This window comes from Rhizobium indigoferae (assembly GCF_034554815.1).
In the GTDB taxonomy this organism is placed as follows: domain Bacteria; phylum Pseudomonadota; class Alphaproteobacteria; order Rhizobiales; family Rhizobiaceae; genus Rhizobium; species Rhizobium leguminosarum.
The window spans coordinates 913439-966967 of sequence record NZ_CP140637.1 but is presented as its reverse complement, the minus strand read 5'-3'; the positions used below and the strand labels follow the sequence as shown (position 1 = coordinate 966967).

The 53529-nt window shown below is 60.1% G+C and carries 61 protein-coding genes, 10 pseudogenes and 1 riboswitch (2 of these 72 only partly in view); of the genes and pseudogenes, 39 read left to right on the top strand and 32 right to left on the bottom strand.

The genetic code is table 11. The features are described from left to right. Positions 1-118, top strand: partial view of a hypothetical protein gene (locus tag U5G49_RS31115; RefSeq protein ID WP_193445357.1) — the end only. The gene continues 173 nt to the left of window position 1, outside the view; only the last 118 of its 291 coding nucleotides appear in the window; its start codon lies off the left edge, out of view; it ends in the stop codon at positions 116-118. Here the strand turns inward: U5G49_RS31115 and U5G49_RS31110 are convergent. Continuing rightward, positions 99-365 (bottom strand): hypothetical protein, encoded by a 267-nt coding sequence (locus U5G49_RS31110; RefSeq protein ID WP_193445356.1) that lies wholly within the window; start codon positions 363-365, stop codon positions 99-101. The genes U5G49_RS31115 and U5G49_RS31110 overlap by 20 nt on opposite strands. Positions 366-388: 23 nt before the next feature. Between U5G49_RS31110 and U5G49_RS31105 the strand changes: the two genes are divergently transcribed. From U5G49_RS31105 to U5G49_RS31095, 3 genes are all read left to right on the top strand, one after another. Beyond that, positions 389-868, top strand: coding sequence for an Hsp20 family protein (locus U5G49_RS31105; RefSeq protein ID WP_193445355.1), 480 nt, complete (start codon positions 389-391; stop codon positions 866-868). Positions 869-940: 72 nt separating this feature from the next. After that, the gene (locus U5G49_RS31100; protein WP_193445354.1) at positions 941-1240 is read left to right on the top strand and encodes a DUF982 domain-containing protein; all 300 of its coding nucleotides are present in this window, start codon (positions 941-943) and stop codon (positions 1238-1240) included. A gap of 11 nt (positions 1241-1251) precedes the next feature. Beyond that, positions 1252-1527, top strand: a complete 276-nt coding sequence (locus U5G49_RS31095; RefSeq protein ID WP_246289212.1) for a hypothetical protein — start codon at positions 1252-1254, stop codon at positions 1525-1527. Between the two features lie 39 nt (positions 1528-1566). Here U5G49_RS31095 and U5G49_RS37345 read toward each other — a convergent pair. Next, a pseudogene (locus U5G49_RS37345) lies at positions 1567-1680 on the bottom strand (AAA family ATPase); the annotation flags it as partial. A gap of 249 nt (positions 1681-1929) precedes the next feature. On the opposite strand from U5G49_RS37345, the gene U5G49_RS31090 reads away from it, so the two are divergent. Next, a complete protein-coding gene (locus U5G49_RS31090; RefSeq protein WP_193445353.1) occupies positions 1930-2085 on the top strand; it encodes a hypothetical protein in 156 nt (51 codons plus the stop codon). Here U5G49_RS31090 and rpsU read toward each other — a convergent pair. The 10 genes from rpsU to U5G49_RS31040 form a co-directional block, all read right to left on the bottom strand. Further along, positions 2082-2321 carry a 30S ribosomal protein S21 gene (gene rpsU, locus U5G49_RS31085; protein ID WP_193445352.1) on the bottom strand — a complete coding sequence of 80 codons (240 nt, stop codon included), beginning with the start codon at positions 2319-2321 and terminating at the stop codon, positions 2082-2084. The two genes, U5G49_RS31090 and rpsU, sit on opposite strands and share 4 nt — an antisense overlap. 189 nt (positions 2322-2510) lie before the next feature. Next, positions 2511-3536, bottom strand: a complete 1026-nt coding sequence (locus tag U5G49_RS31080) for a GlxA family transcriptional regulator (protein WP_193445351.1) — start codon at positions 3534-3536, stop codon at positions 2511-2513. A 71-nt stretch (positions 3537-3607) separates the two neighbouring features. After that, positions 3608-3871: a hypothetical protein gene (locus U5G49_RS31075; protein WP_042954725.1), complete on the bottom strand. Its 264-nt coding sequence runs from the start codon at positions 3869-3871 to the stop codon at positions 3608-3610. Position 3872: 1 nt separating this feature from the next. Next, a complete protein-coding gene (locus U5G49_RS31070; RefSeq protein WP_193445350.1) occupies positions 3873-4598 on the bottom strand; it encodes a CbtA family protein in 726 nt (241 codons plus the stop codon). Positions 4599-4611: 13 nt separating this feature from the next. Further along, positions 4612-4800 (bottom strand): CbtB domain-containing protein, encoded by a 189-nt coding sequence (locus U5G49_RS31065; RefSeq protein ID WP_246289209.1) that lies wholly within the window; start codon positions 4798-4800, stop codon positions 4612-4614. A 165-nt stretch (positions 4801-4965) separates the two neighbouring features. Next, positions 4966-5292: a nitrile hydratase accessory protein gene (locus U5G49_RS31060; protein ID WP_193445348.1), complete on the bottom strand. Its 327-nt coding sequence runs from the start codon at positions 5290-5292 to the stop codon at positions 4966-4968. A 9-nt stretch (positions 5293-5301) separates the two neighbouring features. Next, positions 5302-5919: a nitrile hydratase subunit alpha gene (gene nthA / locus U5G49_RS31055; RefSeq protein WP_193445347.1), complete on the bottom strand. Its 618-nt coding sequence runs from the start codon at positions 5917-5919 to the stop codon at positions 5302-5304. Between the two features lie 43 nt (positions 5920-5962). Beyond that, positions 5963-6706 (bottom strand): nitrile hydratase subunit beta, encoded by a 744-nt coding sequence (gene nthB, locus U5G49_RS31050; RefSeq protein ID WP_193445346.1) that lies wholly within the window; start codon positions 6704-6706, stop codon positions 5963-5965. 37 nt (positions 6707-6743) lie between these two features. Next, entirely contained in the window at positions 6744-7244 is a 501-nt protein-coding gene (locus U5G49_RS31045) for a DUF1097 domain-containing protein (RefSeq protein ID WP_193445345.1), read from the bottom strand. Positions 7245-7282: 38 nt separating this feature from the next. Then, entirely contained in the window at positions 7283-8257 is a 975-nt protein-coding gene (locus U5G49_RS31040) for a CobW family GTP-binding protein (protein WP_193445344.1), read from the bottom strand. 617 nt (positions 8258-8874) lie between these two features. Continuing rightward, a riboswitch (TPP riboswitch) is annotated at positions 8875-9007 on the top strand. Between the two features lie 99 nt (positions 9008-9106). On the opposite strand from U5G49_RS31040, the gene thiC reads away from it, so the two are divergent. From thiC to U5G49_RS31015, 5 genes are read left to right on the top strand one after another with little or no spacing between them, the layout of a single operon-like run. Beyond that, complete coding sequence (gene thiC / locus U5G49_RS31035) at positions 9107-10930, top strand: phosphomethylpyrimidine synthase ThiC (protein WP_193445343.1); 1824 nt, start codon at positions 9107-9109, stop codon at positions 10928-10930. After that, complete coding sequence (gene thiO / locus U5G49_RS31030) at positions 10930-11907, top strand: glycine oxidase ThiO (RefSeq protein WP_193445342.1); 978 nt, start codon at positions 10930-10932, stop codon at positions 11905-11907. Before thiC ends, thiO begins: the two co-directional genes overlap by 1 nt. A 4-nt stretch (positions 11908-11911) precedes the next feature. Beyond that, a complete protein-coding gene (gene thiS, locus U5G49_RS31025; protein WP_018245349.1) occupies positions 11912-12109 on the top strand; it encodes a sulfur carrier protein ThiS in 198 nt (65 codons plus the stop codon). A 3-nt stretch (positions 12110-12112) separates the two neighbouring features. After that, positions 12113-12886, top strand: a complete 774-nt coding sequence (locus U5G49_RS31020) for a thiazole synthase (protein WP_193445341.1) — start codon at positions 12113-12115, stop codon at positions 12884-12886. Beyond that, positions 12883-13491 carry a thiamine phosphate synthase gene (locus U5G49_RS31015; protein ID WP_193445340.1) on the top strand — a complete coding sequence of 203 codons (609 nt, stop codon included), beginning with the start codon at positions 12883-12885 and terminating at the stop codon, positions 13489-13491. Before U5G49_RS31020 ends, U5G49_RS31015 begins: the two co-directional genes overlap by 4 nt. Before the next feature lie 227 nt (positions 13492-13718). On the opposite strand, the gene U5G49_RS31010 is transcribed toward U5G49_RS31015, so the two are convergent. Continuing rightward, positions 13719-13865 (bottom strand): hypothetical protein, encoded by a 147-nt coding sequence (locus tag U5G49_RS31010; protein ID WP_155256962.1) that lies wholly within the window; start codon positions 13863-13865, stop codon positions 13719-13721. A 394-nt stretch (positions 13866-14259) separates the two neighbouring features. Between U5G49_RS31010 and U5G49_RS31005 the strand changes: the two genes are divergently transcribed. From U5G49_RS31005 to U5G49_RS30980, 6 genes and pseudogenes are all read left to right on the top strand, one after another. Continuing rightward, positions 14260-14679, top strand: a complete 420-nt coding sequence (locus U5G49_RS31005) for a GNAT family N-acetyltransferase (protein WP_018245344.1) — start codon at positions 14260-14262, stop codon at positions 14677-14679. Positions 14680-15004: 325 nt separating this feature from the next. Then, a complete protein-coding gene (locus U5G49_RS31000; RefSeq protein ID WP_193445339.1) occupies positions 15005-15742 on the top strand; it encodes a GGDEF domain-containing protein in 738 nt (245 codons plus the stop codon). A gap of 273 nt (positions 15743-16015) precedes the next feature. Beyond that, positions 16016-16291, top strand: coding sequence for a ribbon-helix-helix domain-containing protein (locus U5G49_RS30995; RefSeq protein WP_193445338.1), 276 nt, complete (start codon positions 16016-16018; stop codon positions 16289-16291). Continuing rightward, positions 16272-16622, top strand: coding sequence for a type II toxin-antitoxin system RelE/ParE family toxin (locus tag U5G49_RS30990; RefSeq protein WP_193445337.1), 351 nt, complete (start codon positions 16272-16274; stop codon positions 16620-16622). Before U5G49_RS30995 ends, U5G49_RS30990 begins: the two co-directional genes overlap by 20 nt. Positions 16623-16799: 177 nt before the next feature. Then, positions 16800-17021 (top strand): annotated as a pseudogene (locus U5G49_RS30985) (bifunctional aldolase/short-chain dehydrogenase); the annotation flags it as partial. Between the two features lie 44 nt (positions 17022-17065). After that, a complete protein-coding gene (locus U5G49_RS30980) occupies positions 17066-18106 on the top strand; it encodes an NAD(P)H-dependent glycerol-3-phosphate dehydrogenase (RefSeq protein ID WP_018245328.1) in 1041 nt (346 codons plus the stop codon). Between the two features lie 29 nt (positions 18107-18135). On the opposite strand, the pseudogene U5G49_RS30975 reads toward U5G49_RS30980, so the two are convergent. Both U5G49_RS30975 and U5G49_RS30970 read right to left on the bottom strand, forming a co-directional pair. Next, positions 18136-18362, bottom strand: a pseudogene (locus tag U5G49_RS30975) (Gfo/Idh/MocA family oxidoreductase); the annotation flags it as partial. Positions 18363-18414: 52 nt separating this feature from the next. Next, positions 18415-18618: pseudogene (locus tag U5G49_RS30970) on the bottom strand (DUF433 domain-containing protein); the annotation flags it as partial. Positions 18619-18770: 152 nt separating this feature from the next. Here U5G49_RS30970 and U5G49_RS30965 point away from each other — a divergent pair. Then, the gene (locus U5G49_RS30965; protein ID WP_193445336.1) at positions 18771-19865 is read left to right on the top strand and encodes a nucleotidyltransferase family protein; all 1095 of its coding nucleotides are present in this window, start codon (positions 18771-18773) and stop codon (positions 19863-19865) included. A 296-nt stretch (positions 19866-20161) separates the two neighbouring features. Here the strand turns inward: U5G49_RS30965 and rsgA are convergent, their stop codons facing one another. Together rsgA and U5G49_RS30955 are read right to left on the bottom strand one after the other, a co-directional pair. After that, positions 20162-21214 (bottom strand): ribosome small subunit-dependent GTPase A, encoded by a 1053-nt coding sequence (gene rsgA, locus U5G49_RS30960; RefSeq protein WP_193445335.1) that lies wholly within the window; start codon positions 21212-21214, stop codon positions 20162-20164. Positions 21215-21248: 34 nt separating this feature from the next. After that, entirely contained in the window at positions 21249-21425 is a 177-nt protein-coding gene (locus U5G49_RS30955; RefSeq protein ID WP_018071841.1) for a hypothetical protein, read from the bottom strand. A gap of 177 nt (positions 21426-21602) precedes the next feature. Between U5G49_RS30955 and U5G49_RS30950 the strand changes: the two genes are divergently transcribed. Continuing rightward, positions 21603-21932, top strand: coding sequence for a hypothetical protein (locus U5G49_RS30950; RefSeq protein WP_018517229.1), 330 nt, complete (start codon positions 21603-21605; stop codon positions 21930-21932). Here U5G49_RS30950 and U5G49_RS30945 read toward each other — a convergent pair. The 4 genes and pseudogenes from U5G49_RS30945 to U5G49_RS30930 all read right to left on the bottom strand — a co-directional run. Continuing rightward, positions 21916-22254, bottom strand: a pseudogene (locus U5G49_RS30945) (TA system VapC family ribonuclease toxin); the annotation flags it as partial. The gene U5G49_RS30950 and the pseudogene U5G49_RS30945 sit on opposite strands and share 17 nt — an antisense overlap. Continuing rightward, positions 22251-22478, bottom strand: a complete 228-nt coding sequence (locus U5G49_RS30940) for a CopG family transcriptional regulator (protein WP_112907822.1) — start codon at positions 22476-22478, stop codon at positions 22251-22253. The gene U5G49_RS30940 and the pseudogene U5G49_RS30945, both read right to left, overlap by 4 nt. Positions 22479-22687: 209 nt before the next feature. Continuing rightward, positions 22688-23071 (bottom strand): type II toxin-antitoxin system VapC family toxin, encoded by a 384-nt coding sequence (locus U5G49_RS30935; RefSeq protein ID WP_018245324.1) that lies wholly within the window; start codon positions 23069-23071, stop codon positions 22688-22690. Further along, positions 23068-23268: a type II toxin-antitoxin system VapB family antitoxin gene (locus U5G49_RS30930; protein WP_018245323.1), complete on the bottom strand. Its 201-nt coding sequence runs from the start codon at positions 23266-23268 to the stop codon at positions 23068-23070. The genes U5G49_RS30935 and U5G49_RS30930 overlap by 4 nt, the downstream gene beginning before the upstream one ends. A gap of 219 nt (positions 23269-23487) precedes the next feature. On the opposite strand from U5G49_RS30930, the pseudogene U5G49_RS30925 reads away from it, so the two are divergent. Continuing rightward, positions 23488-23613 (top strand): annotated as a pseudogene (locus tag U5G49_RS30925) (dihydrofolate reductase family protein); the annotation flags it as partial. Positions 23614-23771: 158 nt separating this feature from the next. Beyond that, a complete protein-coding gene (locus U5G49_RS30920; protein ID WP_245484585.1) occupies positions 23772-24122 on the top strand; it encodes an NAD(P)H-dependent glycerol-3-phosphate dehydrogenase in 351 nt (116 codons plus the stop codon). A 148-nt stretch (positions 24123-24270) separates the two neighbouring features. On the opposite strand, the pseudogene U5G49_RS30915 reads toward U5G49_RS30920, so the two are convergent. Next, positions 24271-24402, bottom strand: a pseudogene (locus U5G49_RS30915) (transposase domain-containing protein); the annotation flags it as partial. A 59-nt stretch (positions 24403-24461) separates the two neighbouring features. Between U5G49_RS30915 and U5G49_RS30910 the strand changes: the two are divergent. Together U5G49_RS30910 and U5G49_RS30905 are read left to right on the top strand one after the other, a co-directional pair. Then, on the top strand, positions 24462-25094 hold the full coding sequence (locus tag U5G49_RS30910; protein WP_193445334.1) for a DUF433 domain-containing protein: 633 nt from the start codon (positions 24462-24464) through the stop codon (positions 25092-25094). Further along, a pseudogene (locus tag U5G49_RS30905) lies at positions 25091-25457 on the top strand (DUF5615 family PIN-like protein). The gene U5G49_RS30910 and the pseudogene U5G49_RS30905 overlap by 4 nt, the downstream one beginning before the upstream one ends. 71 nt (positions 25458-25528) lie before the next feature. Here the strand turns inward: U5G49_RS30905 and U5G49_RS30900 are convergent. Continuing rightward, positions 25529-27109: an ABC transporter substrate-binding protein gene (locus tag U5G49_RS30900; protein WP_193445333.1), complete on the bottom strand. Its 1581-nt coding sequence runs from the start codon at positions 27107-27109 to the stop codon at positions 25529-25531. Between the two features lie 121 nt (positions 27110-27230). Between U5G49_RS30900 and U5G49_RS30895 the strand changes: the two genes are divergently transcribed. Together U5G49_RS30895 and U5G49_RS30885 are read left to right on the top strand one after the other, a co-directional pair. Then, entirely contained in the window at positions 27231-28016 is a 786-nt protein-coding gene (locus tag U5G49_RS30895) for a helix-turn-helix domain-containing protein (RefSeq protein WP_193445332.1), read from the top strand. A 216-nt stretch (positions 28017-28232) separates the two neighbouring features. Beyond that, entirely contained in the window at positions 28233-28514 is a 282-nt protein-coding gene (locus U5G49_RS30885) for a hypothetical protein (RefSeq protein WP_193445331.1), read from the top strand. An 87-nt stretch (positions 28515-28601) separates the two neighbouring features. Here U5G49_RS30885 and U5G49_RS30880 read toward each other — a convergent pair whose 3' ends face one another. The 6 genes from U5G49_RS30880 to U5G49_RS30855 form a co-directional block, all read right to left on the bottom strand. Next, positions 28602-29081, bottom strand: coding sequence for a MarR family winged helix-turn-helix transcriptional regulator (locus U5G49_RS30880; protein ID WP_018444500.1), 480 nt, complete (start codon positions 29079-29081; stop codon positions 28602-28604). Between the two features lie 133 nt (positions 29082-29214). Next, positions 29215-30246, bottom strand: coding sequence for a M29 family metallopeptidase (locus U5G49_RS30875; protein WP_047620173.1), 1032 nt, complete (start codon positions 30244-30246; stop codon positions 29215-29217). Positions 30247-30305: 59 nt separating this feature from the next. After that, complete coding sequence (locus U5G49_RS30870; protein WP_018245262.1) at positions 30306-30947, bottom strand: N-carbamoylsarcosine amidohydrolase; 642 nt, start codon at positions 30945-30947, stop codon at positions 30306-30308. Positions 30948-30960: 13 nt separating this feature from the next. After that, a complete protein-coding gene (locus U5G49_RS30865) occupies positions 30961-31713 on the bottom strand; it encodes a maleate cis-trans isomerase family protein (RefSeq protein ID WP_284200447.1) in 753 nt (250 codons plus the stop codon). Positions 31714-31790: 77 nt separating this feature from the next. Then, complete coding sequence (locus U5G49_RS30860; RefSeq protein WP_193445330.1) at positions 31791-32591, bottom strand: alpha/beta fold hydrolase; 801 nt, start codon at positions 32589-32591, stop codon at positions 31791-31793. Next, positions 32588-33724, bottom strand: coding sequence for an FAD-dependent monooxygenase (locus tag U5G49_RS30855; RefSeq protein ID WP_193445329.1), 1137 nt, complete (start codon positions 33722-33724; stop codon positions 32588-32590). Before U5G49_RS30855 ends, U5G49_RS30860 begins: the two co-directional genes overlap by 4 nt. 357 nt (positions 33725-34081) lie before the next feature. Here U5G49_RS30855 and U5G49_RS30850 point away from each other — a divergent pair, with 357 nt between their 5' ends. The 15 genes from U5G49_RS30850 (at position 34082) to U5G49_RS30780 (ending at position 52952) form a co-directional block, all read left to right on the top strand. Continuing rightward, positions 34082-34621, top strand: coding sequence for a (2Fe-2S)-binding protein (locus U5G49_RS30850; RefSeq protein WP_246289206.1), 540 nt, complete (start codon positions 34082-34084; stop codon positions 34619-34621). After that, a complete protein-coding gene (locus U5G49_RS30845; RefSeq protein WP_193445328.1) occupies positions 34618-38160 on the top strand; it encodes a molybdopterin cofactor-binding domain-containing protein in 3543 nt (1180 codons plus the stop codon). Before U5G49_RS30850 ends, U5G49_RS30845 begins: the two co-directional genes overlap by 4 nt. Before the next feature lie 11 nt (positions 38161-38171). Beyond that, entirely contained in the window at positions 38172-40856 is a 2685-nt protein-coding gene (locus U5G49_RS30840; protein ID WP_193445327.1) for a carbohydrate-binding protein, read from the top strand. A 17-nt stretch (positions 40857-40873) separates the two neighbouring features. Further along, positions 40874-43111 (top strand): MGH1-like glycoside hydrolase domain-containing protein, encoded by a 2238-nt coding sequence (locus tag U5G49_RS30835; RefSeq protein ID WP_168331585.1) that lies wholly within the window; start codon positions 40874-40876, stop codon positions 43109-43111. 366 nt (positions 43112-43477) lie between these two features. Beyond that, positions 43478-44554, top strand: a complete 1077-nt coding sequence (locus U5G49_RS30830; protein ID WP_032981498.1) for an ABC transporter substrate-binding protein — start codon at positions 43478-43480, stop codon at positions 44552-44554. Then, the gene (locus U5G49_RS30825; protein ID WP_018245253.1) at positions 44544-45458 is read left to right on the top strand and encodes an ABC transporter permease; all 915 of its coding nucleotides are present in this window, start codon (positions 44544-44546) and stop codon (positions 45456-45458) included. The genes U5G49_RS30830 and U5G49_RS30825 overlap by 11 nt, the downstream gene beginning before the upstream one ends. Positions 45459-45468: 10 nt before the next feature. After that, positions 45469-46248 (top strand): ABC transporter permease, encoded by a 780-nt coding sequence (locus U5G49_RS30820; RefSeq protein ID WP_018245252.1) that lies wholly within the window; start codon positions 45469-45471, stop codon positions 46246-46248. Then, entirely contained in the window at positions 46235-47284 is a 1050-nt protein-coding gene (locus U5G49_RS30815; RefSeq protein WP_018245251.1) for an ABC transporter ATP-binding protein, read from the top strand. The genes U5G49_RS30820 and U5G49_RS30815 overlap by 14 nt, the downstream gene beginning before the upstream one ends. Positions 47285-47286: 2 nt before the next feature. Further along, positions 47287-47883 (top strand): cysteine hydrolase family protein, encoded by a 597-nt coding sequence (locus tag U5G49_RS30810; RefSeq protein ID WP_193445326.1) that lies wholly within the window; start codon positions 47287-47289, stop codon positions 47881-47883. Between the two features lie 52 nt (positions 47884-47935). Further along, on the top strand, positions 47936-48415 hold the full coding sequence (locus U5G49_RS30805) for a MarR family winged helix-turn-helix transcriptional regulator (protein WP_018444488.1): 480 nt from the start codon (positions 47936-47938) through the stop codon (positions 48413-48415). A 32-nt stretch (positions 48416-48447) separates the two neighbouring features. Next, positions 48448-50790 (top strand): beta-glucosidase family protein, encoded by a 2343-nt coding sequence (locus tag U5G49_RS30800; RefSeq protein ID WP_193445325.1) that lies wholly within the window; start codon positions 48448-48450, stop codon positions 50788-50790. A gap of 13 nt (positions 50791-50803) precedes the next feature. Further along, a complete protein-coding gene (locus tag U5G49_RS30795; RefSeq protein ID WP_130716195.1) occupies positions 50804-51133 on the top strand; it encodes an XdhC family protein in 330 nt (109 codons plus the stop codon). Further along, positions 51133-51840 carry an XdhC family protein gene (locus U5G49_RS30790; protein WP_018245246.1) on the top strand — a complete coding sequence of 236 codons (708 nt, stop codon included), beginning with the start codon at positions 51133-51135 and terminating at the stop codon, positions 51838-51840. The genes U5G49_RS30795 and U5G49_RS30790 overlap by 1 nt, the downstream gene beginning before the upstream one ends. Continuing rightward, positions 51837-52034, top strand: a complete 198-nt coding sequence (locus U5G49_RS30785; protein ID WP_018245245.1) for a hypothetical protein — start codon at positions 51837-51839, stop codon at positions 52032-52034. Before U5G49_RS30790 ends, U5G49_RS30785 begins: the two co-directional genes overlap by 4 nt. 249 nt (positions 52035-52283) lie before the next feature. Further along, positions 52284-52952: a nucleotidyltransferase family protein gene (locus U5G49_RS30780; RefSeq protein ID WP_245503413.1), complete on the top strand. Its 669-nt coding sequence runs from the start codon at positions 52284-52286 to the stop codon at positions 52950-52952. Positions 52953-53071: 119 nt separating this feature from the next. Here U5G49_RS30780 and U5G49_RS37195 read toward each other — a convergent pair. From U5G49_RS37195 to U5G49_RS30770, 3 genes and pseudogenes are all read right to left on the bottom strand, one after another. Continuing rightward, positions 53072-53308, bottom strand: a pseudogene (locus tag U5G49_RS37195) (IS6 family transposase); the annotation flags it as partial. Positions 53309-53359: 51 nt separating this feature from the next. Further along, positions 53360-53455, bottom strand: a pseudogene (locus U5G49_RS37190) (hypothetical protein); the annotation flags it as partial. Then, positions 53416-53529, bottom strand: the 3' portion of a protein-coding gene (locus tag U5G49_RS30770) for a class I tRNA ligase family protein (protein ID WP_312861318.1). It continues 162 nt past the right edge of the window; only the last 114 of its 276 coding nucleotides appear in the window; the start codon falls outside the window, past its right edge; it ends in the stop codon at positions 53416-53418. The pseudogene U5G49_RS37190 and the gene U5G49_RS30770, both read right to left, overlap by 40 nt.

Here is a 53529-nt window from a genome sequence, read left to right as displayed (position 1 = left end):
CGAACTCGCTCGCGAACAGCCCGAGACGGCCGAGCGGGTGTTGCGTCAAGCCTGTGCGATGATATCGCGATTCAAGGCCGCCTATCCGCATCGGGTTCTCAGTCGGTCGGTACACTGAATGGAGTGGGGACAAGTGTCACCCAAATGAGGGCCCCAGGACCGCCACTATTTTGGTCGGTCGAGCAGCCGCCTTGCCTGGCAATAACCTGATTGGGAAAGCCTCTTTTGCGGTTGAATATCAGGGCTAAAATTTTTTCCTGATGACCTTGAACTGAAAAAAGCCAAACCCAAATCGATTGTCGCCAGCCGCTGAGGACCGGGCTGGCCTTGCTGGAAGAGCCGTCTTTCGGCGCTTCCGTATCCATGTTGCTTCAAGGAGGATATGGCTATGGCAACATCTTACGACTATGCACCCCTCTACCGCTCAAGCGTTGGCTTCGACCGGGTTTTCAATCTTCTGGAAAACGCCCAGCGCGCCCGATCGATCAGCGATTGGCCGCCCTATGACATCGTCAAGACCGGCGATGATAATTACCGAATTTCGATTGCTGTGGCAGGCTTCGCCCAGAATGATCTCGACATCACCTTCCAGTCCAATCTGCTGACGGTCACCGGCAAAAAGCAGGAGACGGCAACAGATGGCTACCTGCATCGCGGCATTGCCGGCCGTCCGTTCGAACATCGCTTCGAGCTCGCAGACCATGTCAGGGTGGATGGAGCAGACTTGAGTAATGGTCTTTTGTCGATCGATCTTGTCCGCGAAATCCCGGAAGCGCTGAAGCCTCGCAAGATACAGATCCACGCTGGCCAGGCTCTCGGCCCATCGGCTGCGCCGGCACAGATCGAAGCGCAAAAGAACGCCGCATAAAGGATATGTTTGGTGGAGGGGGCGCCACATAGGTGGCGCCCTGTAACCTTCCGGGTTGGAAAGGAGAGCGTCATGAAACCCGATATGTTCAAAGAGCCGGTATCTATTCTCGTTGGGCTCGGCTTTCCGGCTGAGATTTGCAGCGTTACCGACGCCTATCGACATCTGTGCGAGTGGCCAGTCAGGTTAAGGGACAATTCCCATGCGGCGGCCTTGAAGGCTTGCGGCGCGGCACTTCGCGGCGAGATCGAAGCGGATACCGCGCGCGGTGTGTTTGCCGCATTTGCTGCCAAACACGATCTACTGGCGCCGGAAAGCAATGCCATTGCGGCGGCGCGGTTGAGCCGGGATAGAGATCCGCAGGTGCGGTGAGGGAGTGGGTGATGCACCAGTTACTGCAGGATGCGGCCCGCGATGCGCTCGCCATGGGGCCAGCAGTCTTGGTCCAGGGAATGAAGCTCCGGCGGCCGATGGATGTGGCACAAGCAAAATGTCTTTCTGTCGACGATAAGCGAACGATCCTCGCGTCCTGGGCCTCTGATTTCTACGCTGTAGATTCGCAACCCGCCCTCCGGTATCTTCCAGGAACGCCCGGGCCAGTCTCGATAGACGAGGTGCAGCTCGCGCTGCGGGAAATCGATCGCAGGTACGGTTGCTGATAGACTGGGCTAACCTATTGCGCTTGGGTTACGAGCTCACCAGCGGCGGCTCTCCTCATCCATCTTTCGCACGAGCGCGGTTTTGCCCGCCCGGCGAGGCCCGACGATCAGGACAACCGGAGTGTCGCTAAGGGCCTCCTCTACCCGTCGCACAGGTGGGACATGCTGGCTCCAATCTCTCGAAAATTGGAACTTTCAACAATGATAATTGGAAGTCAACAGATTGTTGATTGGAGGCAGCGGAGTTGAAATCTGGAAGTGGGCCTAGCCGAGGGCGTGATGATAGAGGGAGAAAGGGGCCTGGAAAAGGTTGGCCTCATCGTTTCGGGAATTGCTGCGAGTGTTGTCTCGAAGACCGTATTCGCAAACACCGCTTTACCGCGTTCCACTCGGATCATGACGGTGGAATCTTTTGCTGACATCCTCGCTGCCGACGCCGATCTCGAAGCTATCCGCTTGTCGTCGGACACCCCGTATGGCCTTCAGGAAAAGGACATCTCGGGCACGAGAAAGTCCTATCGTCGACAGACGAAACATCCGTCGCTCGATCCCTGCTAGCGACCAGAAGCTCTCGCCTTCTTGGGGACCGAGATACCGCTTTCGCGCTCAAGTCTTTTGCGAGCCAGCTTGCGGACACGCCTGATACCCTCGGCTTTTTCACGCGCACGTTTTTCGGAGGGTTTTTCAAAACGCTCACGAAGTCTGGCCTCCCGGAAAACGCCCTCGCGCTGCAACTTCTTTTTCAAAAAACGGAGCGCTTGCTCAACGTTGTTGTCACGTACCATAACTTGCATTCTAACCTCCCAAGGTCACTGGCGCGCCCTCATTAGATCCATGCACATTGATGATCAAGACTTGGAACACAGTTTATCTAGATTCTAGATCACAACCGAACCTTACGATGTGATCGCTCCGCCGGGATTTTCCTCTGACCTGAGTTCCAATTTCCCTTCAGTTTTCGGGGATCAGGGCATGAACGCCCATTACAATCGCAGCTCCTGTCGGCGTGCCTGGCGGGTCTCATAAACCATATACTTGGATCGTTCGATACCGGCAGGCGCGGAACGTTGAAAGCGGCCGCGATAGTGGTTAGGGCTCACTCCGATCGTTCGCGCAAAGGCGCGGCGCATCGCATTGACGTCGCTAAAACCGCACATGGCGGCGATCTTCTGCAGCGGCTGGGCGGTATCCTCCAGCAGACGGCGGGCAGCGTCGGTTCGAGCCGCCGTGACGAAATCCGCTGGCGTCATGCCGAGCTCGCGGCGGAACACCCGGGCGAAATTGCGTTTGCTCATGCCGATTTTCTGCGCCAGATCATCTACAGCGAGCGAAGCGCCGAGGTTTGCCAGCACATATTCCTGCGCCTTTTGGATCAGCGTCGTTTCCGACATCTGGCCGACGAGATGGGCGCTGAACTGCGATTGTCCGCCTGGGCGCTTCATGAACATCACCATGTAGCGGGCAACGATCATCGCGACGTCGCGCCCGTGATCTTCTTCGACCAGCGAGAGCGCCAGATCGATGCCCGATGTGACGCCCGCAGCCGTTATGAGTGCGCCGTCGCGAATATAGATCGCATCGGGATCGAGATCGATTGCCGGAAAGTCCCTGGCGAACTTGCCGGCACATTCCCAATGCGTCGTTACGTTCTTTCCGTCGAGCAGCCCCGCAGCCGCCAACAGGAACACGCCGGTACAGATTGACCCGAAGCGCCGGACCGTCGGCACCCGCCGCTGCAGCCACGCGATAACCTCGGGATCGATCGTCTGGAACGACGGATCGCCAGCGACAAGCAGCGTGTCGATCGGCTCGTCCGGGTCGAAGATCGTCCGGTCGGCGAGGAACCGGAGTTTGCCCGTTCCGTTGACGGACGCCGCTCCTGTCGACATGATCTGTATGTCGTATGCATCCGTGTCGCCAAGCCTTTGGGCGGCTTCCCAGAAGACCTCGGCGGGGCCGACGATATCCAGAGACTGGACCCCGGGCGGGGAAAGAATAACAATGCGCATTGCCTTGACCCCTGTTGCGATGCGGATCCGGAAACGCCCGCATGTTCAATCCATGCAATTAGCCTGCCAGCTTACGAAAGACTGCGGCGGATCTGCCGGCTGTCGAGATGAAAATTCCGCTGTGCCGGTGCCTCGCCGGCCTCGATCCTCTGCCGGGCGGCACTGAGCAAGGCAGGGGCGTTCCGCCTGGCGAAGGCGAGGCATTCGTCCGGCGAAGGCCTGGCGCCGAGCAATGTCCGCAGCGCAAACCGGTGGACGAAACAGTGGCCGCCGTTGCCGGCGTCAAACTGCAGCGCGTCGATATCCTCGCGCCATGTCAGGTGCAACTCTTCCACCCTACGCCTCGAAACGCCGGAAGAACGTGCCCGTCAGCGATCCGAGCAGCGCCCAGAAGACGAGGCTGGTCATGGCTGCGGCGGCGATGAACTGATGTTCGAGCGCTTCCGGAGCCAGCGCATGCCGGCCCTCTGGCGCGGCTGGCGCACCGATCACATGCGGAGCCGCGATCAGCACGATGGCAGCGACCGCCGTCCAGGGCTTCCTGTGAAAGGCGATCAGGGCGAGGCCGCAAGCCGTCGCAGCCGCCGTCGCTATCCACCAGACCTGCCGGTCGGCAAGCGGCGCGGATGGCGTGCCCGGCAGTTCGGGCGGCAATCCCAGCAACGGCGCGATCATCACGCAGGAAAAACCCGCCAGCCCCCACATCAGCCCTTCGCGCCAGCCGAGCGCCTTGCCGCGCATCGAGATCAGCCCGGTCAGCGCCAGCGCATAGCCGATGGCAGTGAGAATATTGGCGGCCAGCGTGAAGGCCGTCCGCTCGACGCCGTCGGCCGGCTCCCAACCTTCCTCTTCATGGTCATGAGCGGCCATCGCCGCATGATCGTGTCCGGCGGGAACAGCGGCTGCGGCGCCTGCTGCCGGCAGTGCCTCACCCGCTTTCTCGTAGACTTCAGCCTTGGCGATGAGCTGGCTCGTGCCGAAGAACTGGACGGCCGTGACAGCGGTCCCGACGATGCTGCCGACGAGCACCGCGGTGAAGACGATCGAGCGAAACAGCGACATTGTCATTCTCCTCTCAGTGGCACGGAAACGCGTTGGCGTGGCGCGTGTCATGCGCAGCATTGTGGACGATTTCGATATGCGAGAAGCCGACAAAGCCGACGATCATGAGGCCAAGGCAGGCGGCAATCGCCGACTGAAGCAGCCTCGTGGCGGAAGCGGTGGCAACAGGTGCCGAGGATGAGACCATATAGGGCGTGGACATCGGAAAACCTTTCGACATGGCGCCTTTGGCGCCGATAACATGTTGACTGAAGGGCCAGCGCATAACCCCGAAAATCGGAATCGATTTCGGAAAGGATCATGCGCCAATTCAAAGTGATAGAACGTCCTTGGCGCGTCCTGCGGGACGCGCGGCGCTCTATGCTGATCAGGCCGCGAAGGCGGCCTTGATCTCGTCTGCGTCGATGACGCCGGATTTCGCCACGGCCTTTTCGAGGGCGGCCAGGAACTGGTCATAATAATTCCAGGAGGATCGATCGACTGGATGGGCCGCTTCCCAGGCGCTGATCGCGCTGATCAGCTCGTCGCGGAAGTCGTCCCATTCGAAGAAGCCGTCCTTGGCGAGCGCAAGCGCCATGCCGAAGGCCTTTCGCTCCCACTCGCTGCCGAAGCAGAGCGAGCCGTTCGCCCGCGGCGGGTTGTCGGTGCTGCCCATCATCTCGGTGACGGCGAAATGCTCGAATTGCGTCAGCATGTCTCCTCCTCACGCTGCCCTGGCGACGGCGACACCCATCATCGCTTCGGGCGTGACCAGGGCCTCGAGTTCCGCTTCGGAAAGCCCGTCCGTGCCGGCCGGGCGTTCCGGCACGACGAACCAGCGGATCTGGGCGCTGGAATCCCAGACCTTGATCTGGACCGCATCGGGAACCGCCAGCCCGAACTCCATCAGTACGGCGCGCGGCTCGCGGGCGGCACGGCTGCGGAAGGTCGGGTCCTTGTACCAGTAGGGCGGCAGGCCGAGCACCGGCCACGGATAGCAGGAGCAAAGCGTGCAGATGATGAGGTTATGGACATGGGGGGCGTTGGCCACCGCGCGCATGTGTTCGCCCTCGGCGCCCGCCATGCCCTCGGGCAACTGAAGTTCGGCGATGGCCTTCGGCGTGTCGGCGACGAGCCTGTCCTTGAACGCCGGGTCGACCCAGGCGCGCGCGACGATCTTGGCGCCGTTGAACGGCCCCATCTTTGTCTCGAAGAAATCGAGGACTGTATCGACGGTTTTGTCGGTGATCACGCCCTTTTTGATCAGCAGGGCTTCCAGGGCTTTGACGCGGGCGGCGCTGTAGGCTTCCCGGTCCTGGCGATAGTGAAAACGGTCCATCATTGTTGTGGCTCCTTGACTGGAATGGCGGCGACTGGTGTGCGTCTCAGGCGGCCTTGGAGGCTTCGGCGGCTTCCGGTGCCTCGACATAGCGGGCGTAGAGATCGGCATAGAGGCTGAAATTCTTCTCGGCATTATCGGGCCAGAGGTCACTCGGTTCGAAGCGAACGCAGTAGACCGGCATCGCCGCGCCGACGCCGTCGGGGCCGGTGTCGCAGAGATAGGTGTAAGCCCCGTCATAGACGGTCTCGATCGTTCCGAACTTGTTGCGGAGGAAACCGGGCAGCCTCGTATGCTCGACGGTCGGCACATCGCGGATCGCCACCGTATCGCCGACCTTGAATTCGAAGGTCACGCCGACGTTGCGCTTGGGGCTGTCGCCCTCGACTAGATATTGCACGACGCGCCGGTCGATCGCCTCATCGCCGGCCTCGTGCAGCGGCTTCGACGGCTCGTTGTAAAATTCCTCCGTCAGCGCATCGAGCTCTTCTGCCGTGATATAGCCGTTGTCGATGAAGTATCCCGATATTCCGCCGAGCCACTTCTCGTAATAGCGGAACCTGAAATAATCGAACGGATTGAGGGACTCCGCCCCTTTCCTGAGGTCCGCCCAGGTCCAGATTGTCTTGAACGTCGATGGCGTCTCGGGAAGCGGAAGCTGCGGTGAAAGCGCCATCATCGCCGTATGGATGCCGAAGATCCTGGTTTCCCAGACTTCGACGAAAACGCGCGTTTCGGTGCTCACAGGCCCCAGCCCCTCAAGGCCGCCAAGATAATGCTGAAGTTTCATGGGATCGTTCCTTTATGGTGAATGGTGACGATGACGTTCAGGCGGTCGCGGATTTCTTGCCGGCCAGAAACTGGGTTCCGATTTCCGAGAGCAGGCCGAAGACGCCACCGAGCAGCATCGCGGCCATGGCGACGAGGGTCGGATGATTGAGACCTGAGGTGACGATCGTCGTGTCCGTCGCCGCGCTGGTGCCGACGAGAGAAGCGAAGCCGAAGACGATCGCCGGCGGAAAGTTCAAGATCGGGATGGCCGAGGCCAGGATCATTGCTGAGGTGCCGGCGCCGACCAGGATCGCCGCAAAGATCGGGTGGGCAGGGCCATACTGGATGATCAGCAGCGTGATCGAGGCGATGCCGATGCCGGTCCAGTTGGAAACGATCGATTTGACCAGCCCCTGGTTTCCGCCGCCGCAGGCGAAGAACGACGCCCAGGCGATGAAGGTGACCCACACGGGAACGGGAAATATCGTCGCGGTGATATAGGTGTCGATGGCGCCGAGTACACCGAGGCTGATCATTGCGGCAACGAGCGGGGGCATGGGTCTGTCTCCTTGTTGAGGGGTTGGGCGGATGCGCATCAAGATGCCAGCGCGCGCTGCTGGCTGAGGCAGCTCATGAAGCCGTCTCGAAGCATCGCGTCGTCGAGGTTCCTGCCGATGAAGACGATTTCGTTGAGCCGCTTTTCGGAAGGCCCCCAGGCCTTTCCGGGGCGTCCTTCAAGCGTCATATGCACGCCGTGAAAGACATAGCGGCGTTGCTCGCCGTGGAGATTCAGCACGCCCTTCATGCGGAAGAGGTTCGTGCCGATCTCCTGAGCCAGGCGATTGAGCCAGACGTTCAGCGCCGCCGGATCGAGCGGGCCGAAGTGCTGGATCGCCACGCAACCGATGCTCTGGTCGTGCTCGTGTTCATGGTCCTTGAGAATATCGGGGTCGATAGACAGGATGTTCTTGAGGTCGAAGGCGCCGACGTCGAGCACCGCGGAGAGCTCGACCTTGCAATCCCTCGTCCGGATGATCCGGGCAAGCGGATTGATCCCGCGCAGTTGCTGCTCGGTGGCGGCAAGGTCCTCGGCGCTCTCCAGGTCGATCTTGTTGAGCAGCAGCACGTCGGCAAAGCTGATCTGCTCCCTCGCTTCGTCCTGGGAGAGCTGTTGCTTCATATGGCGGGCATCGACGACGGTCACGATCGCATCAAGCTGCAGCCGCCTGGCGAGCGTTTCGTCGAGCAGGAAAGACTGGATGACCGGCGCCGGATCGGCAAGACCCGAAGTCTCGATGATGATGCGGTCGATTGGCCGTCCGGAGCGCAGCAGTTCGCCGATCGCGGCGATGAGATCGCCCCTGACAGTGCAGCAGATGCAGCCATTGTTCAGCTCGATGACCTCATCCGTCGTCGGCACCACGAGCTTTCCATCGATGCCGACCTCCCCATATTCGTTGACGATCACCGCTACGCTCTCGTTTTCGATTGAGGTGAGCAGGTGATTGAGAAGCGTGGTCTTGCCGGTCCCGAGAAACCCGGTCAGAATTGTCGTCGCAAGCTTTGCCATGGCCTCATCCCCTTGCCGGAGCACGCCTCCGCCGTCTCGGCCAAATGACCGGGCTGAAAAGGCGGCTCCGCTGCTGTTTGCTGGTCTGATTCCGCCGGATGCGTCGATCAGACGAGGAGAATTACACTTGCAATACCGTCACGGGGCAAGAGACCTGATGTTTCATATTCGGCCAAATAAACCGCAAATTCTGCCAAAATGATGAGCTTTTTGATTTTTGATTAAAAACTGATCATACCGTCTAATTATTGATCTCATTGCCCTTTTCCCGATCATTGACAGGATGGGCATGAAAAACAGTCTGGTTTGCGCAGCTTTGGCGAGGGACGCCATGCGCAAGTTGGCTTTTCGAGGGCATTCTGTTGTCGCCGGCGAAAGTGGTGCCGCTAGGGGTGGTCGGGTGACAGCGGATGGGCACCGAGCCGTTGACGATTGCTTCGCTTTCCTGGAGGTTCTGGCGGGGAATTGGGCCGGCGCTGAGCCTGCCACATTCGCTAAACTCCATAAAGCCAGTCAGCCCAGCGGCTCGATGAACAGAACTCGAGCGGTCGGGATATGGGTTCTGAATGGTGCCCCCTAAGGGCTTGACGGAGCGGCATTTCTCACAATAGCTTAGCCCTATTCACCAGGGGGGTCCCGCCAAGGGGCTGAGATACTGCTGGTCGGATCGGCTTTGGCCGCCCGAGGCGCAGTGACCCGTTGAACCTGATCCAGTTCATACTGGCGTAGGGACGGTGCGGGCGCTGCGGCAGCGAGGGCGGGTATCCGTCCTTCGGAATCCACGGCGTTTTTTCATCATTCCAACACTGGAACTGGGTCTCCAAACGTCAAAACTTGGAGCCTCGAACCATGAATATTGCAGCCACCAAACTCACTCCGGTCGTCACCACAGGTCCGCTTCCCGCCTCCGCGAAAGTCCTGAAAGCAGGCACCATTCATCCGGATATCCGCGTACCGATGCGTCAGATCGCACTGCATCCGACCTCTGGCGAACCGCCAGTCACTGTCTACGATTCTTCCGGTCCCTACACCGCAGAAGGTGCTGAAATCCGCATCGATGCAGGCCTGCCACGCCTGCGCGAAAGCTGGGTTCTTGCTCGCGGTGATGTTGAATCCTACGGGGGCCGCATCGTCAGGCCGGAGGATAACGGCTTTGTTTCAGGCGACCGGCTGACGCCGGAATTCCCCGTTCGCAGCCAGCCTTTCAAGGCGAAGGCGGGGAGGGCCGTTACCCAGCTCGCTTATGCGCGGGCCGGCATCGTCACGCCGGAAATGGAATTCATCGCCATTCGCGAAAACCTCGGCCGACAGGCGGCCAAGGAAGCTCTCATCCGCGACGGAAAAAGTTTTGGCGCCCATATCCCGAATTTCGTGACACCGGATTTCGTCCGTCGGGAAGTCGCGGAAGGCCGAGCGATCATTCCCGCCAATATCAACCATCCAGAATCCGAACCGATGATCATCGGCCGTAACTTCCTGGTAAAGATCAATGCCAATATCGGCAATTCGGCTGTTACCTCGTCCATGGCGGAAGAAGTGGAGAAGATGGTCTGGGCGATCCGCTGGGGTGCCGACACCGTCATGGACCTGTCGACGGGCCGAAACATCCACAATATCCGCGAATGGATCATCCGCAATTCGCCGGTGCCGATCGGTACCGTGCCGCTCTACCAGGCACTCGAAAAGGTGAACGGCATTGCCGAGAACCTCACCTGGGAGGTCTATCGCGATACGCTGATCGAGCAAGCCGAACAGGGGGTCGACTACTTCACCATCCATGCCGGCATGCGGCTCGCCTATATCCCGCTGACCGTCAATCGCGTCACCGGCATCGTTTCCCGCGGCGGCTCGATCATGGCCAAGTGGTGTCTGCACCACCACAGGGAGAGTTTTCTCTACGAGCATTTCGAGGAGATCTGCGACATCTGCCGCGCTTACGACGTTTCCTTCTCGCTCGGTGATGGCCTGCGCCCGGGATCGATCGCTGATGCCAACGATGCGGCGCAGTTCGCAGAACTGGAAACGCTCGGCGAGTTAACCAAAATCGCCTGGGCGAAGGATTGCCAGGTGATGATCGAAGGCCCCGGCCATGTGCCGATGCACAAGATCAAGGAAAACATGGACAAGCAGCTCGCGGTCTGCGGCGAGGCGCCCTTTTATACGCTCGGACCGCTAACCACCGATATCGCGCCGGGCTATGACCACATCACGTCCGGCATCGGGGCTGCGATGATCGGCTGGTTCGGCACCGCCATGCTCTGCTACGTGACGCCCAAGGAACATCTCGGCCTTCCCGATCGCAACGACGTCAAGGTGGGCGTCATCACCTATAAGATCGCGGCGCATGCCGCCGATCTCGCCAAGGGCCATCCGGCGGCGGGGGTGCGCGACGATGCGCTGTCGCGCGCCCGTTTCGAGTTCCGATGGGAGGATCAGTTCAACCTCTCGCTCGATCCGGAAACCGCCCGTTCCTTCCACGACGAAACGCTGCCGAAGGAGGCGCATAAGGTGGCGCATTTCTGCTCCATGTGCGGCCCGAAATTCTGCTCGATGCGGATTTCGCACGATATCCGCGCCGAAGCGCAGAGGGAGGGGTTGCAAGCCATGGCCGCCAAATATCGCGATGGCGGCGATCTTTACATGCCGGTCGAAAACCTTCCGAGTAACGCATAGTGGCTGCGTTTGTCGTCAAAGGGGCCGGCGTTGCCGGCCTGGCGGCGGCCCATGAACTTGTCAAGCGGGGCTTTTCGGTTGAGGTGATCGAGAAGGCCGGCGCGGCGGGGCTTGGCGCCTCGCATTTTGCTGGAGGAATGCTCGCGCCCTATTGCGAACGGGAAGCGGCCGAAGAGATTGTCCTGACATTGGGCCTGGGCGCGGCTGGATGGTGGGAGGAGGCCGTGCCCGGCGAGGTTCGTCGCCGCGGTACTCTGGTCGTGGCGCAGCCGCGCGACCTTCCCGATCTCGCCCGGTTTGCCGCGCGCACGACCGGTCATGTCCTGATCGATCGCAAGGGCGTAGCCGACCTGGAACCTGCCCTTGCCGGCCGCTTCGAAAAGGCTCTTTTCTTCGAGCAGGAAGCTCATCTCGATCCACGGCGCGCACTGGCCGGGCTAGCCGACAGACTCCGCGAGCGCGGCGTGGTCTTCCATTTCGGCGGACACGAGCCGCAGGACCGGCGATTTGCCGGCGTGCTCGACTGCACCGGGCCAGCGGCGATACCGCGACTTTCCGGCTTGCGCGGCGTGCGAGGCGAAATGCTCTATCTGGAAACTGCGGATGTGACGCTTTCCAGGCCGGTCAGGATGCTGCATCCACGCCATCCGATCTATATCGTGCCCCGCGACGATCACCGTTTCATGGTCGGGGCGACGATGATCGAGGCCGAAGATGACGGACCGATTGCCGCGCGTTCGCTCATGGAATTCCTGAACGCGGCCTATACGCTGCATCCGGCGTTTGGCGAGGCACGCGTTATCGAGACCGGGACTGGCATACGTCCGGCGTTTGCCAACAACATTCCGCAAGTAATCGAAACGGAGGAGGGGCTCGCCATCGCCGGTATGCATCGGCATGGCTTCCTGCTGGCGCCCGCCATGGCTGTGCGGGCCGCCGATATTCTCCTCGTGCGACATTCACGTCTGAAAGGCTAACCCCATGAAACTGATCATCAATGGCGAAACCCAGGTCTGCGAGGCCGTAACCCTGGCCGAACTTCTTCATGTTCTGGAATACGAGGGCGACTGGTTGGCAACCGCCGTCAACGGAGATCTCGTGCATCGCGAGGACCGAGCCGATCACCGGCTGGACGATGGTGACCGTATCGAAATCCTGTCCCCGATGCAGGGAGGTTGATCCATGCTTTCTCTTTATGATGCTGCACTGTCTTCGCGGCTTCTGCTCGGTACCGCGCGTTATCCTTCGCCGGCCGTCCTTGCCGAGGCGGTGAGCCGGTCCGGCGCGGAGATTGTCACGGTCTCGCTTCGCCGCGAAACGGCCGGCGGAAAGACGGGGGGAGCCTTCTTCGAACTCATCCGCCAGCTCGCGGTGCACTTCCTGCCCAACACCGCGGGATGTCACAGTGCGTCGGAGGCGATCCTGACCGCCAAGATGGCGCGCGAAGTATTTGGTACCGACTGGATCAAGCTCGAGGTGATCGGCCATCACGACAGTCTCCAGCCGGATGTGTTCGAACTGGTCGAAGCCGCACGCATTCTTTGTTCGGAAGGGTTTTGCGTATTTCCCTATACGACGGACGATCTGGTGGTCGGTGAAAAACTGGTCTCCGTCGGATGTCGGGTCTTGATGCCCTGGTGCGCGCCGATCGGTTCTGCGGCCGGTCCGCGCAACCCTTCCGCGCTCAAGGCCATGCGGAGCGCCTTTCCGGACATCCCGCTGATCGTGGATGCGGGGATCGGGAGGCCGTCGCATGCGGCAGCGGTGATGGAATTCGGCTACGACGCGGTGCTGCTGAATACCGCGGTCGCCGTCGCAGGCGATCCGCCTGCCATGGCCGAGGCGTTTGGCAAGGCGATCGAGGCCGGAAGGCTCGCTTATCTTTCCGGGATGCTGGAGCCGCGCGACATGGCGGTACCGTCCACCCCGGTTGTCGGAAAGGGCGTTTTCGCATGAGGCTCGATCCCTTCTATCTCATCGTCGACAGTTCCGAATGGATCGAACGTCTCGTGCCGCTGGGCGTCAAACTGGTGCAACTGCGCGTGAAGGATCGCCCGGACGAGATCCTGCGCCAGGAAATCCGTCGAACCAAGGCCGTTTGCGCAGCGGCGAATTGCCAGCTGGTTGTCAACGACTACTGGAAACTGGCGATCGACGAGGGATGCGATTTCATCCATCTGGGCCAGGAGGATCTGGTGGAAGCCGACCTTGATGCTATTCGCAGAGCCGGCCTGAAACTCGGTCTTTCCACACATGACGATACGGAGCTCGAAACGGCTTTGGCTGCGAAACCTGACTATGTGGCGCTCGGCCCGATCTATCCCACCATTCTCAAGCAGATGAAATGGGCGCCGCAAGGTCTGGAACGCATCACGGATTGGAAGAAGCGTGTCGCACCCTTGCCGCTGGTGGCGATCGGAGGCCTGAATGTGGACAGGCTACAGGGCGTATTCGACGCGAGCGCTGACACCGTGGCGGTTGTCACCGACATCACCTTGAACGCCGATCCCGAAGCGCGGACGCGCGAATGGATCGATCGCACGGCACCGTGGCGTTATTGAGGGTACCACCACGCTTCCGTCGTGCGCTCTGCAGGAAGTCCACATTGTTTTTGGCGCAGTATCCCGATATCGACGTGGAAATTAGCGTTGATGAGGGCCTGACCGGTATCGCAGCCGCGGCCGCAGGCGTAATCCGCCTGAGCAGCGTCTGTTGAGGTGGCTTTGTCCAATGCAAGCGGCGCAACCGACGCCGCTTCGCGAATCCGCTATTCATCCAATATGGCGGCTCAGGGCCGGTGCGCCGGCGCCAGTCTGGAGGTCTTTTCCGAATGGATTTCCGGCCACTTGCTATTCGGCGCCGGTGCAGTGCCAATCGCCGAAATGGACACCACGATCGCCGTTACCGCCGAGAAAAGCACGAGTGCATAGGTCATAGCTTTTGATCCTTTGAGGTTGGTTCCCAGCCATCCCGGCCGCAAACTGCTCTGGGAGGATGAATCAAAGGCTAATCAACATGGTTAAGCGCACGGATTTTTTCCCGCTTAGGGACAGAGCTCTGGATGAAACTTCCATCGCCACGGTCTTCGGGACCTTTGGCTTGCCGCGAGTTCCATTTCAAGCGCGATTGTCGGCCGCGGTTATTGGCGAAGTGATCGCAGCCGTTTGCGGATGATCAGAGAGTGGTTCGGAGGAAACATGGCCTGGAGAGACGTTCTGTTATCTTTTTAGGGCCAGTTCATAGCGCGATAACTTGGCCCATCAATCGCCAGCACCGCGATAACGGTGGCGAGAGAGATTTTTTAGGAGACGTACATTGAAAGGCATCACATGACCCAGCATGACGATTACCGCATCGAGCCCCGCGTCCCGGGCATCGACGATTACCTGCGCCTGCGATACCTGTCGGGCCTCAGCCCTTTTTCGAAAGAGGCGGCCGAAAGGGGGCTGCCCAACTCGATCTTTGGTGTCTGCCTGATGAGCGGCGACGCGGTAATTGGCATGGGTCGCATCATCGGCGACGGAGGCTGCTTCTTTCAAGTCACCGACGTCGCGATCATGCCCGAACACCAGGGCAGGGGGCTTGGCAAGATGATCATGGCCGCGCTGACGAACCATATCGAGAACCAGTTGCCAAAGACGGCCTATGTCAGTCTGATCGCCGACGTCCCGGCGAACCGCCTGTACCGACAGTTCGGTTTCGCTGAAACCGCGCCGCGCTCGGTCGGGATGGCGAGGAAAGTTGCCTGACGACAGGCCGTCCGGCGAGCCTTCCCGTCTTCTGCCGGCAGGCTTAGACGCGCAAATCCGCCGGGCGGCAATCATGGGGATAAACCTCTCGATGTTCCACGACCATTCAAGACGGCCACGATGACCGACCGCGCAGCCGCGCTTTCTCGCATAGTTAAAAACAGAACAAGGATAGCTGCGACGATCTGGCGGCCAGATGAGGGGGGGTGGCCATTCGAGGCAAATCGTCGGTGAGAGAGACGCATGAATCAAGTTTTATCGATGTGTTTCAACCCATTTTAAATTGATGAGCTCATAGCAGTTTCACTTCGTCACGGTGGTATTGATGCGTCGTATTGTCGAAAAGTCTATTTTAACAGGACTGCTTTCAGTGTTCGCCTCGCTGGCACTTTCATTCATCATTGTTCCACTGTTGGGCGGACAAGTGGCAGGCGCTGGCCTATTCATGACGATTTTTTGCCCGCTGGCGATATCGATCCCGGCTTCGGCGCTGCATTTTACTCAGTCGGAAAAAGTCCGACGCGCTGAAGCTGCGACAAAAGAGGCTTTGAACAAGCTCGCGGACGCTTATGACGCCCTTCGCGTCCAATCTCGCACGGATGGCCTGACGGGCACCCTCACTCGCAGCGCCTTCCTTGAAGAGCTAGACGCGACCAGTCAACACGGTGTATCCGGCGCCTTGCTGTTTCTGGACCTCGACTATTTCAAGTCGATCAACGACCGATATGGTCATGGAACGGGCGATGAAGCACTCCGCTGCACCGGTCTTATCCTCGCCCGCTACCAAGGGCAGTCAGGGTTCGCAGGACGCCTCGGGGGCGAAGAGTTCGGTCTGTTTCAACGCAATTTGACGCCTGCCGAAATGCTTATACGTAGCGAGGAAATCCGGGAAGAGATCGCGCGTATTGATCTGCGATCTCCTTCGGGTTCGAAAGTGCTAATCTCGGCGAGTATCGGTGTGTTTCATTGCCGGCCGGGGTTTCATCCACACTCTTGTTTGAAAGCCGCGGACGAAAACCTTTATCAGGCTAAAGCTTCGGGTAGAAACATGGTGATCGGGTAGCTGTCGAGCATATGTCCGAGGACCTTTCCACGATCACAGCTAGTGCTGAGAGTCCGAGAACCGGATATTCATGAATCGCTTGGGACACTCGGCCCCGGCGGGGCGCTCGGCGGCGCACATCGTGACGCGGACCGCGAACAAGCAGAAAGCTATTGATCCAGCGTTGATCCTGGATTGACATTGCGCGGCCATCCTTTGCCGCCCTGACGGACATCTCGTCATATTGACAAATGTGCTACTGAGTAGCAAATTAGGTTCAAAGGAGTTAAACCTATGAGTGTCAAATCGTCGATCTCGCTGACCGACCAGCAGGATGCGTTTGCCCGTTCGTTGGTGGAGAGCGGCCGGTATGCCAGCCTGAGTTCCGTTCTTCAGCAGGGCCTAGAACTGCTTCGCCAAAAGACGGAAACCGAGACCGTCGAAACGGCAGCGCTTCGCGAATTGGTTCAGCGGCGATTGAATGGACCTATCATTACTGCGACGGAAATGGAAAGCCGCGTCTCGGCAATGATTGAGCGGAAGCGACGGGTTGTTCGTGTGGACTCTTGAATATTCGGGGGATGCCGAACGCGATTTCGAGTTGATCTTCGATCATCTGTTCGGCGCCTATGTCGAACTCGGGGACTCGCCTGACGACGCGGTGGAGCGTACCGCTGAACGGATCCACAAACTGCGTGTCGAAATCGATCGTCTCGTCGATACGCCTTATATCGGGACTCTGCGGCCCGATATTCATCCCGGGATCCGGTTTCTTCGGCGGGACAAGGCAGCTATTTGGTTTCTACCGGTAGAAGATAGCCGCAAAATCATTGTCGCGGCAATTTTCTACAGCGCGCAGGACCACATCAGAAATATGCTCGCACGTATGCTGGCGGGATAAGGTCCCTACAGCCCTGTAGCTTTTACTCCCCGATTTCAATTGAAGCGCTAAGCTGAACACCCAGCCGGCAATTTTGACCGCTTGGGGAGGGGCCCTTAAAGCCCAGACACTTGGTGAGGTTGCTGCGGAAGCGGCCGCGCCGCCGCTGACGTTTGCGCGTCAACTCAGCCGAAGTGTGCCCCTCGGATCCGCACGGGTCTAATGACGGACGAGATGGTCACTGAAAGAAGCCGCGCGCGCGGCCTGACACCCGAAGCCTATATGCGCGGCAACCTTGTTGGCCGCGAGGTAACGGGTGCCGATGTGGCAGCCGCCTTCGTGCATCTCGCTAAGGCGCGCTCAAGCACCGGCGCGGTTATCACGGTCGATGGCGGCAATGTCGCTGCTATGATGCGGTAGCGGGTCGGCTTTCCGTTTCGAACCACACCAAGAGGAGGATTACCGTGGCAAAAATCGTTGTACTCGGTGCGGGTGTCATGGGCACCGCGCTTTGCGTACCCGCTGCAGACAACGGCCACAAGGTGCTGCTCGTCGGCACGCCGCTCGATCAGGACATCGTCGTTACCATGCGGCGTCCGGGCGGGATCCATCCCAAACTCGACGCTGCCCCGCCCGCCGGCGTCGAGGCGATCCGCTTCGACGAACTGCGATCGGAGCACCTCGCGAACGCCGATATCATTGTTGTCGGAGTGAGTAGCCCAGGCATTGGCTGGGTGACCGACATTCTTAACCGGGTCATGACGGAGGCCTGTCCCATAGCCTTTGTGACAAAAGGACTTGAGTCTGCGGGTTCCGCCGTATCGACCTATGCCCAAACGCTTCCCTCCCGTATTCCGCTGATGAGCGCTTTCATCGGGATCGGCGGACCGTGTATCGCCCGCGAACTCGCCAACCGTCTGCCGACGGCATGCATCTACGCCTGTGAGGATATTTCGGTCGCCGAACAGCTCGCCGCGATCATGCAAACGGACTATTACCGTCTGTCGGTGACGACGGACGTCACGGGCGTCGAAGCTTGTGCCGCGCTCAAGAATTTCTACGCGATCGGCGTGAGCGCCATGCAGACGCGGTATCCCGATCAAAGACGTGCGGACGGCCAATCTAAGAATCCGACGGCTGCAGTCTTCACCCAGGCAACTTTGGAAATGGCCAGACTATGCGAGAGGCTGGGCGGGCAAACCACAACGGCATTCGGGCTGGCCGGATTGGGCGATCTGCATGTCACTGTTGGCGGAGGGCGTAACAGCCGCCTAGGCCAAGGATTGGGAACTGGCCGCACAGTCGTTGAAATGTTGTCGAGCGAACTGTTTGGCGAAACGGTCGAAGGTGTGGATACAGCGCGGGTTCTGGCGAATATGGCGCTTGAGAAGCAACATACCGATGAAGGTCCGCTCGCTTATTTCCCTCTGGCGTCTGCCATCATGGACGCCGTTCTTCAGCAGAAACGCTTCTCGTTGGATTTTTCAAACCTCATTGTCCAGTAAACCGGGTCGTTGATTTCCAGTGAAATCTGCGGCTTTTCGCAGAGAGCCCGTTTGCCGGCTCTTATGCAGGACAGCGACAAGGGCGCGTGCGTGAAATCGGGGCTTGCGATGATAACTGCGTCCACGTCCAGACGAGCGGACACCCGGTCGGGTCTGAGTCGACGTCGTGAGCGCCGTAGGCGTCCGCCACCTTGCGGGCGCGATCTGCATCCATGTCGCAAACGACCTGGAGGCTCGCCCCCGGCAGATCCGCTGCTGCATCGGCAGAACCACGAGCGATGTGTGCAAGCATTCATCGACGAGAAACTTCACGTAGCCGTGCCCGAGGGCTTTTCGGTGCCGGCCTTTCCGAGAGGCAATCGCTTCACCGACTTCACTTTCAGTCCCTGCTCCGACAATTTTCGTGGCCGCCCACGGGCAGGATGAGCCGCTGCCCAGATTTCGGCCAGGTCCGCCATGCGCGCAGTGAGAGCCGGATAGCCCTCGACGATCTCCTCCGTGGGAGCGCCTTGCGACCGGTATGACGGGCCGACGATTAAGAGCGCTCGCGCTTTGCTGCGGAGATTGTTGGCGCCCTGCGCGAAGGCAAGCATCCTATCTTGCGACCTATCCTCTCGACGGTTATACTGTTTTTGAAAAACAGTATAACGCCGGAGTCGAACTTATGAAGTCCATCGACCTCATGTATCAGACGATGCTCGCCGAGCTCGGTCAGCGCTCGCTCGACGCCGCCTGGACGGCCGATTTCCCTCCAGAGGGTCGGTTCACTCCGGCGAACATCAAGGGGCGCAAGTACTGGTACTTCGACATCCCAGATGGACATGGTGGTACGAAACGTCGTTATGTCGGTTCTGCTGAAGATCCGGATATCGCGCGGCGCGTAGCTGATCATAAGCGGGACAAGGACGATCTACGCGCTCGCAGGCGCTTGGTAAATACCCTGACCCGCGAAGGCGGGATGATCGCCCCTGATGCCATGTCGGGCGACATCGTCGAGGCTCTTGCCGATGGCGGTCTCTTTCGGCTCCGAGGTGTTCTCATCGGCACGGTGGCCTTTCAATGCTATGCAGGACTGCTGGGCGTCCGCCTCCCCATGGCTGCGATCCTGACCGGCGATGCGGACATCGCCCGGGACCACGCCATCAGTCGCGAGGTTGAAGACAGTCTGCCTCCGATCGTTGAGCTGCTGCAGGGCGTCGACCCCAGCTTCCGGCCAGTTCCACATCGATCGGGGTCCGCGGCCTCGTCGGCGTTTCAGAACGCCAACGGCTACAGGGTTGAGTTCCTGACGTCGAACCGTGGTTCTGATGACTACATCGACCAGCCGGCGAAGATGCCCGCCCTTGGTGGCGCCAGCGCGGATCCACTACGCTTTCTCGACTTCCTCATAAGGGAACCCGTCAGGACAATGCTGCTCCACCGAAGCGGTGTCTCAGTCGTCGTCCCTGATCCGTCCCGGTATGCGGTCCACAAGCTCATAGTCGCCAGCCGCCGACACACTGACCGGCAGGGACTGGCGAAGCGAGAAAAGGACGTTCGTCAAGCTGCGCTGCTCTTTGAAGCCCTGCAGCAGACAAGGCGATCTGCCGACTTGGCGCTCGTCTACAACGAAGCATGGGAGCGCGGGCCTGCCTGGCAAGAAGGTATTCGAACCGGGGCGGGAATGCTGCCGGCACAAGATGCCGAGCGATTCAACACGGTCCTGATCGAGGGCGCAAAAAGAAACCGCGAAGAAATTGAACTTCCGCTTGGAGTATAGGCTGTCTTCAGCTTCGACAGCCAAGCTGTTGATTTGATTCGAAGAGCCGAAGACAAATATGGTGCCGAGAGTTCGAGGCCCAAGGCGATTTGCACGAGCGGGACAGCTAGAGAAAGCACGTCCGCATCTCGTTTGTTCAAAGACATATCCCGCACAAGCGGGGAGCGGCCGTTTGCAGGGTCTTCTTCTTGACCGCAATCCCAATCATTGAGCGCTGACGCTATCCCCAGCCCAGCCAATTCAGGTGGCGGATCGTGGCTGACGCCGATGAGCACCGTCGCAAACGTTCAACACTTTCAATATTTCTTCTTGCGGACGATCTTGTTGCCGCGGGGTCCGCTCACGACCGGTGTCCGGTCGCGATTTTCTGTAAGCAGGTTCCGCCAGCGTTCCAGGCGATCGGCGACCAGGGCACCGCTTGCGACAGCTGCCTGAACGGCGCACCCCGGTTCATGGGCATGGGTGCAGTCGCGAAAGCGGCAAAGCGGCGCCAGTTCGGTTATTTCAGCAAAGAGGGTGTCGATACCGTCGGTAACATCACTCACGTAAAGCGTCCTTATTCCCGGGGTATCGATGACCCAGCCGCCGCCTGAAATTGCATGCAGGGATCGTGCGGTGGTTGTGTGTCGGCCCTGCGCGTCATATTCGCGGATGGTGCCTGTCTTTTGCTTTGTGTCAGATTCAGGCCCGGTCATGGTGTTCACCAGTGTTGATTTTCCGACACCAGAAGACCCCACCAACGCAACTGTTTGGCCGATGCCGCACCAGGGCCTCAACAGGGAAACTGCGTCCGCGGAGCGCCCATTCAAGGCAATGACAGGCAGGTCACGCTGCAAAGCCTCGGCTTGCGCCTGGAACATGCCGGCATCTTCCGCGGTGTCGGCCTTTGTCAGCACAATCACCGGATTGCTCCCGGCCTGGTTGGCCATGATCAGGTAACGTTCCAGCCGAGCAAGATTAAAATCGGCATTGCACGAGGTCACGATCAACAGGGTGTCGACGTTGGCGGCAACAAGTTGCTGGCCACGCCCGCCTTCCGGTCGTCGCTGAAAGACGCTTTTTCGGTCGAGACGTCTGATGAGCATGTCGGTCAGTGGATCGGCAAGAACCCAGTCGCCGACCGCGTAGTCACCAGTATTGGTATTGGCTGGAAATTCCAGTCCGACCGGCCCGGTGACATCGATTGCCTCGATGCGTGCCCGGTGAACGGAAGCAATGCGTCTGGGGATCAAGTCAGCTTCGCTGGACTGGACCTGGTCCGCGAAGAATTCTGACCACCCAAGCAGTTCCAGCGGCGGAGAAAGTTGGGAGCTGGTCAAATCCTGTTCCACATTCGTTAAGGCTGCCATAAAGGGTTTTCAATGATCTTCCGCGGCTTCTCGCCTAGCTGCGTGGATGATCCCGTTTTGGCAACGAGGTTGCGTAAGCAGCAGCTTCGCCGGGGTAGGGGAAATCGTCCCCGAGCTGACGGTCGCCATCGTAGACTTTGAAGCTGGGCCCTTCAACTTCAACGATCTTATAGCCATTCACGTATTCGATCTTCGGTGTTTTCCAGCCCATCAAAAGCTCTCCGATCCGGTCCGAGGCTCTCTGAAGATGGTGCCAAGACCTCATACTCGGCGGTCCTATCAGGTGCTTCACGATTAGCCAACGCCGGGTCGATCCTGTTCAAGGCGAATGTCGATTATTTAATGAAGCGAGCTCATCCTGGAGGAAGAGAAGGAATTCAACGCCCGCATGGCCCGTTTCCGGTCGGAACAGACCATTCTCAAATGGCGCCTTGAACAGCTAGATCAAACCTTATCTGGCTTACGCGAGCAGGAAGCTGCAGTTCAGAAGCAGGCCGAGGTCGTAAAGGACGAGCTGCAAGGCAAGCAGTCGCCGGTCGAACGGGGGCTGATCAATCGATCAGATTACACGGAGCTTCTGGGCATCGACGCCGATCTGTTGGGGCAAGCGCTGCCATCGCCTCTGAACAGGCAACAACCGGCTCGCAAATCGCGGAAGCCAAGGAGCAGGTGGAACGCCTGCGAACCCAACGCACGGAAGAAGCCGTTACAAAACTGAATGAAACAGTTACCTGCCCCGATGTTAGAATTTTCGTGGCAGCGATATCACCTGACCCGACAGGGCTCACATCGTCCGGCCAAAAACTGTGACCGGGGAGCGACCGCAATTTGCGGACGATCTCCATCACGAGTGACGGTGAACCGGGAGAGTTGGGATATTTGGGGTTGCCGACAATCCGGATGACACCATTTTCGGTAATGGGGCAGGTAGCCCACGCGGTCTGACCCATCGCCGCGAACCATTCGTGCGCATCATCATGGGCTACATGGCCCGGATCGATTAAGGCAATCAGCACATTGACGTCGAGCAGGAAAGTCACTGCAGTTCGTCACGCAAGGCGTTCACGATTTCGAGGGTCACTGGCGGCGCATCCGGCCGAGCTGACAGGAGAGGAATGCCATTGCGCTCGCGGCTGCTGGGCGGTCGGCGCAGAGAACGTCTCGCCAGCTCAGAAATGACCTCGCCGACGCTCCGGTGCTGCTGGGTTGCCATCGCCTTTGCGGCGATCAGGACATCGTCGTCGATTGCCAAGGTCGTTCTCATATCCGCCTCATCACGCATCATATAAAGCAGGTGGCCGGCCTTCTCAAGGTTGATACCGAAAGGACGCACCATTGCGCCAACCTGTTCACCGGCGAAAACGATTGAAAACGCATTCTCAAATCTGTGCGCGAACCACGGGTCTCCGGTTCGAACCTGCTCAAGGCGAAAGATCGGAAAAATGCGAAAGATCGGCAGAACTATTTAGGTGTTTAGTTGCGAGCATTGGCCGGCTTATGCAATGAAGCGCCTGCCTTTTTGGCCGCCGCCTGAAGACGCTTGTCCCTGGTCCATAACGCCGCTCGCCGATCAAGCAGTATCGAGGCGAGCAAGTGGGCATCTGTATAGCCGATGCCCATACTGAAAATGCCGTGACGATCAATCATTGTCATCACTTCGTCATGTGTTGCGACGAACGCCTGGCGCTGGGCTGCCAGAAACGCTATCACGCGCCCGCGATCTCGAAGGCTGCCAAGCGCCAGTTCGCCAACTACAGCCGGATGGCAGAGTAGACGATCGTCCTCAATGATCGTCCGAAGTTCCGCATCAACATGGCGGAAATGATCGATCCATATAGAAGTGTCTGCCAGTATCACTTGGCAGCTGCGCTCCGGCGACGTGGAGCTGCCTCTGCATCGGGCATAGTTCCGCCGAGCGCGATGAGGCGTTTTCCGGACTCTACTCGAACAAGCGTCTCCAACGCCTGGCGGACTATAGCAGCGGTTTCTTTTGTGCCGGTCAGGGACCTGGCCCTTTCCATGAGAGTGTCGTCTAGATTGATAGTCGATCGCATCGTTTCTTATCCTGTTCAGGCGCTTTAACTAGCACCATTTGGTGATAAAATCTACGCCTAGTTCCCACATCGATACCTGAGGACCGCCGAGTGAGAGCGGGAGCTGCGCGACCGCGTGGCGGCTACCGTAGCCGATCAGGTCACTAGCGCTCGCTTGCTTCGACCTATTTCGACATCTTCTGAATCTTCTCGATCTGGACGTCGATGATCGTCTGCGCGGCAGGCGGGACAACATCCCATTTCATCAACACGACCCCGGCCGAGCCACTCCGGCAGGCTGTTGCCATAGCTGATGGAAAGCCGGTCAGGATTGGGGGCGGTGCCAGTGTTGTGCGCGACTTCCTCTGAGGCAACGGCCAAAAAGATGTCCGGATGTTCGACGCGATTGTGTAGGTGATCACCATTGGGGTCGCCTCGGGGAAAGCGGCGAACATGCGCTGCCGAAACGACGTGACATCGCCTTTTTGGACTGTTGTGAACCGCCTCACCAGCCATAGCTGAAGGTGGCACCACTGCCGTTATCCCCATCCTGCACCCTGGGCGGGCAAACCACAACGGCATTCGGGCTGGCCGGACTGGGCGATCTGCACGTCACTGTTGGCGGAGGGCGTAACAGCCGCCTCGGCCAGGGATTGGGAACTGGCCGCACAGTCGTTGAAATGTTGTCGAGCGAACTGTTTGGCGAAACGGTCGAAGGTGTGGATACAGCGCGGGTTCTGGCGAATATGGCGCTTGAGAAGCAACATACCGATGAAGATCCGCTCGCTTATTTCCCTCTAGCGTCTGCCATCATGAACGCCGTTCTTCAGCAGAAACGCTTCACGTTGGATTTTTCAAACCTCATTGTCCAGTAGACCGGGTCGTTGATTTCCAGTGAAATCTGTCAGTATTTATTGGAAGTCGCTAATGGAATGCACAAAGCAACTCGGGCAGCATATGTGCATGGTGAGATTCTGTTTCGATGGATCGGATTTATCGTAAGCATCCGGTGAAGGCCGCAGATTAGGCTGCTTGAGCGTTCAGTCCGTGTAGCTGGCAATTCCACGGAAGCAATTGCACCAGCTTACTGATTGGCGTGTCGGCGATGCGGGCCAGGACGTCAGCAAGCCAAGTCTGCGGATCGATGTCGTTGAGCAGCCACATTGCGAATTACCCGTGAATCATATATATTCTTTCGAAGGAGAATATTAATTATGGCTGCAGGACTTCGCGAATACACACCCACTGAGGCGGCTGCCGTGAGTGAGATCGGCATTAAGTCGGTACACAACGCGATCGACAAACGAATCATTGGAAGCCCCTCTACCGGCCACCGAAGCCGAGCGATCACTGACGACGATCTGCTGCGCCTGAAACTCTGGTTCGGCGTCGGCTCAATCCTTTCCGCCGAGCGCCGGAAGCGCCTCTTTGCCGCCATCGACGAAAATCCTGAAGCCGACACGGTCAGAGCAGACGACTATCTGATCGTCGACGTCGCGAGAGCGAGGGAGCACTTGGCCGCGCGTGGCGAAGCGCTCAGGGAAGCGAACAAGATCATCCACAGCGTGAAAGGTGTGGTTGGCGGTGAGCCGGTCTTCAAAGGAACGCGCGTTCCTGTCCGAACAATCGCTGCGATGAAATTGCAAGGCGCTCCCACGGACGAGATCGTCGAGGGCTATCCGGCTCTCACTGCGCGCATGGTGGACCTCGCCGAAATCTGGGTAGCGGCTCATCCTGCCCGTGGGCGGCCACGAAAATTGTCGGAGCAGGGACTGAAAGTGAAGTCGGTGAAGCGATTGCCTCTCGGAAAGGCCGGCACCGAAAAGCCCTCGGGCACGGCTACGTGAAGTTTCTCGTCGATGAATGCTTGCACACATCGCTCGTGGCCGTGGCTCAACATCACGGCCACGATTGCTTCCACGTCAATTGGCTGGGCCTGAGCGGCGAGACCGATTGGGATCTGATGCCTCGGATCGTCGCGGAAGATTTTACCTTCGTGACGAACAATGCCCGCGACTTCAGGAAACTCCATGCGCGAGAGGATCTGCATGCTGGCTTGGTGATCATCGTGCCGCAGGTTCTGCCGATGCAGCAGCGGGAATTGTTCACGCTCGTTCTGCGGGAACTCGCCGGATCTGGTGAACGAGGTGATCGAGATCGCCATCGAAGAGGGCGAGGCTCTGCTGACGCGCTATGCACTGCCAGAGTGAAGATCAATTTCCGCCAATGCGGGACAGATTGGTTAGAATCCGCGCGCGCCCTATTCGCCCGGCTTCGGGCATCAGGCGTCCAGCCAGACACGCGTCGCGACGTAGCCGTTCGACATATCGTTGCCGATGTCGTCGACATAGCCCTTCAGCGTCTTCGAAGAGGCCATGATGTTGTCGTTGAAGACGGGCAGGATCAGACCGCCATCGTCTCGCACCATCAAAGCCAGCTGTCGATAAAGCACCTTGCGCTTGGCTTCATCGAGCTCAGACCGCGCGTGCAATACCAACTTGTCGAAGTCAGGCTGCTTGAAATGCGTGTCGTTCCATTCGGCGGTCGATAGATAGGAGGTGGAATAGCGCGAATCCTGTGTCGGGCGACCGCCCCAGAAGGAGGCGCAGAAGGGCTGCTTGTTCCAGACATTAGTCCAGTAGCCGTCTTCCGGTTCGCGCTTCACGTCGATCGTGATCCCGGACTTGCGCGCGCTTTGCTGGAACAGGATCGCCGCATCCACGGCGCCCGGGAAGGCTGCGTCGGAGGTGCGCAACAGAATTGGACGGTCGAGACCCGATTTCTTGAAGTAGAAGGCGGCCTTGTGGGGATCATAGGGCCGTTGCTCGATATCGGTCGGCGCCAGGGGGTAGTTGGAGTTGACCGGATAGTCGTTGCCGATCGTTCCATAGCCGGCGAGAACCTTGTCCAGGATCGACTGACGATCGATGGCATATTTCAACGCGAGACGAAGGTCGCTGTTGTCGAAGGGCGCCGTGTCGCAATGCATCAGGAAGCAGTAGAAGCCCTTGCCTGCATTCCGGATGATACTCACAGTCGGTGCCCGCTGCAGCATGGGAACTGTCTTCGGGTCGATGCTGTTGACGAAATGGACCTGGCCGGAGGCAAGCGCCGCAACGCGCGCGGTGTTGTCGTTGATGACGAGTATTTCGACGCTGTCGACAAAGCCGCGGTCGGAGCGCCAATCCTTTGGGTTTTTCTCGAATGTGGCGCGGACCCCGGGTTCGAAGCTTTTCAGAATGTAAGGACCGGTGCCGACTGCTGCTGCCGGATTTTCGACGCCGCCCTTGGGTTGGATAATCAGGTGGTAGTCGGTGAGAAGGAGAGGCAGATCCGCATTGCCTTCCGAAAGCGTCAGGACAAGGTCGCCCGCCTTTTCTTCAATGCTTGCAATTGACGCCATGAGCCCAAGAGCGCCCGACTGCGAGTTTTTGTCCGCGTGCCGCTTCAGCGTCGCGACAATGTCGGCGACGGTCATCTTGCTGCCGTCGTGAAACCGTACATCGTTCCTGATCTTGAAGGTCCAGATGGAAGCATCCGTCGACGGCGTCCAGGAAGTTGCCAGCGAGGGCAGGGGTGCGCCAGTCTTGGGGTCGGATTCGACAAGTGTGTCGCCCCAGAGGCGGCCAATGACGAACAGTACCGAGGCACTGTATGTTGCCGGGTCGAGCGCGTCGCTGGTGGCGCCGCCCTTGAGGCCAAGCTTCAGATGGCCGCCACGCTTGGCTTCCTGCCCCCGTGCGTCACGCGGCATCAGGAGGCCCGAGGCGAGGGCCGGCAAGGCGCCGAGCGCGACGGCACCGCCGAGGAAGTGGCGGCGGCCGATTCTCGGCTGCGAAGATCGATCCTTTTGATGCGTCATAACGGTCCCCTCTTTTTCATTTGTAAGTGGGAACGTAGAGGCTGGGTCGGCTCACGCAATTTCGCGACTTGACGCATCCTTAAGCGAGTTTACGCTAGTTCACGAGAAGACGGAGTTACGGATGCCTCACCTGGTCGAGAACCTCAAAATCGCCTGCGCAACGCAACGTTCAATTTCGCATCTGTGCCGTGCAATCGATATCAACCGGCAACAATTCAATCGATACATCAACGGCCAGACGAGGCCTTCCGCCCATAATCTGGCTCGCATCGCCAACTATTTCGATCTTGATGCAGCCGACTTTGACCTCGCTCCCAAACAGTTTCGCGATCGACTTCACAAACCTGTCCTCGGTATCAACGGAGGTTCAGAGCTTCTTAAAGCGTTTCCCGGAAACCTAACCGCGCTCAGGCGTCATATCGGCTATTTTCAGACCTATTATCGTTCGCCATCCTGGCCCGGGATGGTTGTCTGTTCGTGCAGCCGCCTTATCGAGCAGGGTGGATTGGTGCAGGCCAAATCGATGGAGCGGCTTCGAGACCTCGGAAGCGGCATTCAGCAGTTTTCGAAATATCTGGGCTTGGCGGCCTTCTATCGGAACCGGATCTTCATCACGCAACGTGTCGTCGGACCGAACGCCATGCTGTCGCAGACGATCCTCCTGCCATTCGACGAGTATCAGCGCGTCTATCTGCGTGGGACGACGATGGGAATTTCGTGGCGAAGGGAAAACCTCCCCTATGCCTCGCGGATGATCTGGCGGCATGTCGGCACCGAGCCAGACTTGCGTGAACTACTTGCGCGCTGTGGACCTGTCCCGCTATCGTCGCGCCAGCTACCACCGACGGTGCGCTCATTCCTCGAGGATCCAGCTGCAGAAGTATATGAGGTGCCCGCAGAGTATTGAGAAAAGGCCAGGGGGCGATGTCACAACGGCAATATCAGCTTGTAGACTGTAAAAACGGCGTAAAAAATCAGGCTGTAGCCTTCGATCTGAAGGCTGTCAGCTGCATCGACTTCAGGATCGGGCTGGGCGTTGCCTGGAACAAGATCCTATGGGGAGTGGATAGCGGCCTGCCCCGGGGCAGAGTGAGTTCGCTAAAAATCGCTCTGGAGGCTCATCATGCTTACGACAGCCGATAAACCCGATGCACCTGCCGCCATCCGCGTCGATCTTGGCGTAATCTTCGTTTCATTAGATCTCAGTAAATCCAATCGCGACCTGCTCGGGCTTTGGTCGCGCCAGGCTCGCGCCGCCGGCAACGGCTTTGCCGTCCTCCACTTCGTTGCGGCCCTGCGGGTGCAGGCAGCGTTTGCAGCATCGCTTTCGGCTCCGAATAACGCGCTCTGTCGCAGCATCACAGGGTCAGCGTTGCAACGACTGGCAATGAAGAGGAGAGACTGAGACGAGCCTTCTCAGCAGGAGCCGTTTGCACGGACTGTAACGCGTCTGCGGTTCGTTTCCCTCAAGAGTAGGGACCCCATTCAACACCTACTGTTCAGTCTCATCGTCGGCGATTTTGCGCAAGAGATACAACAACGCGATGCGCTCCGCCGGATTGAGACGCGCGACAGTCTTTTCACTGATGAGGTAGGCTTGCGGATACATGTCCTGCAGCAGGGCTTCCCCCTTGGGCAGCAGAGAGATCACCACCTTGCGGCCGTCGGCCTCGTCCTTAGAGAGATCGATCAGTCCGCGGGCCTTCAGCCGCTCGACGATGCCACGGATGGTCGCCTGGTCGACGGACGTTGCCTTCACGAGCTCGACCTGCGAGCTGGGACCGAGATCGTGCAGCGCGCACAGCGTCACGAACTGCACCGACGTCAAGTCCGGATCGCTGGCATTGGTCTGGAAAATCGACAGATGGCGCTGATAGGCCTTGCGCAGGAGATGCCCGACTTGCTCCGTCACTTGGTAGCCATTTTGAGGCGCCGGAGCTTCTGGCAGCTGTTCGGTCTCTTTTGCGGTCATCGTCGATGTGGTCCATCAGTTACGGCGTCTTTGGCGGGAATGCAGGAAACACCACAGCATGTTGCGACGGTCAAGGCGTGGCACACCGCAACCCGCTCCGCGCGATTTCACGCGGAGCGGCTGGCAAGCCCGGTTATTTGAAGTTGTGCTTCATTTCCTTCACGGCGATGTCGCCATCCAGAACCATTGGCTCATCATCGAGGAACAGCGAGCAACCGCGCATTGGGATATCCAGATGGCACGCGGTGTCGTTCGGGCCGCCGAGCTCGTTGTTGGGGCCGGTTGAGAACATCACGTTGCCGTAGAACGAGCGTGCCTCCATTCCCATGCCACCCGGGAATTCGCCCGGTACCATGCGATGCCACTTGGCGTTCTGATTGAGACCCCAGCCGACATGGCTCATGCCCATGCCACGCGGGTCGTTGAAACCATCCATGTAGGACTTGACCAGCTCGGCATCGAGGCCGCCGCGAATATCGGTGATCCATCCGTTTTCAATCGTGTAGATGATCGGGTCGCGCACGTAGATGTTCTGCGGCAGCAGGATGTCGCCCGGAGCAACGACGATTGTCCCGTCGACGCCATCGTCGTCACCGCCGGTGAAGACAAAGCCGGACGGCCAATGATCCCAGCGGCCCGGCTCGTCCGTGCACGCATATTCGGTAATCGCGGGATAGGTGTTGAGCTTGTAGGTGACGTCCGTGCCGTGCGGAGAGGTGATCCGCATCACTTTCGCCTTGGACAGCAAGTCTCCGGCAAATTCGACGCGCTCGCGCAGCTCCTTGGTCGGCAGCATGCGTGCCAGAATTTCTGGCGGTTCGACGGCGGTCAGGATACGCGTGCCGGCCGCCTGGATCGCCATCTGCTCCGGGCTGAAGAGCAGGAAGATGCAGTCGATCAGCATGTCGGCAGCCTTCAGGGCCTCCACCGCTTCCGGCATGGCGGCGAGGCCCGTCTGGCCGACCGCCCAGGCACCTGCCGGTGGCACCGGCGGCAAACGCATGTGATACATCTTGGCGCCAAGACGCATGCCTGCCGCCATGAAGGCGTCGGCGTAATCGAGGCGCTCGCTGCCCTGGGTCAGGACGATGAGTTTTTCGCCCTCGTGGACACCCGACATCTTCAACTGATGCAGGCAAATTTCCGTGAAACTGAATTGATCCATGCTCATTCCCCTATCTTGTTTGAAGGCTTAGGTTTGAAGTCTGGGGCGTTTCCCCCAAATTATGCGCGGTCGGACCTGACTTTGGCGATTTCCGCGATTGCCTCCTCCCTCGAAACGACATCGCCATATTTGCTGTCGATGTCGAAGAGATTGGCATTGTGCGGATCTGGGTGCCGGTCGCCGACGCACTCGCGCACCACGATGCCGCGGAATCCATGCTGGACCGCATCCACGGCGGTGGCGCGAATGCAGCCGCTGGTCGAACAGCCGGCCATGATCACGGTGTCGATCCCCTGCGCATGCAACTGGGAGGCAAGGCTGGTGCCGAAGAAGGCGCTGGCATATTGCTTGACGATGACGAGTTCGCCGCTGGCAGGCTCGACGCCGTCGCAGAATTCGGCCAGCACGTTGCCTTCGACCATTCCTTTCATGACCGGCGACTTCTTCACCCACATCCCCCCATCGGCGCAGTCTTCCGCAAGATAGAGGATGCGCGTATGGATGATCGGGATGCCGGCCTCGCGGGCGGCATCGATGAGCGCCGGCGTCTGCGCGACCGCGTCAACCACGCCAGGGGCGTAGAGAGGCGCGCCCTCGGTGGTGTACCCCTTTAGGAAATCGATGACGAGGAGGGCAGGGCGCTGGCCGAAGCCGATGCGGTTGCCCCAGACGCCCTGATAATTGCTTTGCGCGCTCTGCATGATCGGCCCCTCTTCAGTATGCGCCCGATAAAAGTGCGCCGGCGCCTGGCACGACGGCTTCCAGACCGAGCTTCTTGAGCATGCAATAAGTGGTCGCGACGGCGGCAGTCAGTACCGGTTTGCCTGTCATGGCTTCGACCTTGGCGATGACGGGCAGCGATGGCATCTGCACGCAGGCCGATAGCACGATCACGTCCACATCGGTCAGGTCGAGCGTCTGCACGATCGCCGGAAGATTTTCCGGGTCGTGGCGCGCCACATCCAGATTGTCGGGGATCTCGAGTGCCCGCCAGTCCACGACCTCGAAGCCTTCCTCGCGAATGTAGTCCACGACCAGCTCCGTCAGCGGTTTCATATAAGGCGCGACGACGGCGATCTTCCTCGCCTTCATCACCTTCAGGCCCTCGATCAGGGCGCCGGCACTGGTCACGACGGGAATATCAGTGCCATTCTCCTGGGTGCGACCCATCAGGCGATTTTCCGACTGGCGGTGATAGCCGAGGCCCATCGCCATGATGGCGACCAGGCACGCGTATCCGAGAACATCGACGCGGGCGTCGGAGAGCTCGACGGCGCAACGGTCGGATTCGGCGTCCATTGCCGCCAGTTCTTCCTTCACCACTTTCTTCATCCGCATGCGGCTGGAGTGGAACGTGAAGCGCTCGGGCCGGATGGACTGGCGCGCCGTCAACATGGCGGGAATTTCGGTCTCCATCGTCGTGTTGGAGCTCGGAACGATCTGGCCGATTCGGTAATACTTCTGCACGGGTGAAATCCTTTGCTTCGCAAAAAAAACGGCTCTCAAACAAACGGCTGTGGATCATCGCCCCACCGCCGCTTCAATCAACGGGAGAGAAAATCTCCAAGCGCGGCAAAGAAGCCGTCGAAATCATCCCATGGAATCATATGCCCTGCATTTGGTACCCGGGTAATTTCCAGCCCCGGATAAAGCGAGCGGGCCTCGTCCACGTCGACGCTTTCGATCACGCCGCCACGGCCGGCGACCATCAACATGGCCGGCTGCTTGAGCTTCGGCAGATCCGGAAAGATGTCGTCCTTGTGGAAGTCCTCGAAAGCGGTGACGATCGCGGGCTCGTAGCAGCTGTGCAGCCATTCGGCGCGCAGCTTCAGTTGCTCGTCGGTCCATGTCGGACAAAACGCCTTCATCCCCTCCGCGTCGATGCCCTTCAGCGCCAGGCGGATGCTGTCGACATACCAGGTCAGCTTGCTCGGGTAGGCGCGGCGTCCGGGGCCGGAGACCGGCGGATCGATCAGCGCCAGCCTCGAAAACGCCTCCGGCGCCGCAACGGCGGCACGGATGGCGATGCGCGCGCCCATCGAATGGCCGAGCAGGGCGGGAGTAGCAAGTCCAAGCGCCAATGCGAAGCCGACGATGTCGGCAGCCATGGCGTCGAGGCCGTAATCGAGGTCGGGGCCAGTCGACGACAGGCCGCGGCCGCGTACGTCGATCACATAGACGTCGTAACGCTCGGCCAACCGTTCGGCGACGAAACCCCAGGTGATCGCGGGGCTGGTGATGCCCGGGATCAGGATGACCGAAGGGCCTTTGCCGCCATAGCGCAGATAGTGCTGGCGGATGCCGTTGGCGAAGACGTTCGCCCCGTACAAGGCGCCGCCGCTCATGCCGCTGTCTCGCTCTTCAGGGGGGCGGCATAGATATCATAGCCGTAGACCCAGGCCGGATCCTCCTGTTTGAGCAGGAAAGTGTTGGCGTTCGAAACGCTCTGGACACGCGTCGCGCGATCGCGGCGATTGGTCTCATACAATCCGAAAGCGGTGCGGAAGTCGTTGACGCCGGTTTCCTGAAGGCAGCGGGTCAGCATGGCGGCGTCTTCGATCGCCATCGCGGCACCCTGCGCCATATGCGGCTTCATCGGATGGCACGCATCTCCAAGCAGCACAAGACGGCCCTTGCTCCAGAGCGGCAGCGGGTTACGGTTGAACAACGGCCATTTCGTCACCCCATCGGTGCTTTCGATCAGCGCCTGGATGATCGGATGATAACCCTCGAACGCCGCCGCCATCTCCTCGCGGCTGCTGTCGACGAAAGCCGAATCGAATTCCCAAGCCGGATGCGGAACGCCGGTGACATAGTAATATTCGTCGCGCCGAGCCGTCGTGTAGTAGACCATCATATGACGGTCCGGACCCCACCACTTGACGCAATCCTCGAATGTCAGATCGTATTTCTTCAATTTGTCGGACGAGATCAGGGCGCGATGGCCGACCCAGCCGCTGTAATTCGGCTTCTCTTCGCCGAGCAGCGTTTCGCGAACGCGCGAATTGATGCCGTCGGCGCCGATCACGATGTCGGCGCGTATCGAGGTTCCGTCTTCGAATTCGATCAGCACATCGGTGCCGCTGTCGTCGAGGCGAGCCAGCTTCTTGCCGAAATGCAAGGTGCCTGGCTGCAACGCATCGCACTGGATGGCCTGCAGGTCGCCGCGGTGAACGGTGCAATAGGTCTGGCCGTAGCCTTCAAGCGGAACCCGGGCGGTGTATTCGCCGGTAACGCCGTCGCGGCTGAACCAATGGCTCGGCGTGCTGCTGATGCCGATCACCTTCTTGTCGACGCCTATGCGCTCGAAAATCTTCAGGACGTTCGGCCCCATATGAATGCCGGCGCCCAGGCGCGAGAATGCCGGTGCCTGTTCATAGACGTTGACGTCGAAACCTGCGTGTTGGAGCAGCGCACCCGCGACAGCGCCGCCGAGGCCGGCGCCGATAATCGCGATCTTTTCTTTTCCGTTAGACATAGCGACCCTTCTTAGCTGTCTTTCGACGCATTGTTCCCACGATTAGAAGCTTCACAAAAATTCTAGCGCATACACTCTAAATAGCAATAGCGACGCGTTGATTTTTATCAAGATGACACAAAAAACGCCCTGCCAATTGGATACACTAGCAAAATTCCGATGGTGAAATCCGACTTGTCTTTTGTCATTATAAAGCGTATGCACTTCTTAATAATAAAAGGGGCAATAGATGCGAAGAGTCGGTGACTGTTGCATCGTTATGGTTTGCGGACGTCCGGGCGATGTCTGCTGCGTAGCGGTACGGCCGATGGAAAGAGGCGAGGTCTGTGTTTCGTTCTCCGGGGCGGAGGGCCTGCTTTGACACTGCCAGTTTGCTTCAGTTTGAATGTGAACGATGCCGTCGAGAGCGTCGAAGCAAGCCCGGAAACACCCCTTCTCTATATCCTCAGAAACGATCTCTCCCTCAACGGCCCGAAATACGGTTGCGGGCTCGGTGAATGCGGCGCTTGCGCCGTTCTCGTCGATGGTCGCTCCGTGCGCTCCTGCACCGTGCCTCTGGGTGCCGTCGGCACTCGCCGCGTCACCACGCTTGAGGGTCTCGGCACGCCCGAGCATCTGCATCCAGTCCAGGCGGCGTTTATCGACGAGGCCGCCGCTCAATGCGGATATTGCCTGAACGGCATGATCATCGCCACCACAGCCCTGCTCAATCGCAATGCCGATCCCGACGAGGACGCGATCCGCGAGGCGTTGCGCCATCATCTGTGCCGTTGTGGAACGCACATGGAAATACTTGCCGCGGCCAGGCGGGCGGTCGCCTATTCCAGGGCCGAACGGACGCGACGATCCACGCCGGACGATATCTCACCAAAAGCTGCGAAGGAGGTCTCCCTGTGACCGACCACCGCCAAATGCCGAAATCCGCCTATATGTCGGCCGCCGACATGCTGCTTGTTGTCAACGATACGCGGCTTGGCGACGGTGCGGAACTCTACATCGCGGTGGGCGCCGATAGCCGTGTGACTGCGTTCAACGGCCATGTTGACTTAGGGACGGGCATCCGCACCTCTCTGGCGCAAATCGTCGCCGAAGAGCTCAGCATGCCGTTCGAGCAGGTGGACATGGTGCTCGGCACGACCTCCGCCGCGCCCAACCAGGGCGCGACCATCGCCAGCGAAACGATCCAGATCACCGCAGTGCCACTGCGCCAGGCCGCCGCCACCGCCCGCCATCATTTGCTCGCCAAGGCGGCTGAGAAGGGCGGCGTGCCGCTTGAGCGGCTGCGACTGGAAGATGGCATCATCCGTGCCGATGGCGGCGAGAACTGGCAGCTCAGCTTCGGCGACATCGTCGCCGGCAGCCATGTCAGGCTGTCGATCGATAAATACGCGGCCCTTAAGCCGGCCTCGGACTATAGACTGGTCGGCTCGTCGCAGCCGCGCGTCGATATCCCCGAGAAGGCCACGGGGCGCTGGACTTATGTGCATGATGTGCGCGTGCCGGGCATGCTGCATGGCCGCGTCGTTCGCCCGCCTTATGCGGGGTTCGATCACGGCGATCATGTCGGAAACAGCCTGATCTCTATCGACGAAACATCGGTTGCGCACATCAACGGGCTGGTCGGCGTCGTCGCCCTCGGCGATTTCGTCGGCGTGGTCGCGACCCGCGAGGAAAACGCTATCGAGGCGGCCAAGAGCCTGAAGGTCGTGTGGCGCGCGCCGCCCGAGTGGCCGGATCTCAACGCGCCGGAAAAGGCGCTGCGCGCCAATCCGTCGACTGCGCGCAAGCTTGCCGATCTCGGCAATGTCGATATGGCCCTGGCCGGCAGTGCCCAGCCGATGAACCGCACCTATGTCTGGCCCTACCAGATGCACGGCTCGATCGGACCGTCCTGCGCGGTGGCCGATTACAACGAGGGCGGGCTAACGGTCTGGTCGGGGACGCAGAACCCGTTTCCCATGCGCCGCGATCTGGCGCTGCTGCTCGACATGCCGGAAGAGCTGATCCGGGTCGAGCGGTTGGAAGCCGCCGGCTGCTATGGCCGCAATTGCGCCGATGACGTCACGGCCGACGCGGCGCTGCTGTCGCGGGCGGTAAAGGCACCTGTCCGGGTGCAGCTGACGCGCGAGCAGGAACATGCCTGGGAGCCGAAGGGCGCCGCCCAGATCATGGATGTGCGCGGCGGTATCGATCTGGAGGGCGGTCCGTCCGCCTATGATTTCGAAACCCGCTATCCCTCCAATCTGGCGCCGACCCTTCCCTTGATCCTCACCGGCAAGGTGCCGCCAGTTTCCGACGTCGTGCAGATGGGCGATCGCACCGCCATCCCGCCCTATGCCTACGGGAACCTCCGCGTCACTGTGCACGATATGCCGCCGATCGCGCGTGCTTCCTGGTTCCGCGGCGTGTCGGCAATGCCCAACACCTTTGCGCACGAATGCTACATCGACGAACTGGCAGCCGCCGCCGGCGTCGATCCGGTCGAATACCGGCTTCGCTACCTCCACGATCCGCGCGCCGTCGACCTGGTGCATGCGCTGGCCGAGCGGGCGAAATGGGTGCCGCATACGACATGGGGCACGCTGGGCGGCGAGGGCGACCTGCTCTACGGACGCGGGTTTGCCTATGCCGTCTACATCCATGGGCCGTTTCCGGGCAAGGCCGCCGCCTGGGCCGCCTGGGTCGCCGATGTCGCCGTCAACAAGAAGACCGGAGAGATCGCGGTCACCAAGGTGACCTGCGCGCAGGATTCCGGGATGATGATCAATCCCGACGGCGTGCGCCACCAGATCCACGGCAATATCATTCAATCCACCAGCCGGGTGCTGAAGGAAAAAGTCGAATTCTCGTCGACCGCCGTGCAGTCGAAGGAATGGGGCGGCTATCCGCTGATCACCTTCCCCGAGGTGCCTGATATCGACGTGCTGATGGTGCCGAGGCAGGACGAGCCGCCGCTCGGTGTCGGAGAATCCGCCTCCGTTCCCAGCGCCTCGGCCATCGCCAATGCCGTTTACGATGCCACCGGCATTCGCTTCCGCGAACTACCGCTGACGCCGGAGCTGGTACTCGCCGCGCTGAACGGCAAGACGGATGAAGCGCCGGCTGCCCCGGTGGCGAAGAAGCGGAAGTGGTGGAACATCGGTCTGTCGGCCGTCGGTGCCGTCGCCGCTTTGTCCGGTATCGTCACAATGGCCTCGCCTTGGCGTTCTGCTATCGGCACTATTCCGCGACCCGATGCCAACGTCTACAGCCCGGCCACCATCGAACGCGGCAGGCTTGCGGCCGCGGCCGGCGCCTGCAATGTCTGCCATGTCGGTGATGACGGCACACCCTTTGCCGGCGGCCGGCGCTTCGACACGCCGTTCGGCGCCGTCTATGCCACGAACATCACCCCGGACACTGAAAGCGGCATCGGCGCGTGGTCGTATCCAGCCTTCGAACGGGCCATGCGAGAGGGCGTCAGCCGCGACGGCCATCACCTCTATCCCGCCCATCCCTACACCTCGTTCGCGGGCGCCGAGGAAGCCGATCTTCAGGCACTCTACGCCTACATGATGACGCAGGCGCCGGTGGCCGAGAAGGCGCCGGATACAAAGCTGAAATTTCCCTACAGCATCCGCGCGATGATGGCGGGCTGGAATGCGCTGTTTCTGAAAGCGGAGCCGTTCAAATACGTCGAGACCCGTGGTGCGCAATGGAACAGGGGCGCCTATCTCGTCGAGACGCTCGGTCACTGTTCGGCCTGTCACACGGACAGAAATGTGCTGGGCGCGGAAAAGAGCGGCAGCGCCCGGCTCTCCGGTGGCTTTGCCGATGGCTGGGAGGCGCCGGCTCTCAATGCCTTCGCCAAGGGCCCTGTCAGCTGGACGGCGGACGCCTTCTACGACTATCTGCGCACCGGACATTCGCGCGATCACGGCAGTGCCGCCGGCCCGATGGCGCATGTCGTCGAAGTCATGCAGCCGCTGCCGGATAACGATATCCGTGCCATGGCAACATATCTCGCCAGCCTCAACGAGGCCCCCGCCGATAGCAAAGCACAGAGCGAGGCCGCCATTGCCGCAAGTGAAGCGGCCAAGGCTGTCGCCGCTCGGGTTTCGCCGAAGGGCGAGCGGCTGTTCAACGGCGCCTGCGCCACATGCCACACCGGAAACTCGATCCTGTCGTCGCTGGCGCTCAACAGCAACCTGCATGCGGCGACGCCGGACAATCTCATCCAGGCGATCCTGAACGGTGTCGAGGCGCCGGCGATTCTGGCGCAGACCACCGGCCGTGAGGCCCCGGAAGTGATGTCGATGCCGGCCTTTCGCCAGACGCTGAACGAAAGCCAGATCAAGGATCTTGCCGACTATCTGAGAGCGCGTTTCGCGCCCGACAAGCCGGCCTGGACGGAAACGACCAACGCCATGCAACGCGTGACGGCGGCAACCCACTAGGGAGCAGACGATTGGAGCAGATCCGAACCGGGCAGGACATCGATCGCCGCGACTTATTCGAGAACCCGACAACAGCGTTCCGGCCGTCGGCCTACTGGTTCTGGCATTCGATCCCGACAGAGGAGGTCTGCCACGCGCAGCTTGCCGATTTCAAACAGAAGGGGATCGGCACGATCCTGATCCAGGCTCGGCTTGCGATGTCGCGCGACGACTACTTGTCGCCGGGCTACCTCGTCGCCTATCGCGCTGCGGCCGGCATCGCCGCCAAGCTGGGGCTGAAGCTCGGGATCTACGACGATTATAACTGGATCAGCGGGCACGCCGGCGGCCGGACAGTCGTGGACCGCGACGACCTGCGCGAGCGCCATCTGTTCTGGATGTCCTCAGGAGATCTGCGGGGTGAGATCAGTGGCATTCATCCGCCTTTCACTCGGAAGATGGGATCGGACATTTTCGAGTGGCAATATGAAGGCGGTCGGGTCGAGTGGTGCGAATGGATGGTCGCGTCGGCCCTGCTGCATTCCTCCGGTGAGGTTGGCAGTCTGGACGAGATTGTCGATGTGACCACGCAGACATCAGTCGTTAGAAGCGACGGTGTTTCCTGCACCTACGCATTCGACGGGGAGATTAAAGACGGCCAGACGATAACGGTATTCATCAGCGCGCGCTCCACGACGTCCCGGTTGATCAACTACCTCCTGCCGGAAGCCACGGTGCGATTTATCGACGTCGGGCTCGATCCGCTCGTCGAAGCGCTTGGTGATCTCGTGCCTGATCCCGTCGGCTTGGTCTTTTATGACCAGCCGGCGGCCGGCTTTTACAAATGGGATCAGATTTCGGGCAGTCTTGGCAACAGTCTGCTATTTGCTTCGACGCTGCCGGATGCCGTTTTGCAAAACACGGGCCAGCCGTTCGCCAAGACGCTGCTGGCGCTGCTGCGCAATGTCGGGCCTGACACCTTGCGGCTGCGCGCGCAATTTTATGCCGCTTATTCAGCCCTGATGAACGATGCCTTCTCGGGCACGCTGCGTCGATGGGCCGAACGCAAGGGCATCGCACTCACGGGGCACGAAATCCTGCCGCATATCAGTTCGTGGGCCTTGAACGGGGGCTTCACCAGCATTGACCCCAGGGTCGCGCTTGCCGTGGATTTCTTCGGCATCGATGCCTACAGGCATGAGACGACGGTCGACTCCAACAATTTCGTCGCACAGCTGGCGCCCAAGCTCGGCGATTCCGTTGCCCGCTCGAATGGCCGCAGCCGCTGTGTCGTCGAAACCTATGCCAGTGCCGAGCGAACGCCGGTGCGCGCCGCCGGGCAATGGGAACTGACGCTGGAGACGATGCGGGCGCAGGCAATCCGGCTTTATTGCCTCGGCACTCGCCAGTTTCTATGGCACGGCGTCTACCAGACGGATGGGCGCGACAACGATCCGACACCCTTTGCCAATCCGCGTTTCGATTTCGCGCCGGGCATCAACTTTGAGCCCTGGTGGGGCTATCATGACCTGTTTTCGCAGGAGACCGCGCGTATCTCAGCCTTCATCGAGCCGGCCACACCCCGCACCCCGGTCGCAATCCTCTATCCACTTCATACCGCCTTCGCAGAAGGCCCACGCCACGGCCATGCCACCCACATCGGTGCATGGTGCGAAGGGCTTCTGGCCAGGCGCTGCGACTTCATGTTCGTCAGCGAGGCCGATCTGGCCAAGGCGAGGATCGAGGACGGCCAGATGCTGGTCTCGGGGCTGGTCTTCGATGCCCTGATCCTGCCATCGGTGACCGTGCTGGAGACGAAAAAAACGGTGCGGGCACTGGAGACCTTCCGCGCCGCTGGCGGAGTTGTCTGGTCCTCCGGAGATCGCCTGTCGACCGTTTGCGATGCCACCGATCCGGTGGCTGCGGTGGCGTCGACGCATATCGATCGGATGCCCGGCGGCAGCGATATCGACGCGCTGCTGGCAGGGCTTCCGCCGTCCGGTCCTGTCATCACCGGCCATCCCGCGGACCGGCTCTGGCAATGGGTCGGATACGAGGACAATGGCTGGTGGCGGATCGTTCTCTTCAACGATGGTGCAGCCGCGCTGGAAAGTGAGATTTTCTTCAATGACGGTTTCGACTGCGAAGTCTGGTCCGCCACGACAGGCAAGATCGAGGAGGCCGCTGCCTTCAGTCAATTGACCGTCACGCTCGAAGCGCAGGAAGTGCGCTGCCTCCGCCTGCGTCAGACAACGCATGGGGGCGCAGGCGATGGCCATCTCTCGAACCAGCCAGCGCTTGACCTCGCGCGCGCCGTCTCACTTGTCGATGGTTGGAGTTTTGCGCCGGCGGCCAGTGCAGCATTCGTGCCGATTTCGGTCGAGACCGGATGGGAGACGCAGGGATTTGCCGATTTGTCCGGCACCGGGATCTACCGGCTGGCGCTGGAGATCGGCGACGAGGCCGACTGGTTTCTCGAGTTGCCTGACGTCGCGACCGTGGTCGCCGCCAGCCTGGACGGCCGGCAGATCGATCGGCGGGGCTGGCGGCCCTATCGTTTTGCGCTCGGCCGGTTGCGTCCTGGCGTCCATTCGCTCGAGTTGCGCGTCGCCAACACGGCGGCAAACCGATATTACGCCAACACGCCTTATCTCGGCGATACGGCCGACAAGAGCGGCCTGTCCGCAGTACCGAAACTTATTCCGCTGACACACTGACCGGAAGTTACAGAGCCATGCTACAACATTCGACAATCCCCCTGATGCGTGCCTGGAACAGCTGGTCAAGCCGGCCGGCCGAAATGGTCTTCCTGCCGCTCGGCGTGCGGATCACGCCGGTTCTGTATTCAACGCGTAGCAGGACGACCTCCGCGATAGAGCCGCGGCGCGACGCCGTTCGCCTCGGCCGTCACACCATTGACGGCTCGTTGATCGAGCTGGAGACAGACCTCAGCGGTACGACGGTCTCGTTTTCGACGACCAAGACCGACCCCTTCGCCGTACGCGGCAGGTGGACCGGCAAGGTGTCGGCCGAATGGGGGCTGCGATTTTGGGTGACGCTGGCGATCTCCTCCGATGGCGGTGAGGTGGCGGTCCATGATGCGGCACGCAACATTACGCTGCTGAAGGTAGGCACGCGATTTGTGGCGGTCGCGACCGCCGAGGCGCCGGTGCACGTCACCGGCCACGACACGATCGACGCGCTGCGGGCGGACTTCGAGGAGAACGGCTATTTCTACACCGCCACGCGCAAAAACGAAGCGCCGGTGATCGCCCTGCGCTTCAATCTTGAGATGATGCGCCAGGGCGCCTATGCGGCGGGCGTCGCCGACAGCGCCGAGCTCGCGATCGCAAAGGCGAAGGCCTGCCTTGCGGCCGGCGCGCCGGCTGAGCTCGCCGTGGCGCAGACCGGCCTGTTCGAGGGCGCCCTCGACGCAATGCGCGACGTGGTCGCCTGGAACACCATCTGGGACGAGACCAACGCGCGGCCCTATACGGCGGTGACGCGGATTTGGAATCTCGGGAAATTTGCCGTCTGGTTCAACGACCAGATTTTCGCGGCCCTTCTCGCCGGCGTGTTCGACGCCGATCTGGCGCGCGAAAACATGGCGACCGCCATGGCCGGCGCAACGCCGCAGGGCAATATCGCCTGCATCGTCACGTCCAACGATGCCTGGGTCGATCGCACCCAGCTGCCGTTCGGCGCGCTCGTCGTCTGGCAGCTCTACCAGCGGACCGGCGAACGGTCGATGATCCAGGCAAGCTACGACGCGCTGGTGCGCAATCGGCGCTGGTGGCAGGACAATCGCGATCCCGATGGTTTCGGCCTGCTGTCCTGCGGCACCTCTGATGTGGGTGAGGGCCTGTACAAGGGCACTGCCTTCGGCGCGCGCAACGAGACCGGCATGGACAACTCTGCGACGCATGACGAAGCGATCTACGATCCCGTCACCCGGACGCTCTCGACCTTCGACCTCGGCCTCAACTGCGCGGCCGCTCTCGATGCCGAAATGCTCTCAAAAATGGCCGTCGTGCTCGGCAAGCATGACGATGCCCGCCAATTCGCCGCTTTGGCCGAACGCCACCGGACGCTGATCTCGGAAACGCTCTGGGATGAAAGTCGCGGCATCTTTGCCAATCGACAGCGGCGCGGTGGTTTTGTCCGATCGCTGTCGCCGACCAGCTTCTATCCGCTGCTTTGCGGCGCCGCGACGCCGGCTCAGGCGGCGCGCCTGCTTAAACATCTGAGCGACGAGACCACTTTCGGCGGGGACTTCGTGCTGCCGAACGCGACGCGTGACGATCCGGCCTTCGCCGACAACGTCTACTGGCGCGGCCGCATCTGGCCGAATGTCAACTACATGGTCTGGCTCGGCCTGCGTCGCTACGGTTTCACGGCCGAAGCGAGCAAGCTCGCCGGCCAGAGCTACGACCTGTTCATGAAGAACTGGCGCGAGGATCGCATCGCCTCCGAAAACTACAACGCCGTGACCGGCGAGGCACTGGACCAGGGTGACACCGACCCGTTCTACATCTGGGCCGCCATGCTGCCATTGATGGCAACCGGCGAAATCGTCGAATTTGATCCGTGGACGGGCTGGACAGTGCGCAACACCGGCCGCGACCTGGCGCTCGGGCCAATGTTGTCGCCATCGGGGACTTTGCATCTGCAGGTCGAGGCCGCTGCTTTGTCGATGACGCTCAATGGTCGCGTGATGTTGCGGACGGACCTGCAAACGACGCTGTCGCGCATCGTCATGAGCGATGGACGACTGGCCTGCACCATCGCGCCTGTTGCCGCAGCTGGCTACATCGATCTGCCTCGGTTGGATATCGGCGATGTCCTTGCTGTTCGTCTTGATGGGCGGGGGATCGGCTATGTTGCAAGCGCAGAAGGCATACGCCTCACGATTGCTGAAAGCGCGCAGGACCGCCGACTCGACATCTATTTTTCCGCTGCAGACGCAAGGTAGCGCTTGACACCTGTCAATTCGTCATTAATAGTTTGTATGCAAATAAAAAAATAAAAAGACTGATTTCAAAGATCAGAGGGTTTGAACTAAAGGTCCACCGACAATCGAATGATTTAGGTGGGTCATTATCGAAGTCTGGCACCGATATCTCGGTTATGAAGTCATGTTCCGCTCTTTGCGGCGCAGGCTTTTGCTCGCCTGGAAATCATGCGCCTCGAGCCTTCGCTCTCCTCTGGTTATAGTTGGTACACAAATTAGTTGATGTGCATTTGGCATGTCTTCTGTTTTCGGCCTTGCCGATCCGTTGAGGTCGCTGACCGCGGTCACGATCGTCCATAACTGTGTATGTTCAAGAGGGGTGCCACAATGACTGAACTCACCAGACGCAACACCATGAAATTAATGTCCGCGGCGCTTGTCGCTGGCGTCAGCTTCTCTAGCCTCCCGCGCAAGGCTTTTTCGGCGGGCACCATCACGGTCCTGAACTGGCAAGGCTACGGAACGGACGAAAAATGGTCTGTCGAGGCTTTCGCGGCAAAGACCGGCATCACGGTCGTTCACGACTACTATAGCTCGGAATCGGAAATGCTCACCAAGCTGCGCACCAATCCGGGGGCTTATGATCTGGTTATCCTCAATGCTGCGCGTTGCGCCCAGGCGGTTGCCGAAGACCTGCTGCAGCCGATCGATTTCAGCAAGGTTCCAAACGCCTCAACGGTCGATGAGACCCTCCGCGCCAACCCGAACTTCAGCAAGGACGGCAAGGGCTATGCCGTTCCTTGGGTCTGGGGCATGACCTCGCTTGCCATCCGTGAAGGCATGACCGTTCCCGACAGTTATGCGGTCCTCGCAGACCCGGCCTATAAGGGTCGTGTTGCCATGGACGACGACGCCATCATCAATGTCGGTGTCGGCGCGCTGATGAGCGGGCAGGACATCAACGATCCCAAGGATCTGGCTGCTGTCACGGCCGCGCTGAAGTCCATCAAGCCGAACGTCAAGTTGCTGTGGTCGACGGAAGACCAGTGGAACAAGTCGTTCGCCGCCAAGGAATTCGACCTGTCGCTGTTCTGGTCGGGCGGTTCAGTGCGCTCCAAGCGCGTTTCCAAACTTCCCGTTCAGTTCGTAGTGCCTAAGGAAGGCGGCGTCGGTTGGGTCGACGGTCTCGGGATTCCGTCATCGGCGCCGAATCCAGAAGGTGCTCTTGCCTTCATCAACTGGATGATCGATCCGACATTTTATGTCGAGTGGGCAACCAAGATAGGGGCGCCCGCCTCGTCGAATTCGGCAGCCCTTTCGGCACTCCCCGCCGACGATCTCACGCGTTTGGTGCACAAGACCGAGTACTTAAAGACGACGTCCTTTGTCTCGGGCATTCCCGACGACCGCCGTGAAGCCTTCAACAATATCTGGCAGGAAGTGAAAGCCTTCTATGCAGAATGATCGAGTGATTTCAGCGTCAGAGCGCGGACCTTCGGGTCCGCGCAGCCGGCGCCCGCTCCCCCCATGGATATCGACGACGGCACTGCTGCTGCCGACCTATGGATGGCTGACACTTGCCGTTTTCCTGCCGCTGCTGACCATGCTCGTGTTCAGCTTCATGTCCGCGACACCGATGGGCAAGGCCCCGATCGTCTTTACGCTGAAGCAGTACCGCGCGTTCATCGACCAACCCTATCTGGTCGGGATTGGCATCACGTCGCTGCTGATCGGCTTCTGGACGACGCTGTTCTGCGCAGTGCTGGGTTTCCTGGCGGCTGTGGCTTTGGTCCGCTCGACCTTCGGCAAGACGCGTGAGATGTTGTTGATCCTCATTCTCCTGCCATTCTGGACCAACGGTCTTGTGCGCGTCTTTTCGTGGACCATGGTACTCCGGGAAAACGGCTTCCTTGACAATCTCCTGCATATGATCGCGCCCGATGCCGGATCGATCGGTTTTCTTTATACGCGCTATGCCATCGTGGTCGGTCTTGTCCACGGCTATCTGCCCTACATGATCCTGACTTGCTACATCGCGCTTGTGGCTATCGATGACGCGATCATTGAGGCTGCATCGAGTCTCGGCGCGCGCTGGTGGACCATTTTGTTCAAGATTTTAGTGCCGCTCGCCGCACCCGGCCTGATTTCTGGCTCCGTCCTGATCTTCATTCCGGTGATCGGCTCTTTCATGGAACCGCGCATCCTGGGCGGACGTGTCGGCGTCACCATGGGAACGGTGATCGAAGACCAGTTCACGCAGGCCTTCAACTGGCCGCTAGGCGCATCTTTGTCCTTTACGCTTCTGGCCGTCGTGCTCGCCATTTTCGCAACCTTCTCCGGCGCTCTGCGCCGTGGCACGGTAGCTTGAGGAGAGGATCATGAAACCGCTTGGCCGTATCTATCTCATTGCGATCCTTATCTTCCTCTACACGCCCATTCTCGTGATGATGGCAATGGGGTTCAACGCATCGCCGCTCTATGAACTGCCCTTCAGCTTCTCGTTGCAATGGTATCAGGCTCTGTCGAGCAACACCGTGCTTCTGACGGCTGGCCTGAACAGCATCGTCATCGCCACGATCACGGCAGTGCTGGCGACGGCGCTTGGGACCATGGCTTCGGTGGCGCTGTCGCGACGGACATTCCGCGGCAGGAGCCTGCTGCAGCTAATGCTACTGCCGCCGATTGCCATTCCGTGGCTGATTACCGGCACGGCGATGCTGATCTTTTTTTACTGGAGCGGCATCGGGCGTGGCATGCATGCCCTGCTGATCGGCCACGTCGCACTCGCAATCCCCTATGTGGTTCTGGTGGTCGGGACCGGCTTCCGTACTATTCGTGCCGATCTGGAAGAAGCAGCCATGAGCCTCGGATCCACACCGGTTCACGCCTTTTTCTCGGTGACATTGCCGCTGCTCTATCCCAGCATCCTAGGCGCCGCGCTGTTTGCCTTCGCGGTTTCGCTCGACCAGTTCGTGATTTCCTACTTTCTCGCAACGCCCGGCTACACCACGCTGCCGGTGCAAATCTACTCCTCGATCCGCAAGGGCTTCACCCCCGAAATCAACGCGATCTCGACCGTACTTCTGCTCGGCTCGATGACGATCATCCTGATTTTTGCGCGTTTCGCCAAGCCTGGAGACACTCGTGACAAACGTTAAAGTCAATTCCGTCGCCAAGACCTACGGCACCACGCCCGTCCTGTCGGATATCACCACCGAGTTTCCCGAAGGCTCCTTCACCAGCCTTCTCGGCCCATCCGGTTCCGGCAAGACCACGCTTCTGCGCATCATCGCGGGCTTCATCAAGCCCGACCAGGGTATCGTCAGGATCGGCAACAACGATGTCACCGACATCCCTGTCTGGGGCCGCAACATTGGCATGATGTTCCAGTCCTACGCACTTTTCCCGCATATGACGATCGCCCAGAACGTCGCCTTCGGTCTCGAACGTCGAGGCATCAAGGGCGCCGCCGCGCGCAAGGAAGTTGATCGGGCTCTTGAGATGGTCCGTCTTCCCGGCTTCGGCGACCGCACGCCCAAGCAACTGTCCGGGGGGCAGCAGCAGCGCGTCGCACTGGCCCGCGCCATCGTCATCAAGCCGAGCGTACTTCTTCTCGACGAGCCGCTGTCGGCGCTCGATCGCCGCCTTCGCCAGGAGATGCAGGTCGAACTACTGCGCATCCAGCGTGAAAGCGGCCTGACGACGATCTTCGTCACCCACGACCAGGAAGAAGCGCTGACGCTGTCCGACAAGGTGGCCATCCTCGACAAGGGCCGCATCGTCCAGATCGGCGAGCCGGAAACCGTCTACGAACGGCCACTGACGCGCTTTGCAGCGGAATTCCTCGGCGATTCCAACTTCCTCACCGGGACGGTGGATAATGGAGCCGTGCGTCTGGCCGATGGGACGGTCGTCCGGACAACCGGGACGTTGCCATCAAGCGGATCCAAAATTACGCTTGCGGTTCGTCCGGAAAAGATGTCGATCGTATCTGGTCCGACGGACGGCAATAGCCTAACGGCACGCATCACCACGGTCATCTATGCAGGTCCCGTGCTTTCCTATCTGCTAGAGACTGCCGATGGCCTGCCGCTGAAGCTGTTTGCGCAGAACCGCGATGGGAAGATTCTGAGCGATGGAGACAGCATCACCCTGAGCTGGGCCCCGGAACACACCGTCTCGGTGGCCGACTGATCATGGCAACCGCGCCGCTCTCCAAGAATACGTTGCATGTCGTCATCGACATGCAACGTCTGTTTGCCGAGGAAACGGCGTGGCATACACCAGCAATCACCGATATTCTTCCGAACGTGCTGGCGCTCAGCCAAGCGCGCCCGTTCGACACGATCTTTGTCCGATTTGTGGTTCCGCAGAACGCGGAAGATGCAAAAGGCCGCTGGAAGAACTACTATCGCCGCTGGTCATCGGTGACGCTGGATGAGCTCGACGCGACCGTGCTGGATCTGGTCGCGCCGCTGGCGGCGATCGCCGGTCCTGGCTCCATCGTCGACAAAGAAACCTATTCCGTCTTCGGTTCGCCTGGTTTCGCCCGCCGCTTGCAGAACTCGGGAACGGACACTCTGATTTTCTCAGGCGTCGAGACAGACGTCTGCGTCTACGCGAGCGTTCTCGATGCGGTGGACGCCGGCTACCGGGTCATCCTGGCCGAGGATGCGCTGGGAAGCGGTGACATGAAAGCGCACGCCATGGTAACCGAGATCTTGGTGCCGAGGCTTTCGGAGCAGATCGAAATCTTATCGACAGAAGCCATCCTGGATTTATGGCGAGACTGAGTTCGACAATGCGATTGCCAATCACGACGAACAAGCAGATTTGAGAGATCCGATGGATGTTCCCTTCAAAGACAAAGGCGGCCGCAGGAAGGCGGCAGTGCCTAAGGTTCAAGGCCAGCAGGCCGAGTATGCGCTTGGCGAACAGATCGGCTTCTATCTGCGGCAGGCAAACCAGCGGCACGTGGCTATCTTTGCGAGCCTGATGGCGGAGAAACTGACCACGACCCAATGGGCAGCGCTGGTCAAGCTCAACGAACTGCAGCCCTGTTCGCAGGGCAATCTCGGCCGCGAAACCGCCATGGACATGGCGACAATCAAGGGGGTCGTCGATCGACTGGTGAAGCGCGGGCTGGTTCACACAGCACCCGACGCAACCGACGCACGGCGGCTGGTGCTGACGCTGACGCCGGACGGCGAGGCGACGGTGGCTCGCAACCTGTCGGTCGCACTGCAGATTTCGCAGGAAACACTGAGTAACCTGACGGTTGCCGAGCGCATGATGCTAATGGAACTCCTTCAGAAAATCTGCTGAGCCGACGCCTGCCGTAACCTCGGAGACTACCCATGTTCCAGCTCAGCGAAGACGAAATCCCATCGCTCGTTGGCCAAATGACCGTCGGCGAAAAGGTCGCTCTACTGAGCGGACGCGGGCTGTGGAAAACGGCATCGATCGAAAGGCTCGGCATCCCTTCGGTCGTCATGACTGATGGTGCGTATGGCGTGCGCTATTCGACCACCCAGATCGACGCCGGCGACAACGACGAAGACAGTCTCCAGGCATTCCTCGAGCTGGTCGGGCAACAGGGCGATGGGCCAGGCGGCATGTTCGGCGCCACCCGCCCGGCCACATGCTTTCCAAACGGCAATCTGCTCGGCTGTTCCTGGGATATCGATCTTGCCTACCGCATGGGGGCGGCACTTGCGGCCGAGTGCCAGGATTTCGGCGTTCATCTGCTACTTGGCCCCGGCATCAACATCCGGCGCACGCCATTGGCTGGGCGGGCCTACGAATATTATTCCGAGGATCCCGTCATCAGTGGTGAACTCGCTGCTGCTGTCATCTCAGGCCTGCAGGATCATGGCGTCGGCGCCTCGCTGAAGCATTTCGCCTGCAACAATTCGGAAATCGAGCGAACCACGACCAGTTCCGATGTCGACGAGCGGGCCCTGCGCGAAATCTATCTGGCGGGCTTCGAGCGGGCAATCGAAAGGAGCGCGCCGTGGACCGTGATGAGCGCCTACAATCCCCTGAACGGCATCCAGGCAGCCGAGCATCATTGGCTGCTCCGCACCGTGCTGCGCGAGGAATGGGGTTATGACGGGCTGGTCGTCTCCGACTGGCATGCGATCAAGGATCGTGGCGCCGCGCTCAATGCCGGCACCGAACTCGACATGCCGGAAAGCCAGCCGCGCAAGGCGCGCCTTCACGCCGCGATCGAAGCCGGCGACGTGCCGACTGAGTTGATCGATGCCGCCTGCGCCAGGGTTCTGGCGTTCGTGATCAAGTGCAAGATGCACGAGAAGCGCGGCACGGCGGCGGATCTCGACGCGCACCATGCGCTGTCACGCGAAATCGCGGCGGAATCGATCGTGCTGCTGCGCAACGTAGGCAAGGCGCTGCCACTTGATCCCGGCCGCCCGGGCGAGCTTCTCATCGTCGGCGATGGCGCTGTCATTCCGGTCATCCAGGGCTCCGGCTCGGCCACCACCAATCCTTATCGCGTCGACAGTCCCTTGGCTCAGATCGCCAAGCGGGCCGGAGACACCTTGACGGTGCGGCATCAGCCCTTCTCCTGCGCCGCGCAGGGGGACATGTTGGCCTCGATCGAGGCGATCGTTGAGGCTGCGTCACACGCCGATGGCGTTGTGGTGTTCGCGGAAAACGAGAAGAGCCGCCACGGCGAAGGCAATGACCGCGACACACTGAAGCTCGCCGCTAGCCACGACGCCCTCATCAAGGCACTGGCGTCAGTCGGTCGCAAGATCGTCGTCGTGCTGTCGATGCCGGATACCGTCGAGATGCCGTGGCTCCACGATGTTGATGCCGTGCTTGCCAGCTTCTATGCCGGGCAGGGCGGCGGCGAAGCGATCGCCCGTATTCTGTTCGGCGAGCAGAACCCTTGCGGTAAACTCTCCGCCAGCATGCCCGCGCGCGTGAACGATATCCCAGGATGGCACACCTACCCGGGCGAGCACGGGCGGCATGTCTATAGCGAGGGTATTTTCGTCGGGTATCGGTTCTATGATTTAAAAGAAATCGTCCCCGCTTTCCCGTTCGGGCATGGGCTCAGCTACACCTCGTTCACGTATGAGAATATGGAGCTCGACAAGAGCGAGATCGGCGCGGATACGAGTTGCGCGGTGCGTGTTACTGTCCGTAACAGCGGATCGGTCGCCGGCAAGGAAGTGGTCCAGCTTTATGTGCGCCCGCTTGCGCCCGGCCTGAAGCGGCCAATCCGCGAGCTCAAGTCCTTCGCCAAGCTGCATCTGCAGCCTGGCGAGACGAAGACGGTGAGCTTGACGCTGAGGCAGCGCGATTTCCGCTATTTCGATACGGCACGCTCCGCCTGGGTTCTCGATGCGGAGGCTTTCGTGATCGAAGCTGCGGCATCCTCCCGCGATATCCGCTTGTCAGTTACTCTGCCATGTAAATTGCCCGCTCCCGTGTTGCCACTGATTTCGCCCAATTCTCCAACAGCCCTCGTCTTTGCCCACCCTAGGGCTGAAGCTGTTCTTGTCAGTTTCTTCGTCGCCAGGCTTTCGATCTCAAGTGCAGAAGCTACGGCGCTCCTTGCAAAAACGAAGGGGTCCTTTCTCGGATTTTACGACACTTTGAGCTGGTATGTCGGAGATAGCGTCAAAGAGACGGATATCGCCAAGATCTTTGCAGGGCTAAACGACAATTGACCTGAGGGCCGAAATGACAACCGCAATACACGCAACCGACCCACTTTTTGCTGCCGAGGAATGGATAGCGGCTGGTCGTGATGTTTCGATTGCGACCGTGATCGAAACCTGGGGTTCGGCGCCGTGTTTGGCGGGCAGCCATCTGGTGGTCGACGCTGATGGCAATTTCGAAGGCTCGGTCTCCGGCGGCTGCATCGAAGCTGCGGTGATCACGGCGGCCATCGATGTGATTGCCGACGGCAAGGCGCAGATGCTGGAATTCGGTGTCGCGGACGAAACTGCCTGGCGAGTCGGCTTGTCCTGCGGCGGGCGCATCCGCGTCTATGTCGAAAGGATCGGCTGATGCGCCTCAACAGTCTGCAAAGCCTGAACGCCGCGCGTCGAAAACGTGTTGCCGCAGTGCTTCTGACCGATCATCATGCCGACGAGGAGCATGTCATCCTGGAAGGTGACCCGATCGAGGAACCGTTTGTCGCACTCGTCGAACGTGCCTTTCGGTCCGGCCGCTCTATAGCCTTCGACAGCGCTTCCGCAAGCGGCTTCGTCAACGTTTACATGCCCGCCCCGCGTATTGCCATCATCGGCGCCGTCCATATCAGCCAATGTCTGACGCAGATGGCAAGGCTCGCTGGCTTCGATGTGCGGGTCATAGACCCTCGCACGGCCTTTGCGACGCGGGATCGCTTTCCTGACGTGCTGCTGTCCGCCGATTGGCCTGCCGATGCGCTTACGGCCGATCCGCTCGACCGTTACACCGCCTTGGTCGCGCTCACCCACGATCCGAAGATCGATGATTTTCCCCTGGCCGCGGCATTGCGCACCGGCTGCTTCTACATTGGCGCACTCGGCAGTCAAAAGACCCACGCCGCGCGGACCGAACGCCTTGCCGCGGACGGCTTTGGCGCCGATGCACTTTCAACCATCCACGCTCCGATCGGGCTTGATATAGGTGCGTCCAACCCCGCCGAGATCGCCGTGGCCATATTGGCTCAGGTCATCCAGGCGCTTCACTCGCGCCGCCCTTCGCTCTCCTGGGATGGGCCGCAATGAAACGCCCTCAGTTCTTGCCGACGACGCTGGCTGGTCGCCTCATGCGCTACGACCTACGGAAGAAGCCCGTTCGAAGCGGCATGTACTATGCCAAGGCGACCTTGTGTAGCTGGAGCGGGCAGGCCTTCGTCAAGGTGACGGCAGCCCGCATCGGCGATACCATTCGGAGAGATGCCGCCGCCCATTGCCGATGAAGCCCGCGACTGATCATCGTCGTCGGTGCATGGCGATTTCATTCCCGCAGTCCTGCGCGTCGACATCCCGATGGATCCGGGAAACCTCATGGTTTTTCGGCGAGATCGGTACCTGTTATGCCGTCGGGGATCCGGGGTTACGCCCGCGGCCCAAAACGGAATGGCTTCGATCGACTGCCGGAGCGGATTCTAGCAGGGGAACATCCCAACGGGTACGATATTGGTCGCATGGGCGTGGGTGGACTGCTAATGGAAATCCAGACAGGGTCGATGCCGCGTGAGACCTTGAAGGAGACGTCATTGCAGCCAAAGGTCGCAATCGTCCTGCTGGCGGCAGGAATGGCAACGCGCATGGGCCCGAATGGTGGTCACAAGCTGCTGGCTGCTTTTGACGGCATGCCGCTTGTTCGCCGGTCAGCCCTGATCGCGATGGGTAGCGATGCCGCATCGGTCACGGTTGTCGTCGGCCATCGTCAAGATGACATCCGCAAGGTCCTGGTCGATCTCCCGGTGACGATCATCGCAAATCCGGCCTACCCGGCGGGCATGGCAAGTTCGCTTACGACGGGCTTTGCCGCTGCCGCGGCCGACGACACGGAGGGCGTTCTCGTCATGCTCGCTGACATGCCGGGCGTGACCACAGACGATTTGAACAGAATGATCACCGCGTTTCGAGACGCCAATGGCGCATCTATTGTTCGCGCCGTGTCGCAAGGCAAGCGCGGAAATCCGGTCATCCTGCCGCGGTCGCTGAACGATGCCGTTCTCCGCCTGGAGGGAGATGTGGGCGCCCGCCATCTGATCGAAACCTCCGGGCTGGCGGTGACAGACGTCGAGATTGGTGATGCAGCGCAGATCGACGTCGACACGCCGGAGGCGATCATTGCGGCCGGCGGGACACCTGCTGGAACAGTCTGAAGGCTTATAATGTTGACTGAGCCAACCTCGGCGAGCCGTGATCTCGTCGTACGGCTGTCACTGACGGCTATCTGCCCGACAAGCTAGCCAGGGACGGCGCCTGTGTTCGAAGGGCTATGTCACGTTGTTCGCTTAATCGCCGACGCAGTTGCTCCGGTCACGACTTTCCAATGCGCTGATGCGATGACTATGGGTGCCAAGGGCTGAGCGTTTCTGGTGAGACGGGACGAAATAGTTCTGGTTGCTGAAAAGACCGAGATGAAACGTTGAAAGCCGCCGGCAGATCGAAATCCATGCATCATCCGTTCTCGTTTTCGAGGTGGCACATGAGAATTCTCAGCGCGATTGTTCAGGCCCATATTGCGAAGCAGGTAATAGTGCAGTGCGTCCTTGGTCTGATAGTACTCCACGAGGCCCATCGATGCCGTTGCCCGCCGATTTTCCGATCTTTCGCCGTCTACCGTTAGGTAGCCATGAACGAAGATCGATGACGGGAGCAGCACTTCGGCAGACAGGAGTATCGCTGGCCATTAAATCGCGTGAAACTTGGAAATTTCCTTGCCGACAAAGTGGGAGG

What these genes read in the sequence shown, in the direction of transcription:
- U5G49_RS31110 (WP_193445356.1), bottom strand. Translation starts at nt 365, where the DNA reads ATGGATACGGAAGCGCCGAAAGACGGCTCTTCCAGCAAGGCCAGCCCG.
- U5G49_RS31105 (WP_193445355.1), top strand. Translation starts at nt 389, where the DNA reads ATGGCAACATCTTACGACTATGCACCCCTCTACCGCTCAAGCGTTGGC.
- U5G49_RS31100 (WP_193445354.1), top strand. Translation starts at nt 941, where the DNA reads ATGAAACCCGATATGTTCAAAGAGCCGGTATCTATTCTCGTTGGGCTC.
- U5G49_RS31095 (WP_246289212.1), top strand. Translation starts at nt 1,252, where the DNA reads ATGCACCAGTTACTGCAGGATGCGGCCCGCGATGCGCTCGCCATGGGG.
- rpsU (WP_193445352.1), bottom strand. Translation starts at nt 2,321, where the DNA reads ATGCAAGTTATGGTACGTGACAACAACGTTGAGCAAGCGCTCCGTTTT.
- U5G49_RS31080 (WP_193445351.1), bottom strand. Translation starts at nt 3,536, where the DNA reads ATGCGCATTGTTATTCTTTCCCCGCCCGGGGTCCAGTCTCTGGATATC.
- U5G49_RS31070 (WP_193445350.1), bottom strand. Translation starts at nt 4,598, where the DNA reads ATGTCGCTGTTTCGCTCGATCGTCTTCACCGCGGTGCTCGTCGGCAGC.
- U5G49_RS31065 (WP_246289209.1), bottom strand. Translation starts at nt 4,800, where the DNA reads ATGTCCACGCCCTATATGGTCTCATCCTCGGCACCTGTTGCCACCGCT.
- U5G49_RS31060 (WP_193445348.1), bottom strand. Translation starts at nt 5,292, where the DNA reads ATGCTGACGCAATTCGAGCATTTCGCCGTCACCGAGATGATGGGCAGC.
- nthA (WP_193445347.1), bottom strand. Translation starts at nt 5,919, where the DNA reads ATGATGGACCGTTTTCACTATCGCCAGGACCGGGAAGCCTACAGCGCC.
- nthB (WP_193445346.1), bottom strand. Translation starts at nt 6,706, where the DNA reads ATGAAACTTCAGCATTATCTTGGCGGCCTTGAGGGGCTGGGGCCTGTG.
- U5G49_RS31045 (WP_193445345.1), bottom strand. Translation starts at nt 7,244, where the DNA reads ATGCCCCCGCTCGTTGCCGCAATGATCAGCCTCGGTGTACTCGGCGCC.
- U5G49_RS31040 (WP_193445344.1), bottom strand. Translation starts at nt 8,257, where the DNA reads ATGGCAAAGCTTGCGACGACAATTCTGACCGGGTTTCTCGGGACCGGC.
- thiC (WP_193445343.1), top strand. Translation starts at nt 9,107, where the DNA reads ATGAATATTGCAGCCACCAAACTCACTCCGGTCGTCACCACAGGTCCG.
- thiS (WP_018245349.1), top strand. Translation starts at nt 11,912, where the DNA reads ATGAAACTGATCATCAATGGCGAAACCCAGGTCTGCGAGGCCGTAACC.
- U5G49_RS31020 (WP_193445341.1), top strand. Translation starts at nt 12,113, where the DNA reads ATGCTTTCTCTTTATGATGCTGCACTGTCTTCGCGGCTTCTGCTCGGT.
- U5G49_RS31015 (WP_193445340.1), top strand. Translation starts at nt 12,883, where the DNA reads ATGAGGCTCGATCCCTTCTATCTCATCGTCGACAGTTCCGAATGGATC.
- U5G49_RS31010 (WP_155256962.1), bottom strand. Translation starts at nt 13,865, where the DNA reads ATGACCTATGCACTCGTGCTTTTCTCGGCGGTAACGGCGATCGTGGTG.
- U5G49_RS31005 (WP_018245344.1), top strand. Translation starts at nt 14,260, where the DNA reads ATGACCCAGCATGACGATTACCGCATCGAGCCCCGCGTCCCGGGCATC.
- U5G49_RS31000 (WP_193445339.1), top strand. Translation starts at nt 15,005, where the DNA reads ATGCGTCGTATTGTCGAAAAGTCTATTTTAACAGGACTGCTTTCAGTG.
- U5G49_RS30995 (WP_193445338.1), top strand. Translation starts at nt 16,016, where the DNA reads ATGAGTGTCAAATCGTCGATCTCGCTGACCGACCAGCAGGATGCGTTT.
- U5G49_RS30965 (WP_193445336.1), top strand. Translation starts at nt 18,771, where the DNA reads ATGAAGTCCATCGACCTCATGTATCAGACGATGCTCGCCGAGCTCGGT.
- rsgA (WP_193445335.1), bottom strand. Translation starts at nt 21,214, where the DNA reads ATGGCAGCCTTAACGAATGTGGAACAGGATTTGACCAGCTCCCAACTT.
- U5G49_RS30955 (WP_018071841.1), bottom strand. Translation starts at nt 21,425, where the DNA reads ATGGGCTGGAAAACACCGAAGATCGAATACGTGAATGGCTATAAGATC.
- U5G49_RS30950 (WP_018517229.1), top strand. Translation starts at nt 21,603, where the DNA reads ATGGCCCGTTTCCGGTCGGAACAGACCATTCTCAAATGGCGCCTTGAA.
- U5G49_RS30940 (WP_112907822.1), bottom strand. Translation starts at nt 22,478, where the DNA reads ATGAGAACGACCTTGGCAATCGACGACGATGTCCTGATCGCCGCAAAG.
- U5G49_RS30930 (WP_018245323.1), bottom strand. Translation starts at nt 23,268, where the DNA reads ATGCGATCGACTATCAATCTAGACGACACTCTCATGGAAAGGGCCAGG.
- U5G49_RS30910 (WP_193445334.1), top strand. Translation starts at nt 24,462, where the DNA reads ATGGCTGCAGGACTTCGCGAATACACACCCACTGAGGCGGCTGCCGTG.
- U5G49_RS30900 (WP_193445333.1), bottom strand. Translation starts at nt 27,109, where the DNA reads ATGACGCATCAAAAGGATCGATCTTCGCAGCCGAGAATCGGCCGCCGC.
- U5G49_RS30895 (WP_193445332.1), top strand. Translation starts at nt 27,231, where the DNA reads ATGCCTCACCTGGTCGAGAACCTCAAAATCGCCTGCGCAACGCAACGT.
- U5G49_RS30885 (WP_193445331.1), top strand. Translation starts at nt 28,233, where the DNA reads ATGCTTACGACAGCCGATAAACCCGATGCACCTGCCGCCATCCGCGTC.
- U5G49_RS30880 (WP_018444500.1), bottom strand. Translation starts at nt 29,081, where the DNA reads ATGACCGCAAAAGAGACCGAACAGCTGCCAGAAGCTCCGGCGCCTCAA.
- U5G49_RS30875 (WP_047620173.1), bottom strand. Translation starts at nt 30,246, where the DNA reads ATGGATCAATTCAGTTTCACGGAAATTTGCCTGCATCAGTTGAAGATG.
- U5G49_RS30870 (WP_018245262.1), bottom strand. Translation starts at nt 30,947, where the DNA reads ATGCAGAGCGCGCAAAGCAATTATCAGGGCGTCTGGGGCAACCGCATC.
- U5G49_RS30860 (WP_193445330.1), bottom strand. Translation starts at nt 32,591, where the DNA reads ATGAGCGGCGGCGCCTTGTACGGGGCGAACGTCTTCGCCAACGGCATC.
- U5G49_RS30855 (WP_193445329.1), bottom strand. Translation starts at nt 33,724, where the DNA reads ATGTCTAACGGAAAAGAAAAGATCGCGATTATCGGCGCCGGCCTCGGC.
- U5G49_RS30835 (WP_168331585.1), top strand. Translation starts at nt 40,874, where the DNA reads ATGCTACAACATTCGACAATCCCCCTGATGCGTGCCTGGAACAGCTGG.
- U5G49_RS30830 (WP_032981498.1), top strand. Translation starts at nt 43,478, where the DNA reads ATGACTGAACTCACCAGACGCAACACCATGAAATTAATGTCCGCGGCG.
- U5G49_RS30825 (WP_018245253.1), top strand. Translation starts at nt 44,544, where the DNA reads ATGCAGAATGATCGAGTGATTTCAGCGTCAGAGCGCGGACCTTCGGGT.
- U5G49_RS30820 (WP_018245252.1), top strand. Translation starts at nt 45,469, where the DNA reads ATGAAACCGCTTGGCCGTATCTATCTCATTGCGATCCTTATCTTCCTC.
- U5G49_RS30810 (WP_193445326.1), top strand. Translation starts at nt 47,287, where the DNA reads ATGGCAACCGCGCCGCTCTCCAAGAATACGTTGCATGTCGTCATCGAC.
- U5G49_RS30805 (WP_018444488.1), top strand. Translation starts at nt 47,936, where the DNA reads ATGGATGTTCCCTTCAAAGACAAAGGCGGCCGCAGGAAGGCGGCAGTG.
- U5G49_RS30800 (WP_193445325.1), top strand. Translation starts at nt 48,448, where the DNA reads ATGTTCCAGCTCAGCGAAGACGAAATCCCATCGCTCGTTGGCCAAATG.
- U5G49_RS30795 (WP_130716195.1), top strand. Translation starts at nt 50,804, where the DNA reads ATGACAACCGCAATACACGCAACCGACCCACTTTTTGCTGCCGAGGAA.
- U5G49_RS30790 (WP_018245246.1), top strand. Translation starts at nt 51,133, where the DNA reads ATGCGCCTCAACAGTCTGCAAAGCCTGAACGCCGCGCGTCGAAAACGT.
- U5G49_RS30785 (WP_018245245.1), top strand. Translation starts at nt 51,837, where the DNA reads ATGAAACGCCCTCAGTTCTTGCCGACGACGCTGGCTGGTCGCCTCATG.
- U5G49_RS30780 (WP_245503413.1), top strand. Translation starts at nt 52,284, where the DNA reads ATGGAAATCCAGACAGGGTCGATGCCGCGTGAGACCTTGAAGGAGACG.